50 protein-coding genes and 1 riboswitch (2 of these 51 running past the window's edge) are annotated in these 57,671 nt (G+C 42.1%); of the genes, 10 read left to right on the plus strand and 40 right to left on the minus strand.

Annotation, left to right across the window (positions count from 1 at the left end; translation table 11 throughout):
- Positions 1 to 599, minus strand: the 5' portion of a protein-coding gene (locus tag ACTD55_RS04375) for a TolC family protein (protein ID WP_438863091.1). 262 nt of this gene lie to the left of the window's left edge; only the first 599 of its 861 coding nucleotides appear in the window; the start codon lies at positions 597 to 599; its stop codon lies off the left edge, out of view.
- Positions 600 to 702: 103 nt separating this feature from the next.
- On the minus strand, positions 703 to 3,729 hold the full coding sequence (locus ACTD55_RS04380; RefSeq protein WP_438863092.1) for a Tn3 family transposase: 3,027 nt from the start codon (positions 3,727 to 3,729) through the stop codon (positions 703 to 705).
- A gap of 240 nt (positions 3,730 to 3,969) precedes the next feature.
- Between ACTD55_RS04380 and ACTD55_RS04385 the strand changes: the two genes are divergently transcribed.
- Positions 3,970 to 4,620, plus strand: a complete 651-nt coding sequence (locus ACTD55_RS04385; protein ID WP_438863093.1) for a recombinase family protein — start codon at positions 3,970 to 3,972, stop codon at positions 4,618 to 4,620.
- A gap of 72 nt (positions 4,621 to 4,692) precedes the next feature.
- On the opposite strand, the gene ACTD55_RS04390 is transcribed toward ACTD55_RS04385, so the two are convergent.
- The gene (locus tag ACTD55_RS04390; RefSeq protein ID WP_438863094.1) at positions 4,693 to 6,930 is read right to left on the minus strand and encodes a heavy metal translocating P-type ATPase; all 2,238 of its coding nucleotides are present in this window, start codon (positions 6,928 to 6,930) and stop codon (positions 4,693 to 4,695) included.
- A gap of 100 nt (positions 6,931 to 7,030) precedes the next feature.
- On the opposite strand from ACTD55_RS04390, the gene cadR reads away from it, so the two are divergent.
- Positions 7,031 to 7,456, plus strand: coding sequence for a Cd(II)/Pb(II)-responsive transcriptional regulator (gene cadR / locus ACTD55_RS04395; protein WP_438863095.1), 426 nt, complete (start codon positions 7,031 to 7,033; stop codon positions 7,454 to 7,456).
- A gap of 342 nt (positions 7,457 to 7,798) precedes the next feature.
- Here cadR and ACTD55_RS04400 read toward each other — a convergent pair whose 3' ends face one another.
- From ACTD55_RS04400 to ACTD55_RS04415, 4 genes are all read right to left on the minus strand, one after another.
- Positions 7,799 to 10,984, minus strand: coding sequence for an efflux RND transporter permease subunit (locus ACTD55_RS04400; RefSeq protein ID WP_438863096.1), 3,186 nt, complete (start codon positions 10,982 to 10,984; stop codon positions 7,799 to 7,801).
- A 10-nt stretch (positions 10,985 to 10,994) separates the two neighbouring features.
- Entirely contained in the window at positions 10,995 to 12,161 is a 1,167-nt protein-coding gene (locus ACTD55_RS04405; RefSeq protein WP_438863097.1) for an efflux RND transporter periplasmic adaptor subunit, read from the minus strand.
- 70 nt (positions 12,162 to 12,231) lie between these two features.
- Positions 12,232 to 13,479: a TolC family protein gene (locus ACTD55_RS04410; RefSeq protein WP_438863098.1), complete on the minus strand. Its 1,248-nt coding sequence runs from the start codon at positions 13,477 to 13,479 to the stop codon at positions 12,232 to 12,234.
- A gap of 85 nt (positions 13,480 to 13,564) precedes the next feature.
- Positions 13,565 to 13,933 carry a hypothetical protein gene (locus ACTD55_RS04415; protein ID WP_438863099.1) on the minus strand — a complete coding sequence of 123 codons (369 nt, stop codon included), beginning with the start codon at positions 13,931 to 13,933 and terminating at the stop codon, positions 13,565 to 13,567.
- A 253-nt stretch (positions 13,934 to 14,186) separates the two neighbouring features.
- Here ACTD55_RS04415 and ACTD55_RS04420 point away from each other — a divergent pair, with 253 nt between their 5' ends.
- Positions 14,187 to 16,172, plus strand: coding sequence for a cytochrome c/FTR1 family iron permease (locus ACTD55_RS04420; protein ID WP_438863100.1), 1,986 nt, complete (start codon positions 14,187 to 14,189; stop codon positions 16,170 to 16,172).
- A gap of 159 nt (positions 16,173 to 16,331) precedes the next feature.
- On the opposite strand, the gene ACTD55_RS04425 is transcribed toward ACTD55_RS04420, so the two are convergent.
- The 13 genes from ACTD55_RS04425 to sdhC all read right to left on the minus strand — a co-directional run bounded on the left by ACTD55_RS04425 (position 16,332) and on the right by sdhC (position 31,211).
- Complete coding sequence (locus ACTD55_RS04425) at positions 16,332 to 16,475, minus strand: MerR family DNA-binding protein (RefSeq protein WP_438863224.1); 144 nt, start codon at positions 16,473 to 16,475, stop codon at positions 16,332 to 16,334.
- 391 nt (positions 16,476 to 16,866) lie between these two features.
- Positions 16,867 to 17,373 carry a hypothetical protein gene (locus ACTD55_RS04430; protein WP_438863101.1) on the minus strand — a complete coding sequence of 169 codons (507 nt, stop codon included), beginning with the start codon at positions 17,371 to 17,373 and terminating at the stop codon, positions 16,867 to 16,869.
- A gap of 82 nt (positions 17,374 to 17,455) precedes the next feature.
- Positions 17,456 to 17,767 carry a hypothetical protein gene (locus tag ACTD55_RS04435; protein ID WP_438863102.1) on the minus strand — a complete coding sequence of 104 codons (312 nt, stop codon included), beginning with the start codon at positions 17,765 to 17,767 and terminating at the stop codon, positions 17,456 to 17,458.
- 253 nt (positions 17,768 to 18,020) lie between these two features.
- Entirely contained in the window at positions 18,021 to 19,250 is a 1,230-nt protein-coding gene (locus tag ACTD55_RS04440) for a GGDEF domain-containing protein (RefSeq protein WP_438863103.1), read from the minus strand.
- Positions 19,251 to 19,434: 184 nt separating this feature from the next.
- A complete protein-coding gene (gene glnS / locus ACTD55_RS04445; RefSeq protein ID WP_438863104.1) occupies positions 19,435 to 21,099 on the minus strand; it encodes a glutamine--tRNA ligase in 1,665 nt (554 codons plus the stop codon).
- A 156-nt stretch (positions 21,100 to 21,255) separates the two neighbouring features.
- Positions 21,256 to 22,128: a succinate--CoA ligase subunit alpha gene (gene sucD, locus ACTD55_RS04450; protein ID WP_438863105.1), complete on the minus strand. Its 873-nt coding sequence runs from the start codon at positions 22,126 to 22,128 to the stop codon at positions 21,256 to 21,258.
- The gene (gene sucC / locus ACTD55_RS04455; protein ID WP_438863106.1) at positions 22,128 to 23,294 is read right to left on the minus strand and encodes an ADP-forming succinate--CoA ligase subunit beta; all 1,167 of its coding nucleotides are present in this window, start codon (positions 23,292 to 23,294) and stop codon (positions 22,128 to 22,130) included. The genes sucD and sucC overlap by 1 nt, the downstream gene beginning before the upstream one ends.
- 216 nt (positions 23,295 to 23,510) lie before the next feature.
- On the minus strand, positions 23,511 to 25,064 hold the full coding sequence (gene odhB, locus ACTD55_RS04460) for a 2-oxoglutarate dehydrogenase complex dihydrolipoyllysine-residue succinyltransferase (RefSeq protein WP_438863107.1): 1,554 nt from the start codon (positions 25,062 to 25,064) through the stop codon (positions 23,511 to 23,513).
- A complete protein-coding gene (locus tag ACTD55_RS04465; RefSeq protein ID WP_438863108.1) occupies positions 25,064 to 27,892 on the minus strand; it encodes a 2-oxoglutarate dehydrogenase E1 component in 2,829 nt (942 codons plus the stop codon). The genes odhB and ACTD55_RS04465 overlap by 1 nt, the downstream gene beginning before the upstream one ends.
- A gap of 104 nt (positions 27,893 to 27,996) precedes the next feature.
- A complete protein-coding gene (locus ACTD55_RS04470) occupies positions 27,997 to 28,707 on the minus strand; it encodes a succinate dehydrogenase iron-sulfur subunit (RefSeq protein ID WP_438863109.1) in 711 nt (236 codons plus the stop codon).
- Positions 28,708 to 28,722: 15 nt separating this feature from the next.
- The gene (gene sdhA / locus ACTD55_RS04475; RefSeq protein ID WP_438863110.1) at positions 28,723 to 30,495 is read right to left on the minus strand and encodes a succinate dehydrogenase flavoprotein subunit; all 1,773 of its coding nucleotides are present in this window, start codon (positions 30,493 to 30,495) and stop codon (positions 28,723 to 28,725) included.
- Positions 30,496 to 30,843 carry a succinate dehydrogenase, hydrophobic membrane anchor protein gene (sdhD, locus tag ACTD55_RS04480; protein ID WP_438863111.1) on the minus strand — a complete coding sequence of 116 codons (348 nt, stop codon included), beginning with the start codon at positions 30,841 to 30,843 and terminating at the stop codon, positions 30,496 to 30,498.
- Positions 30,837 to 31,211 carry a succinate dehydrogenase, cytochrome b556 subunit gene (gene sdhC, locus ACTD55_RS04485; protein ID WP_438863112.1) on the minus strand — a complete coding sequence of 125 codons (375 nt, stop codon included), beginning with the start codon at positions 31,209 to 31,211 and terminating at the stop codon, positions 30,837 to 30,839. The genes sdhD and sdhC overlap by 7 nt, the downstream gene beginning before the upstream one ends.
- 355 nt (positions 31,212 to 31,566) lie before the next feature.
- Between sdhC and ACTD55_RS04490 the strand changes: the two genes are divergently transcribed.
- Positions 31,567 to 32,847 (plus strand): citrate synthase, encoded by a 1,281-nt coding sequence (locus ACTD55_RS04490; RefSeq protein WP_438863113.1) that lies wholly within the window; start codon positions 31,567 to 31,569, stop codon positions 32,845 to 32,847.
- A gap of 158 nt (positions 32,848 to 33,005) precedes the next feature.
- Here ACTD55_RS04490 and ACTD55_RS04495 read toward each other — a convergent pair whose 3' ends face one another.
- A complete protein-coding gene (locus ACTD55_RS04495; protein ID WP_438863114.1) occupies positions 33,006 to 34,001 on the minus strand; it encodes an NADP-dependent oxidoreductase in 996 nt (331 codons plus the stop codon).
- Between the two features lie 89 nt (positions 34,002 to 34,090).
- On the opposite strand from ACTD55_RS04495, the gene ACTD55_RS04500 reads away from it, so the two are divergent.
- Entirely contained in the window at positions 34,091 to 34,630 is a 540-nt protein-coding gene (locus tag ACTD55_RS04500; RefSeq protein ID WP_438863115.1) for a mechanosensitive ion channel family protein, read from the plus strand.
- A gap of 4 nt (positions 34,631 to 34,634) precedes the next feature.
- Here ACTD55_RS04500 and ACTD55_RS04505 read toward each other — a convergent pair whose 3' ends face one another.
- The 6 genes from ACTD55_RS04505 to ACTD55_RS04530 all read right to left on the minus strand — a co-directional run bounded on the left by ACTD55_RS04505 (position 34,635) and on the right by ACTD55_RS04530 (position 39,030).
- Entirely contained in the window at positions 34,635 to 34,982 is a 348-nt protein-coding gene (locus tag ACTD55_RS04505) for a VOC family protein (protein ID WP_438863116.1), read from the minus strand.
- Between the two features lie 94 nt (positions 34,983 to 35,076).
- The gene (locus ACTD55_RS04510) at positions 35,077 to 35,775 is read right to left on the minus strand and encodes a hypothetical protein (RefSeq protein WP_438863117.1); all 699 of its coding nucleotides are present in this window, start codon (positions 35,773 to 35,775) and stop codon (positions 35,077 to 35,079) included.
- Between the two features lie 117 nt (positions 35,776 to 35,892).
- Positions 35,893 to 36,546 (minus strand): 3,4-dihydroxy-2-butanone-4-phosphate synthase, encoded by a 654-nt coding sequence (ribB, locus tag ACTD55_RS04515; RefSeq protein ID WP_438863118.1) that lies wholly within the window; start codon positions 36,544 to 36,546, stop codon positions 35,893 to 35,895.
- 118 nt (positions 36,547 to 36,664) lie between these two features.
- Positions 36,665 to 36,825, minus strand: a riboswitch (FMN riboswitch).
- Between the two features lie 79 nt (positions 36,826 to 36,904).
- Positions 36,905 to 37,789 carry a mechanosensitive ion channel family protein gene (locus tag ACTD55_RS04520; RefSeq protein ID WP_438863119.1) on the minus strand — a complete coding sequence of 295 codons (885 nt, stop codon included), beginning with the start codon at positions 37,787 to 37,789 and terminating at the stop codon, positions 36,905 to 36,907.
- Positions 37,790 to 37,795: 6 nt separating this feature from the next.
- Positions 37,796 to 38,761 carry a magnesium transporter CorA family protein gene (locus ACTD55_RS04525; protein WP_438863120.1) on the minus strand — a complete coding sequence of 322 codons (966 nt, stop codon included), beginning with the start codon at positions 38,759 to 38,761 and terminating at the stop codon, positions 37,796 to 37,798.
- A gap of 23 nt (positions 38,762 to 38,784) precedes the next feature.
- Positions 38,785 to 39,030 (minus strand): hypothetical protein, encoded by a 246-nt coding sequence (locus tag ACTD55_RS04530; protein WP_438863121.1) that lies wholly within the window; start codon positions 39,028 to 39,030, stop codon positions 38,785 to 38,787.
- 159 nt (positions 39,031 to 39,189) lie between these two features.
- Here ACTD55_RS04530 and fabA point away from each other — a divergent pair, with 159 nt between their 5' ends.
- On the plus strand, positions 39,190 to 39,708 hold the full coding sequence (fabA, locus tag ACTD55_RS04535; RefSeq protein ID WP_438863122.1) for a 3-hydroxyacyl-[acyl-carrier-protein] dehydratase FabA: 519 nt from the start codon (positions 39,190 to 39,192) through the stop codon (positions 39,706 to 39,708).
- 107 nt (positions 39,709 to 39,815) lie between these two features.
- Here fabA and ACTD55_RS04540 read toward each other — a convergent pair whose 3' ends face one another.
- The 7 genes from ACTD55_RS04540 to ACTD55_RS04570 all read right to left on the minus strand — a co-directional run bounded on the left by ACTD55_RS04540 (position 39,816) and on the right by ACTD55_RS04570 (position 46,077).
- Entirely contained in the window at positions 39,816 to 40,517 is a 702-nt protein-coding gene (locus ACTD55_RS04540) for a hypothetical protein (protein WP_438863123.1), read from the minus strand.
- Positions 40,514 to 41,305, minus strand: coding sequence for a hypothetical protein (locus ACTD55_RS04545; protein ID WP_438863124.1), 792 nt, complete (start codon positions 41,303 to 41,305; stop codon positions 40,514 to 40,516). Before ACTD55_RS04545 ends, ACTD55_RS04540 begins: the two co-directional genes overlap by 4 nt.
- A complete protein-coding gene (locus ACTD55_RS04550) occupies positions 41,295 to 41,651 on the minus strand; it encodes a cupredoxin domain-containing protein (protein WP_438863125.1) in 357 nt (118 codons plus the stop codon). Before ACTD55_RS04550 ends, ACTD55_RS04545 begins: the two co-directional genes overlap by 11 nt.
- Positions 41,644 to 42,975, minus strand: a complete 1,332-nt coding sequence (locus ACTD55_RS04555) for an ATP-binding protein (protein ID WP_438863126.1) — start codon at positions 42,973 to 42,975, stop codon at positions 41,644 to 41,646. Before ACTD55_RS04555 ends, ACTD55_RS04550 begins: the two co-directional genes overlap by 8 nt.
- On the minus strand, positions 42,972 to 43,631 hold the full coding sequence (locus ACTD55_RS04560) for a response regulator (RefSeq protein WP_438863127.1): 660 nt from the start codon (positions 43,629 to 43,631) through the stop codon (positions 42,972 to 42,974). The genes ACTD55_RS04555 and ACTD55_RS04560 overlap by 4 nt, the downstream gene beginning before the upstream one ends.
- A gap of 179 nt (positions 43,632 to 43,810) precedes the next feature.
- On the minus strand, positions 43,811 to 45,286 hold the full coding sequence (locus ACTD55_RS04565) for a hypothetical protein (RefSeq protein ID WP_438863128.1): 1,476 nt from the start codon (positions 45,284 to 45,286) through the stop codon (positions 43,811 to 43,813).
- Complete coding sequence (locus ACTD55_RS04570; protein WP_438863129.1) at positions 45,271 to 46,077, minus strand: patatin-like phospholipase family protein; 807 nt, start codon at positions 46,075 to 46,077, stop codon at positions 45,271 to 45,273. The genes ACTD55_RS04565 and ACTD55_RS04570 overlap by 16 nt, the downstream gene beginning before the upstream one ends.
- A 216-nt stretch (positions 46,078 to 46,293) precedes the next feature.
- On the opposite strand from ACTD55_RS04570, the gene rimO reads away from it, so the two are divergent.
- A complete protein-coding gene (gene rimO, locus ACTD55_RS04575) occupies positions 46,294 to 47,709 on the plus strand; it encodes a 30S ribosomal protein S12 methylthiotransferase RimO (protein ID WP_438863130.1) in 1,416 nt (471 codons plus the stop codon).
- A 47-nt stretch (positions 47,710 to 47,756) separates the two neighbouring features.
- Here rimO and ACTD55_RS04580 read toward each other — a convergent pair whose 3' ends face one another.
- The 5 genes from ACTD55_RS04580 to ACTD55_RS04600 form a co-directional block, all read right to left on the minus strand.
- Positions 47,757 to 48,194, minus strand: a complete 438-nt coding sequence (locus ACTD55_RS04580) for a hypothetical protein (RefSeq protein ID WP_438863131.1) — start codon at positions 48,192 to 48,194, stop codon at positions 47,757 to 47,759.
- Between the two features lie 44 nt (positions 48,195 to 48,238).
- The gene (locus tag ACTD55_RS04585) at positions 48,239 to 48,649 is read right to left on the minus strand and encodes a CBS domain-containing protein (RefSeq protein WP_438863132.1); all 411 of its coding nucleotides are present in this window, start codon (positions 48,647 to 48,649) and stop codon (positions 48,239 to 48,241) included.
- A 15-nt stretch (positions 48,650 to 48,664) separates the two neighbouring features.
- The gene (locus tag ACTD55_RS04590) at positions 48,665 to 49,996 is read right to left on the minus strand and encodes an amidohydrolase (RefSeq protein WP_438863133.1); all 1,332 of its coding nucleotides are present in this window, start codon (positions 49,994 to 49,996) and stop codon (positions 48,665 to 48,667) included.
- A gap of 93 nt (positions 49,997 to 50,089) precedes the next feature.
- Positions 50,090 to 51,520, minus strand: a complete 1,431-nt coding sequence (gene rmuC / locus ACTD55_RS04595) for a DNA recombination protein RmuC (RefSeq protein ID WP_438863134.1) — start codon at positions 51,518 to 51,520, stop codon at positions 50,090 to 50,092.
- 103 nt (positions 51,521 to 51,623) lie between these two features.
- Positions 51,624 to 53,144 carry a fumarate hydratase gene (locus ACTD55_RS04600; RefSeq protein ID WP_438863135.1) on the minus strand — a complete coding sequence of 507 codons (1,521 nt, stop codon included), beginning with the start codon at positions 53,142 to 53,144 and terminating at the stop codon, positions 51,624 to 51,626.
- Between the two features lie 173 nt (positions 53,145 to 53,317).
- Between ACTD55_RS04600 and pabB the strand changes: the two genes are divergently transcribed.
- The 3 genes from pabB to ACTD55_RS04615 all read left to right on the plus strand — a co-directional run bounded on the left by pabB (position 53,318) and on the right by ACTD55_RS04615 (position 56,865).
- Positions 53,318 to 54,685: an aminodeoxychorismate synthase component I gene (pabB, locus tag ACTD55_RS04605; protein ID WP_438863136.1), complete on the plus strand. Its 1,368-nt coding sequence runs from the start codon at positions 53,318 to 53,320 to the stop codon at positions 54,683 to 54,685.
- Between the two features lie 5 nt (positions 54,686 to 54,690).
- On the plus strand, positions 54,691 to 55,260 hold the full coding sequence (locus ACTD55_RS04610; protein ID WP_438863137.1) for a CoA pyrophosphatase: 570 nt from the start codon (positions 54,691 to 54,693) through the stop codon (positions 55,258 to 55,260).
- A gap of 231 nt (positions 55,261 to 55,491) precedes the next feature.
- On the plus strand, positions 55,492 to 56,865 hold the full coding sequence (locus tag ACTD55_RS04615; protein ID WP_438863138.1) for an L-serine ammonia-lyase: 1,374 nt from the start codon (positions 55,492 to 55,494) through the stop codon (positions 56,863 to 56,865).
- Positions 56,866 to 56,992: 127 nt separating this feature from the next.
- On the opposite strand, the gene cysB is transcribed toward ACTD55_RS04615, so the two are convergent.
- Positions 56,993 to 57,671 carry the 3' portion of an HTH-type transcriptional regulator CysB gene (cysB, locus tag ACTD55_RS04620; RefSeq protein WP_438863139.1) on the minus strand. It continues 296 nt past the right edge of the window, so only the last 679 of its 975 coding nucleotides appear in the window; its start codon lies off the right edge, out of view — the gene reads right to left on this strand; its stop codon occupies positions 56,993 to 56,995.

Consider the following 57,671-nt stretch of genomic DNA (forward strand, 5'->3'; position numbering starts at 1 on the left):
TGACGATTATGAAAAGCGCGGAATAATTGTGTATGTAAATCAAGTAAGAGCACTTCCCGTTGAATTAAAACCTGCGTTTTAGCTGCTTGTGCAGTTGCAACTGCACCGGAGTTTCGTTTGTCTGCAAACAGCGGCATGCTGAATCCAGCGAGTAATGCTGTATCATTACTTTCCTGAATTCGACGAACTCCTACTGACCAACTTATATCAGCACTGGCCTGAGTTTGCGCAAGACGGATTTCAGCGTCTTTGAGGCGGGACTGTGCAGCAAATATTTCTATTCGCGGATTTTCTTTCACTTTTTCATATAACGTTTCAAATGTGACGTTATTGCCAAACTGAAATAGATCCCCCGCAACTTGATTAAAATCTGGAGTAGTCAATCCCCACAGCGCTGACAATGCCGTTTTTAGGTAAGAAAAACGTTGCTGCTCTGCCAGTAAAGTCAATTTCGCTTGTGCTGTAACGGCCTGCGCCCGCTTTACTTCTGCTTCGGGAGTGGCACCCGCACTGGCTCTTTTTTGCACTATTCTTAAGCCTTCGCTAGCTAATTCAGCGGCTTCCTTGGCCAGAATAACCTGCTTTTGTACCGCCAGCACAGCGATATATGGGGTTGTGCGCCCATTTCATCGAAAAGTCCAAAGCTAGCCTGTAGACCTTGATACGAAAGGCCTACAGAGCATCGGTATATAAATTGGAATATTAGGCAACTACCATTAGTAGCTCTTCGTCCGCTAATGGGTCAAGGTTTTCCAACAGTCTGTCTACACTGATGTTATTTTTCTTAATTCCAAACGTATAATTACCTGCCAGTTGTATATGCCGCCATGCCACCGGTGATAAATTGGCGATCATATTTATAGCCTCTTGATTGTTTTCAAGCTCAAATTTCTCAATCAGACCTGATAGCAATGCTGAATTATAATAGATGATGCAATTTGCTATGATCCTTGCACAATCATTCCATTGCTCTATTTGATAGTCCTGACCACCTCTAAACTGGTTGCCATTAATGGAAGCAATTGCTCTTCTCAGTTGATGGTATGCTTCACCACGGTTGAGTGCTTGTTGGACGAACTGGCGTAAGGTTTTGCTATCAACATAATCAAGCATATATTGGCATTTTATCAACCGGTCGTATTCGTGAAGGGCTGCCAGTGTCCGGCTGTTTTTTTTATTGTTGGATAGTTTTTTAATGATGGTGCTCTGTGTTGCTGTTTTTCGGCTCAGAGAACAAATTATCCATTGAATATTTACCCACTCCCTTTTTATCAGTCCGGTGTTGATCGGTTTCTTTAGCTGCAAAGTCAGTTTGTCTCCGAATTCGACTTCAAACATGTCATTGAAAGCATTCTTAAATTTTGCATAACGTGGAGCAAACTGATATCCAAACAAATCCAATATCGCGAAATTTACGTTGTTAACACCATGCGTATCGGTGGTCAGTGTCTTAGGCTGGATATCGCTGGTATTGTTATACAGCAAATCAAACGCATGATGCGCTTCATATTCATTTGGCGAAATGACTTTTGTGTTTAGCGGAACATGGTTTGATACCAGCGTCAGCGCTGATACACCTTTACCTTTACGGAAATATTTGGCCGAATATCTGGCCCGGAAAGTATTAATACGGCAGGAAAACTTTTGACCATCAATACTGGCAAATGGTGCTGCTTCATTTATGGTGTAGTGTTTGAATATAGGAAGTACGGCTAAGGCATCTGATATCACGTCGTTGGCATCACTGGTTGTTTCAGGACGAATGTATCCGTCATTGACCGCCCTCAAAACACCAATGGTGCGATCTGAAATTGAAGACATATGATGTAATCCGTAATTTGACCCGTTACCAAAAACACATGCAAGCAGATCATCTTCCCCTGCTTTGACGCTATGTTTTTTGGAGGCGACATTCTTGAATGCGTTGAGATAACCCGTTTTTTTATTGACGTAATCCATGATCTCTATGATCCCCATATGTCGGATTTGAGTGTATACCGGATTATCAAGATCATCTTTCCAACGCTTGTTTGCCAGTGTCCAGGTGAGTTGATTAATACGGGGCTGCCGTTTTACTAAATCATTAGCATCATCATTAATACTGTTACCCAGATGTTTCATAGACAAACGCAGTTTTTTCATTAGCCCTGATAACGTTTGATCAATTGGAGTATTGAGTTTGGGTAACCCCGATTTTTGTATAATTATTTCGCTGTCTTTCCATTCGCTCTGTGGGATCAAATCATCTTCAAGCCTTTTATTATCTGCACTTTCCGTAACATAGATGCTGTTGCTATTTATCAGTTTAGACACCCTTTGATACAAATAATACTCAAACCGTTTTGTATTTACTTGATCATTTTCGAGTAAATATTTTTTGTCCTGGCTGCTGAATAGTCGCTGATCAACCGTAGTCAGTTTTTTGTCTTTATTGAGCTCAGATTTTGATGTTGTCAGCTGTGATGCCAGTACCTGCAAGGCAGGATCACAATCTATATCAATAGCCATAAACAGAGATCTCATAGAATTGGCTATTTTCCGGTATTGCGCATCGATAAACTGCCACTCATAGAGCGTTTTATCAAAGCTGTTTTGATGAAGATGTTTACTGATCAGCCGTAATTCGTCTTTTGAAATAACGGCAAAGGCATCCTGGCGAATATCACCAAACGCCGTTTTGTCACTGATATCGTCATCCACAAAAAGTTTCAGGATATTGCCGGCACATGTTAGTTTGTCCCTTACCACTTCAAGCTCTTCTGCAATGCGCTGTTTCGCGGCAACTTTGGCAGCCTCTCCCTGTTTACGGGTAACGTATTGAAAGGCGGTAACCAGTTTATCATTGGTTTCCCGGTAACGAAAAAACAGATAACAGGCCATGTACAACATGCCTTGCCACTTCGGGTAACGACGAACTTTGTAAACGGACTGATGGTGAATAATCGAAGCGTAATAGTTCAGGTTGCCCTGCGATAAGCCTAGCTTCCCGATGAGGTGCTTCACATCCTGATAAACCTCTTTTATGGTATTGTGCGTATCTACCTCTTTGGCAAGCTGGGACGGACTAAAGTCTTTGGCTGAGCCTTTGTAGGGAGATAGGCTATTTAAAAGATCTTTGGTATGTAGAATTTTTTGCAATTTTTCCTGAGTTGTATCCGGCATATGGCAGGAAAGAATACCTTCTGTACGTTGCCGTTCACTGGCCAGCACGTTAGTAATAATGCTTTGCAGCGTTGAGTAGCCTGCCAGACCTGTTCGCTTTTGTCCAAAAAATGCCAGACATTCATCGAAAATGTATTTGGGGTAGGTACAAATTGTGGCAACATCCTGTAACCTAACTATCAGCTCTTGCTGATGCTGTTTTGAAAATCGCTCAAACCCCAATATCGAGTACATTTTTAATATCAATGTTGCTCTGGTGTTTTTCTTTATCACCGGGTATTTGGGCTTTTTGTCAGGGAAGTACGTAGAATAAATATATTCAACATCCTGCTTTACATCCCTTAGTTTGAATTTAGGTACCACGGGTTTTGCTCTGAAATATCCTATCAACAGGATCAGATATACCCTGGTTTCGATTTTCTCTAACCTCGCCAGGGTGCGTTTAATTTCAGGATCTAATGACAAGTACTCTTCTCGCTCTGCCTGGTTAAATACAGGACAAGAATAAAGTTCATCAATTTCCTGGCCGGTAAGTATCTGAATTCGGCTTGTTTTTACTTCTTTCATTTCATGTCAATCATTTTAATAAAAATCAACATATTATAGTGTCATGTCGATGTAATCGACATATATACAGCAATGAACTGGTCCAGCTGATGATACAAGACAGTAATCAGAATACGGTTCATTTTGAGTGTACCTTAACAAGACTAACGGAAGCTTCGTATTATAATAGTCCATTAATTGGTGAATACTATGTATAATGAACTAAAATAAAAAGACTATGTAAAATGGACTATTATAACAATGAGTACTTTTCGAACTTATGCTTATTTAAGAGCTTCGACCAAAGAGCAAGATGCGGGACGCGCAAAAGATGCATTAATACGATTTGCTAGTGAGCATGATCTAGTCATATCAGCGTTCTTTGCAGAAAATGAATCTGGGGCCAAACTTCAAAGACCTGAATTATTTAGGTTGCTTGAAATAGCCCAGAAAGGCGACGCAGTACTTGTGGAGCAAATAGATCGAATATCTAGATTAAAAGATAATGATTGGTACTCACTCAAGTCAATCATAAAAGCTAAGGGTTTAAGGGTTGTTTCATTAGATTTACCGACGAGTCACCAGTTTACTGTCGCAAATGACGAGTTTACAGGAAGGATGTTATCGGCCATTAATGACTTGATGCTCGATATGCTAGCGGCTATTGCAAGAAAGGACTATGAAGATCGAAGAAGACGCCAAAAAGAAGGTATCGTCAAAGCTAAATTGGAAGGTCGCTACCCTGGCCGGCCAAGTGACATAGAGTTACAGCAAAAGATTGAAGGTATGTTGTTGGATAAAAAATCCTATGACTATATTCAACATATTTTGGGCTGTTCCCGATCTACAATTTCCAAAGTTTCAAAAAGACTAAAACAAGATATTCTGGAACCAAATATGATGAATAAATGATGATAATTATACGAAAATTAGCAATCAAAAATGTGAATACTCTATGACATTCGCCCCCAAACGAGATATATTTTATTTTTTTAATAACCTCAAACCATTAGCCACCACTAATAAACTCGCGCCAACATCTGCAAAAACGGCCATCCACATGGTTGCTGAGCCTTGCAATGTTAATGCGAAAAAAATCACTTTAACTACCAGGGCAAAGGCTATGTTTTGCATGAGTATTTGATGGGTATTTTTTGATAACGAGATAAAGCTCGCAATTTTAGTTAAATCATCGTCCATTAGCGCCACATCGGCAGTTTCAATAGCGGTGTCTGTTCCCATAGCGCCCATGGCAAAACCAATATCAGCTTGTGCTAGTGCTGGTGCGTCATTAATGCCGTCACCGACCATAGCGACTGTACCTTGTGACATTAACTGTTTTATTTCATTTAACTTATCCGTGGGCAGTTGTTCGCCTTTGGCCTGATCAATACCTGCCTGCTCGGCAATAGCTTGCGCGGTAAATTGATTATCACCTGTTAGCATGATGGTTTTTATATTCATGCTATGCAGTTGTTTAATGGCATTTTTACTGTTTTCTTTAATGGTATCGGCAACCGCAAATAACGCCAGTACTTGGTGGTTATCGGTTAACATAACCACTGTTTTACCTTGCTGCTCTAAGTTATTTATCTGTGTTTGTAATACTTCGTTTTGAATAGTTAATAAATTAAATAGGCGATGGTTGCCTAAATAATAGTGTTCACCCTTGATATTACCTTGTACGCCTGTTCCAAGTAGTGCTTCAAAGTTTTCTACCGGGTGTAATGTAATGCTGTCTTTTTCTGCTTGTTGAGAAATAGCATGTGATACGGGATGATCAGAGCGATCTGCTAAACTTGCCGCTAGCTGCCGACAATGCTCGCTTTGCGTTGCATCTATAGCAATATAGTTCGTTTGTGTGGGCTTGCCGTGTGTAATTGTGCCGGTTTTATCTAATGCGAGCCAAGAAATATTTCGACCTTGTTCTAAATATACACCCCCTTTAATAAGAATACCTTTACGTGCTGCCGCAGCTAAGCCACTAACAACAGTTACTGGGGTTGAAATAACTAAGGCACAAGGACAAGCAATTACCAATATTACTAAAGCTTTGTAAATCCAATCGAACCAGTTTTCCTGAAAAAATAATGGCATAATAAGCGCAACGCCTAGGGCAATAAAAAAGACGATTGGCGTATAAATTTGTGCAAATTTATCAACAAAACGTTGCGTTGGCGCTTTTGTGCCTTGTGCTTGTTCAACAGCATGAATAATGCGCGATACAGTGGTATTGTTTGCCGTGGCAGTGACTTTAAATTCAAATGATCCTGACTGATTAATGGTGCCAGCAAATACTTTATCTCCTACCGTTTTTTCAATGGGTAAGCTTTCCCCTGTAATTGGCGCTTGATCTAAAGTTGAACGTCCTGAAACTATTTCACCATCTAAAGCAACCCTTTCCCCAGGACTCACCCTAACAAAACTGTTCAGAGACACTGATTTTGCAGGTACTTTACCCCATTCGCCATTACCGTGCTGTACATTGACTGTTTCGGGTGTAAGTTGTAATAATCCGGCGATGGCATTGCGAGCGCGATCGAGTGATTTAGCTTCTAAAATCTCTGATACCGTAAACAACACCATCACCATAGCAGCTTCAGGCCATTGCCCAATCAGTAGTGCACCCGTTACCGCAACGCTCATTAAGGCATTAATGTTTAAGTTGCCGCCGCGAATAGCTAGCCAACCTTTTTTATAGGTGTCTAGGCCGCTTATTGCCACGGCTAAAATAGCAAAGGCTGCTGCTAACCAGTTTGCGCCGCCAAACCAATCAACAGCTTCTGAACTTAGTGCAAGTAAGCCTGCAATAATTAATGGCCACCAAGAAATTTTAGCTGTGGCTATATTTTCATTGTCATCTTGTTCAGTGATTATTTGGGCATCAAAACCAAGTTCATTTATCGCTTTGATAATATTTGGCAAAGCATCTTTTGTATGTACAACGGTTAACGTACGTTGCATTAAGTTAAATTGTAAATCGATTACTTGATTGTTTTGTTTAAATTTATTGCGAATAAGACCTTCTTCGGTCGGGCAATCCATTTCTTGAATACGAAGTTGTGTGGTTTGAATATTTTCATCAACGGCTACAGCAGGATCTATAGGTTGCTCTACTGATTTGTTATCGGTAAGTGACACACTTGAGCAAGAACCACAGCAGGAAGCCTCATTATTGGGCTGCGTTTGTTTTTTCATTATTTTATTTAGTGCATTATTCATGGTGAAGTCACCTTTTTATTCATCAGTTAACCTTATTGCACTATTAAACACCTTGTAGTAACTTTAAGGTCAAGTGAAAGGATAGAATAAGTGAATCATAATGAAAATAGGCGAATTAGCGAAAGTAACAAAATGCACAACGGAAACTATCCGATATTACGAAAAGTCAGGACTCTTACCTATGCCTGAACGTAATGAAAGTAATTATCGCCTTTATAATCAAACGCATGAATACCGTCTAAACTTCATTCGTAATTGTAGAAGTTTAGCAATGAGCCATGAAGAAATTCGTCGTTTATTAACCTTAATGGATAAACCACCCGCTGATTGCAGTGATGTAAATTATTTATTAGACGAGCATATCAACCATGTTGATACGCGGTTGCAGGAATTAATCGAGCTTAAAGAGCAGTTAAATTATTTACAACAACAGTGTCAAAATGAAGATGTAATTGATCATTGTGGAATTTTACAAGGGTTAAAAACAATGGAATATAGCGAAAGACAACAATCCCATTTAAAATAATTGTCAGTTAAGCATTCTATTTAACCTCAACTCTGGATAAGAGATTAGCTAACACATTGAATAGACTTAAATTTATAATTTTTATTGTTCTAGCTTGTTGTGTTTTCTTAATACAAGGCAAATTAGTGCGTCAATAGCGAGCTATTGCAATCTAATTTAACGCAGTAGCAAGGAAAAGCAGCAGCTAGAAAGCAAGTTGTTATCCATAGTTGAGGTTATTTAGTACGCTAATTATTGGAAGATAATTGGAGGGCAAAAAGGATATTAATATTTCTATTAACATCCTTTATTTTACATTTTTTGTTATCCCGAGTTGAGATTATTTAGCCTGATTTTTAGTGATTATCGTTGCATTTCTTCAATCTTACCTTTCGAGAACCAAGCATAAAGCACTGGTAATACAAATAAGGTTAAGAAAGTCGCCGTAACCAAACCACCAACAATTACTGTGGCTAATGGACGTTGAATTTCAGAACCAACACCATTTGACAAAATCATCGGTATTAAACCAAGAGCAGCGATGATAGCAGTCATTAATACCGGTCGCAGCCTTGAAATTGCCCCTTCATATACCGCTTGGGCGATATTTTTAGCGCCATCTTCAATACGTAAATTAATGGCCTCTACCATCACCACACCGTTAAGTACCGCGACACCAAATAGGGTGATAAAACCAATAGAGCTAGGTACAGACAAGTATTGACCTGAAATATATAAAGCAACAATACCGCCGATCATTGCCAATGGTAAGTTCACTAAAATTAACATGGCTTGACCAACACTACCAAAAGCAAAATAAAGCAGCAGTGCGATCATCGCAATAGAAAGCGGAACCACTATAGACAAACGTTGTTGTGCGCGTTGTTGATTTTCAAATTGGCCACCAATATCTACTGAGTAGCCCGCAGGCAAATCCACTTTATCTTTTATCGCTTGGCGAATATCTTTTACCACTGAGCCCATGTCTCTATCTTGCACGTTGGCTTGAATAACCACGCGGCGTTGAACATCGTCACGGCGAACTTGTGGTGGGCCAGATTCAATACCGATATTTGCTACATCACCTAAACGTACCCACGCACCATTAGGCGCTTGCAAACGTAAATCGGCAATGGCTTGACTGTCTTCACGAAAACGTTTGGCTAAGCGTAAATAAATGTCGTAACGCTCGTTACCGTTAATCACTTGTCCTACCCCTTTACCACCAATACCGTCACGCACTAATGTCATTACGTCACCTATCGATAAGCCATAGCGTGACAGTTGTTGACGGTTAGGTTTTATCACTAGTTGTGATTCACCCGCTATTTGTTCCATGGCAACATCGCGCGCTCCGTTAACGGTTTGAATTGCATTAACAATCGCTTGCCCTTGTTGAGCTAAAACATCAAGATCTGGTCCAAATAACTTGATCGCGAGTTGTGCTTTTACCCCCGATAATAATTCATCAACACGGGCTGCAATAGGTTGTGAGAAATTCAGTAATAAACCAGGGAATTGCTCTAATTTTTCAGCCATCAATTCTTGTAATTCTTGCCTCGTTTTAGCACTTACCCATTGCTCATGTGGGTTTAAGCCAATATAAATTTCAATGTTACTGACTGGCTCAGGATCACCACCAAGTTCAGCACGACCTATACGGCTGGACGTATAAGCGACTTCAGGGAATTCCATTAATATTTTCTCAAGTTTCGGCGCTACGCTAAGCGCAGTGTCTAAGCTTGTTGAAGGAGCCATAGTGGCACGTAAGTTAATGGTGCCTTCTTCAAGTTCAGGCACAAACTCTGTGCCTAGCTGAGGAAGTAAAAATAAAGCACCAACTAATAATGCCCCCGCGCCTGTTAATACTAACGTTTTGGCATTCATCGCTTTGTTAAGTGCGATTCGATAGGCTTTTTCTAATAGCGTCACTAGCGGGCTAGTTCTTTCTTTTATGCCACGCTGAAAAAAGTAACTTGCTAATGCAGGTACTACAATCAAAGATACTGCAAGCGATGCCGCCATAGCGATCATAATACTAATTGCCATCGGCTGAAATAATTTACCTTCCACACCTTCTAAACTAAATAAAGGTGCAAATACCACCATGATTATGGTGACGGCAAAAAATACCGGTTTAGCCACTTCTTTTGCGGCTTCTTGTATACGTAAACCAACATTGCTGTCGTGCTCAGCATCAAAATTGTGCCCTTTTTCATGACGTTTATCTGGATGAGACAGGTGCTTGAAGATGTTCTCCATCATCACCACGGCTCCATCAACCATCATACCGATAGCAACCGCTAAGCCACCTAATGACATTAAATTAGCGGATAATCCATTGTAAGACATAACAGTAAGCGCCATACCAACAGAAAGCGGAATTGAAACAAGCACTAAAATAACAGCGCGTATATTCAGTAAAAATAACACTAAAACAATAACGATAAAGACAAAGGCCTCTACTAACGCTTTTTCAACTGTATTAACTGCTTTTTCAACTAAATCAGCTTGGTCATAAATAGCCTCAAAACGAACTCCTTTAGGTAACGCTTGTTGAATTAACGGAATACGATCTTTAATGCCATCAATGGTCTCTTTAGTATTAGCGCCCATGCGTTTTAACACGATACCCGAGACAACTTCACCTAAAAACTCACTACCATTTGCTTTACCTTGTTTATCAAAAGTGCGCTTAGTCATGGTAACAGCGCCTTGGCGAATTTCACTGCCAAACTCAATGGTGGCTACATCAGATACGTGTACAACTGTGCCATCAATCGTTTTAACAGGTATTTGAGCCAATTCTTGTAGGCCCTTTTTGCCCGAACTTAACCAGCCAACACCGCGAATAATAAGCTGCTCTTGGCCCCTGTCCATGTACCAACCACCGGCATTGCTATTATTTTGTTCCAATGCGTTAACAATATCGTCTTCGGTTAAATTATAAGAAAGTATACGAGCAGGATTAATATTTACTTGGTATTGTTTTACTTCACCACCAAAGGCAAGTACGTCAGTAACACCGTCAACAGGCATTAATAATAGCTTTACTACCCAATCGTTTAAACTGCGAAGTGCCATAACATCATAGCCAGAGTCTTTATCTGCAAGCAGCAAATATTGATAAACTTGCCCTAAACCTGAAGTATTTGGCCCTATTTCTGGAGTGCCCACACCATTTGGGATCATGCCTTTGGCTGATTGCAAGCGTTCAAACACTAATTGCCGTGCAAAATAAATATCGGTGCCTTCTTTAAAAACGACCGTAATACCCGACAAACCTGTTTTAGAAATAGACCGCACTTCTTCCACATCGGGTAGGGCGTACATTACGGCTTCAATAGGAAAAGTAATAAGCTGCTCTACTTCTTCTGCTGCTAGCCCAGGTGCTTCTGTGTTGATAGCAACTTGTACATTAGTTACATCAGGAAAAGCATCCAAATTTAACTTCGGAATAAAAAATATGGCACTTGCTATCAACGCAATCAAGGCGAGAATCACCAGTAAACGATTGGTTACTGACCAATCAATAAGTTTATTTAACATGAATGTTCTCCTAATGGCCGTGGGCGTCAAAACCGCCTTTGGCGATTTCAGCGCTAACATAAAATGCGCCTGCGGTTACAACGTTAGTACCAGCTTCAATACCTTTAATTTCGTGCCACTTTTCAATGCTACTATCATTAGCCGATGTGAATGTTCGTCCTAATTCAATTTCTTGCCCTTTAAAGCTGCCATTTTGTTCAATAAAAACTTGCCAATCGCCATCACTACTTCGCATAAGTGCACTTTCTGGTACGGCGAGTACTTGCTCTGTCGTGGTAAAATTAAAATAAACATCAACAAATAGTCCTGAATGTAATTGATCGTCAATATTGTCAACCGTCAAACGCACTGTACGAGTACGCGTTTGTGGGTCTATGGTGTGTGCTTTTTGGGTAATATGCCCTAGGTAAGATTTGTTGCCTACTTCTATGACCGCTTTACTCCCTTCTGGTAAAGCCACTTGCATACTCGGTGCTAAGCGAGCTTCAACCCATAAGCTACTTTCATCAGCGAGTTCAATTAAGGTGTCGCCTGATAAAACGCGCTGGCCTTGACGAAAATTATCTGATAATACTGCGCCAGACGTCATGGCATTTAGCACATATTCACCTAACTTTGACTTTTGCGTGGTTAGCGCTGCAATTGACTGTTCAGATAAACCAAATGCTAATAAACGACCAACATCGGCTTGGTAGTCGGTTTGTGCGGCAATATAACGTTTATCACCAACGGCTTTACGTCCTAGTTTTTGCACACGTTGCCATTCAGCATTGGCTATCTGATAACGGGCTTGAGCATCAGCAACTGATTCACTAAATAAAGTCACTAGGGCTTGACCTTTTTTTACATGATCACCCAATGCTACATGACGTTTTACTATCACAGAGTCAACACGAGGTGAGACTAAATAACTTTTATAATCATTCGCTTGTATTTCGCCAGGGGCATACACACTGTATGTCATTATTTGTGGCTGTAATGCTTCCACTTGAATATTGGCAAGTGTTAACTGCGCTTTTGAAAGTGCTATTGTGCCTTCTGATTTTTCCTCTTGTGTTTTAGAGGGGGTTGCACCCAATTCGTTTGCTAAAGTTGGTAAGGCAAATAGCTGGGTATTGATTAATAAAGCACTTAATAGCGCCAATTTCGTTTTATGGGTAAATGTAGTTTTTTTCATCTTTAGTTCCAAAATTTTTTAAGCAGCGACAAAAGTGAAAACTTCGCTGGAGATAGTTATTCGCTTGTGTTTATTTCAAGCTTTTTAACGCAACATCTATTTGACCAATAGCTAATAGCCAATCTATTTGACTAAGTTTGAACTGACTTTGTAGTTCAATTCCGGCAAGCAAGCCTTCGGCGCGTTGTTGTAAGGCAAGTAAATATTCTCTGGTATTCATATCACCACTTCGCCATTGTTTTTGCAGTAAATCAGCAATGCGTTTATCGCGACCTTGCATTAATTTTTGCCAGCGTTGATAGTGGTTTTTATAAGCGAGTACCGACTCGGTAGTTGCTTGTATGGCAAATTTTTGTTTACGCAATACTGACTGTAATTGTGATTCAACGGCAACAGCTTGTTGATTAGCGGCACGCGCTTCACTGCTATAATCGTTGCGCATGTTTAAGGGCATAGAAAAACTTAAACCTAATGTATTATCATTATTTGTTTTACCTGCGTTTACGCCAAAGGTAGGATCAGCTTTAGTGGCAAGTAATGCTTGATAAGCATCACTTTTACTGATTTGCCATTGTAATTTAGCTATTTGTACTAAAGGATGTTGATTAAGCCATTGCCTAGTGGTTTGCTCATCAATTTTATAACGATCAATCGCAATACCTTGAGTGGGCAAAATTTGTATGCTACTTGTCCAATCAGGCATTAATTCAATAACCTTCGCTTTGGCGTTAGCTAATTGTACTTGTGCTTGGGCGCTAGTATTTAAGGTTTGAGATAAGCTTAAAGAAGTGAGTTCTGCATCAACTTGACTAACATCACCCGCTTGTTGACGCTTAGCAACTAAGTTAAGCAAAGTATCTAATTGTTGCTCTTTCTCGCGAGCAATTTTGGCTTGCATTTGCGACTTTTGGTAATTCACTAACGCTTTTAATGCCTCGGCTGTTTTCTCCTGTATCAGGTAAGAAAACGTTTGCTTTGCTTGCACTAATTGAAAATCAGCCTTTTTGCTACGCTGATCTCTTTTATCCCATAAATCAATGGTTTGATTTATACCAATAGTAAAGTTATTAAATTGACCTTCACGAGAAACATCGGTAGCTAGTTCAGGATTATAAAGTGCCTTTTTCTGTCCTTCGGTTAATGAAAACACTGCATTCAAATTTTCTTTTGCAGCAATAACCTCAGGATTTTTATTTATTTGTTGCGTTAACCATGAAGGTGACGCAGCGGTTGCCGTAGGTGCAGGTGAAGCATACACGGCAATAGGTAGACTCACGCATAATAATGCTAAAGCCTGTTTTACAGGATAAAATTTCATTGTTAAAACTCATTTATAAAATTATCAGAAACACAAATTCAATAGAGTTTTGTGTTGTAGTTGATTATTTGCTAATTAAAATGAATTAAACGATGGGAGGACGTAAATCAGGGGATAAATGTGTAGAAATGTATTTATGTTTGAAAAAGAAGTTTTGTTCTTTACCGTACAGAGCATAAAAAACGAGTGAATTATTGGTTAAATCAGCACAGCTAACGCCATGACAGTAGCAACAATGGTCATTACTTTCTTGGTTTGTTTGTTCGTTAGTTTGCGTATTACTGACATAGTTAACAGAAGTAAGGTTGTGTTCAGTTGTTATTTTATTATAAAAATAGTCTGTTTCGGTAAACTCTGTATTTGGCTGATGAAATTTTGCCGCATCGGCAATAGCATCCACTGATTGCAAAGCAATTAGCGCTATTAACAGAAACATTAAAACTCGTTGAAGCATTTAGCATTCCCAAACAGTTTTTATAATTAGGATGAAGATGAGCAGAACAACTAAACAGGTGGTTAAGTTGTGACTTTCTTTCATTGAGCACGCAAAGTAGCAAAGGTAAATTTTTTTGTAAAGATAAATGTGAACTTCCTTTTTACTTTTTAATTATTATTGCCTTTTTTTAATTATTTGATTGACCTTATACCTACTACAGGGTTTATAATTGAGAATAGTTATCATTTAACCTTTTTAGGAATACATTGCGATGAGCCGTTTTTCATCTGTCTTATTTGTTAGTCTTTTTGTTTTATGCACTTGGTCAAGCTTGTCACAAGCTAGTCAGCTTGATGCACAAAATACAAATAACTCTAATCAACCATCAACTAGTCAACTTTTAACGACTCAAAGTAACGAACAAGCTCAACTTAGGCAACTAAGTCAATTAGCTGAATATGTTGGCGTTGATTATGCGGCGGCGGTTAATCAGGGAAAAATAATCAATAACGATGAATACCAAGAAATGCAGGGATTTTCCGAATTAATTGTTAATAAAACATCTATGCTTAAGGTGGCAAATCAGCCTCTACTTTTAACGCAAGCACAGCATTTAAAACAAGCGGTAAAAGAAAAAGCACCATTAACCGATATTAGACAATTGGCCTCAACATTACGAAGAACTTTAGTCAGGTTAATGCCAACAATTGTATTTCCTCAACGGTTATTATCAGAAGATGATACTCAAGCACTATTTCAAACTAATTGCGCCGACTGTCATGGTGCTACAGGCCAAGGAAATGGAATTTTAGCAAAACAACTTAACCCTGAACCCACAAACTTTACCGATAAAAATCGTGCTTTAAACCGTTCTTTATTAGGATTGTTTGACGCTATTTCAAATGGCTTAGAGAACACTGCAATGCCAGCATTTACTCAACTGAAAGAGCAGCAACGTTGGTCTTTAGCCTTTTATGTTGGCAGCTTAGCTTTTAAAAACAATAAAAAGACTAAAAGTGATATTAACGTTAACACCTACCCTAGTATGGCTGACTGGGTGCATTATAGCCCAAGTCAAATAACGAAAGAATCAACACAGTTAACGCTGCAACAAATTGAACTATTAAGAGCACAACCTTTAAGATTATTTAGTCAACAGCCAAAACCAATAACTGTTGCTCAAAACCAATTGCATAACGCTATAAATGCCTACAAAAAAAATAATTACGCAGAAGCAAGTACCTTGGCAGTGAGTGCCTATTTAGACGGATTTGAGTTAGTTGAAAAGAGCTTAGATGCACGTGATAGCAAATTAAGAAAAAGCATTGAAATAAATTTAATCGGTTTACGCCAATTTATTGGACGTTCAGGTAACGACGCACAACTTTTTGAACTTACAGACAAGGTGTTTACTCAACTTAGTCAAGCTGAGCAACTTTTAACGCAAGGATCGTTATCAAATACAGCATTGTTTAGTGCTAGCTTAGTTATTTTACTACGCGAAGGGCTTGAAGCTTTATTGGTAGTTATTGCTTTAATGACCGTGTTGGTACGCACCAAACGTAAAAACGCATTAAAATATATTCATATTGGTTGGATAACCGCATTAGTTGCGGGTATTGCAACATGGGCGCTAGCGCAAACATTAATTAGCATTAGTGGTGCGAGCCGAGAGGTTATGGAAGGCGTTGCATCATTTATTGCCGCTATTATGTTGTTATATGTGGGCATATGGATGCACAGTAAAACCAACGCCCAACAATGGAATAATTATATTCAAAAACATGTTAATAGCCATATACAAGCAGGCACACTTTGGGGACTAACGTCATTATCATTTATTGCCGTTTACAAAGAAATATTTGAAACGGTACTGTTTTACCAATCATTACTAACACAAGCATCGTCGGTTCAATATTCAGTTGTTGTAAGTGGCTTTATTATCGGCTGTATTATATTGGCAATTGTTGCATGGGCTTTATTGAAATACTCAGTGAAGTTGCCTATCGCTAAATTTTTCTCAGCAACGACTTATTTATTATTGGCCTTAGCTTTTATTTTAATGGGCAAAGCGATATCTGCTTTACAAGAAGCGGCGATGTTAGCAATTTCTCCTTTACCCATTCATATAGAGGTCAGCTGGATTGGAATTGGTTCAACATGGCAAGGGCTGTTAGCACAAATCGCCGTTATTGCTTTTTTTGTTGTTTATTTTTATAGCAGTAAATTAAAGCTCAAAAGTAATGTTCAAAATTAATCAATTATAACTCAAGCCATGGTTCAACTAGCTATGTTTAACTGAGCTTGAATTAGGATAATAAGCCGCTATGTTTTGCAAAATACCACATTCATTCACGGCTTTATCTTCTGAACAACTTTTACTGAGTGTTTTTAACTCTTTACGTAAATCTTTTAATTAATAAATACGATGTTTAACTTGCGCTATATGTGTATTCATCACCAGATTAATTGAATTACAGCTATTGTCTGTGTTTTTTCTTAAGCTAACTAGTTTTCTGATTTCGGCTAAAGACAAATTTAATGAACGACATCGTTTTATGAATAAATACTACTGAATGGTTTGTTATATAAGAAAAAATCACCTTCACTCAACAGCAAATAACAATTGCTCTTTTCGTAATAATGAATAGTTTGAATGGAACTGCCTGACAGCTTTACCAGTTCACCTATTTTCATTATGCGCGCCTTTGCGCCACAAGAAAATCTTGTACCAGTATTGATTTATTTGTGTGTGACTTTTTCTAGTGAATAGTCACAATTGCTCAAAACCCACCTATTAGCAATTTCGAGGGGATGGGCGCAAAACCCCTAAACCGCTACTTACAAAAAAAATTAAGAGCAGGTAAACACTACGTCTAGTGGTTGGTTCCTCTAAGTGGACAACCCTTATTTACGTACAGCATCGCTGTAGGTTATGTGTATCAAGGGCTTTAGACGAACATTGGACTTTTCGCTGAAATGGGCACAAAACCCCTATATCGGCGGGTAACTTCACCTAAAAGAGCCAGTGATTCGACCTGACGATTGGCGTCGATAACAGACCGACTGTACGATATTAGGTCTTGCCGGGCAGAGCGCTTGCCGCCCATTTCGATGACCGAAGATAATGCCACTGTCAATTCCGAACCACCAATCCCAGTAAAATTTCCAGTTCCCCCAATATTGGAGGCATCAAAGCCCAACTCAAATGCTGGTCGCAACTGTGCCGTTTGAGCTTGCCCTTTTAGAGCCGCATAGCGGAAGGGAAAGACTTTTAAACTTGGATTTTGTGATAGTGAACGTTGTATGGCATTCGCTAACGTCAGCGTTTTATCCGCTGGTGCCGCATTAAGCCATGATGGAAAAAGAAAAAAGAATAAACTAAACAGAATATAACGATTTCTAATAATACGTTTATTCCACGCGCCAAAGCATGACGCTGTGTACATTGGTAACATGTGATAGATCCTACTTATTTAAGATAATACATACCGAGCATTGCAATGATGGCAATACATGGGACAAACTTAATCAGTAAAATCAGGCTATTGGAGGGCGGTACAGTGATGACGAAGGGGCTGAAGAAATAGGAGCAAGATAATTGAAATGTAACAGACTATTGTGAGTAAATTTCGGCTGTTCGATATTGGCAGCTAGATAAAAATGCCCATGGCAGCCATGCAGATGACAATGAAGGAAATCATAAGTTGATACATCTTGAACAATCGGATCAGTAGCATCCTGAGTGTTTGCTTTTACCGAGGATACGCCATCGGAGTAATTCATAGTAAAATGGACAGTGGCAGAATCATCTACAGGATGTACGTCCATCATTGCCGTCATAGATTGCATTACAACCAATACTAACAATATATAAGACAATATATTTCGACTTACACTCAAATCCCGCAACCCAACGAAAGACAATCAACGACACTTATCATAACATTTTTATTAGTACATTCAATACATCCCCCAGCCTTTCCCTCAATGATTGGTTTATAAAATACAATCAGGAAGTGCTGGAATAGCACATCATCCACTCTTGCAGATAGCTTATCCGCTTGATCAGGTCACAATATAATATAGATAGTAAACGATGATTTTACTGCTTAGCCAATTGCACACAATTACGTCCAGCCGCTTTGGCTTTATATAAAGCTTGGTCGGCGGCTTTCATGACATCTTCAAACTCAGTTAACTGGTTATCCCGTTCGGCGATACCAAAACTGGCGGTAACAAAAACTTCCTGACGCTTGGTACTCGCTGCCCCATTACGACCTTTGGCATTGTTCTGCTCACGCCCGGTTCCACGTAATAAAAACGGTCTGGCACCAATCGCTTCACGCACTTCTTCGACAAACACTTTGGCTTGTTGTGCAGTTTTATGTTGAAACACAATGGTAAATTCTTCACCACCATAACGGAACGCTTTACCTCCACCGCTCACTTCATCGACGCAGGTTGCCACCATCTTCAACACCTGATCGCCCACTTCATGGCCGTATTTATCATTGAAGCGTTTGAACTTGTCCACATCGCCCATCACCACCGTATATTTTTTACCCAGCGTGGCGGTATGTTGCATTAACGCCCGACGACCTTTAATGCCGGTTAATTCATCTTTAAAGGCCATATTGTAACTATCATGCAGAATTAATACGCAAAAGGCGGCTGCTAATAGACTTAACATTAATTGCGGTAATAATTGGCCAAAATATAACATCATGCCGGTGACACTTAAAGTCACCAACATCAGTGCCGCATGACGATTAGTGGGTTTTAAGGTAAAGCGTACCAAGCCGATAAATTGCACAATTAACATTAACAGCACTTCCGCACCATTAAATTTAAGCGCTTTTACCGTAGTCGACTGTTGAAAAAGTTGAGTCAACCAAGGCATAGAAAGGCTTTGCAAATACATGCTGGTTAAGATAACCGCACTACAACTGGCAACCATTACCGACACACTGGCAGCCAATCCATAAACACTAAAACCGCGATCCCGTTCCCATAATAATCCCACCATACTGCTAATCAGCACTAGCGGTAAAAAATGTTGAACCTGTTCAACCGTTAAATAGGCGGTGGGAATACTGCCCACATATAGGCTGGCAAATAACAAGCAAGAGGCGATAAATAAGCGACTATGACCAAATTGCATCGCCATAATGGCAGCAATAATCAGTAATGAATGGGGTAGCCACTGCAATTTTTGCAAATATTGGCCAACCATAATAGGTAAGTTATCAATACAAACGATGAGCAGGACAATAAAAATCAACTGACCGAATAAGGATTTCAGTGCAAATTTAGCGGTATCAACAAAATCCAAGTGAGCCCCTTATTTAGAACTTTATATTGCTAGAGGTAAAGGCAGTGTCGTTATGGTGCCAGATTGTAGCGGCAATTCATCAATGTGTTTGAAAAAATTTCATACTCTTCAGGTGTTTGTCATACCATAAACCAATAAATAGCGACTATATGATTGGCTCTCATATAGTCGCCATAAGGATTTACTATTGTCCTGAATTAGACCAGGTATCTCGCAGACCGACGGTACGATTAAAAATCAACTTGTCGTCTGAACAATGTTTGTCTTTGCAAAAATACCCGGTTCGTTCAAATTGTACTGCTTTATCTTGTTCAAGCTTCAACAATGCCGGTTCAACAATACCCTGCATGATCTGCAATGAGTCGGGATTAATCGCTGCTACAAAATCCTCTTCGGCTGACGGATTAGGTACGGTAAATAAACGATCATAAAGACGAATTTCAGCCGGAATCCCCTGCTCGGCACTGACCCAATGAATGACGCCCTTGGCTTTACGGCCATCAGCAGGATCTTTCCCCAAAGTGTCGGCATCATAAGTACAATAGATAGTGGTTATTTCGCCATTTTCATCTTTATCAACCCGATTGGCTTTAATGAAATAAGCGTTACGTAAACGTACTTCTTTATCCAGTACCAGTCGTTTGAATTTCTTATTTGCTTCTTCTCGGAAATCTTCCCGTTCGATATACAATTCACGAGTAAATGGCACCTCTCGAGTTCCCTGACTTTCATCGTTGGGATGATTAGGTGCAATCAATGTTTCTCGCTTATCTTGTGGATAATTTTCAATGATCACCTTAACCGGATCCAACACCGCCATCGCTCGTGGTGCGTTTTCGTTGAGATCATCTCGAATACAGGCTTCTAGCATGCCCATCTCAACCATATTATCCATTTTGGTGACGCCAATACGTTTACAAAATTCACGAATAGATGCTGGCGTATACCCTCTGCGTCTTAATCCAGCAATGGTTGGCATACGGGGGTCATCCCAACCTTCAACATGTTCTTCGGTAACCAGCTGGATCAATTTACGCTTACTTAATACGGTATATTCCAGATTGAGACGAGAAAACTCGTACTGGCGTGGCACTGTATCAATCCTGATATTTTCCAGTACCCAGTCATAAAGACGACGGTTATCCTGAAATTCCAGTGTGCACAATGAATGGGTAATCCCTTCCAGTGCATCGGAAATACAGTGAGTAAAGTCGTACATAGGGTAAATACACCACTGATCACCGGTTTGATGGTGATGAGCAAATTTTACCCGATACAAAACCGGATCACGCATACACATAAAGGGCGATGCCATGTCAATCTTCGCCCGCAGACTGCAATGACCTTCAGCATATTCACCGTTTTTCATTTTTTCAAAGTGAACCAGGTTTTCTGCAACTGAAGTATCCCGATAAGGGCTATTTTTACCAGGCTGTTTTAGGGTACCACGCAACTCGCGCACGGTTTCCTGATTGGAAAAGTCCACATAAGCTAAGCCCTTCTCAATCAATTCAACGGCAAACTGATGCAGTTGAGGAAAGTAATTGGACGAATAACAAATCTCACCATCCCAATGGAATCCTAACCATTCCACGTCATGTTTAATCGAGTTAACGTAATCGATATCTTCTTTTTCAGGGTTAGTATCGTCAAAACGTAAATTACATTGCCCTTGATAATCCTGTGCCAAGCCAAAGTTCAGGCAAATAGACTTCGCATGGCCAATATGCAAATAACCATTAGGCTCAGGTGGAAAACGAGTATGAATAGCTTGATGTACCCCGTTAGCTAAATCCTTATCAATGATTTGACGAATAAAATTGGTCGGACGATTCTCAGTCTCGGCCATACAGGCAACCCCTTATGAAAAATAAATAAAAATAATCGCGCTTATCATACCAGCAATCGCTGTCTTTCAGCATTAAAAAACCCGCAATTAAGCGGGCTTTTTCAATTTACTACACGGTGACTCTGCAATCAGAGCCACTGTGAGTCACAGGTTGTTTTACCAACCGGTGACTTCGCGCAATGCTTTACCGATCTCAGCTAATGAACGTACGGTTTTAACACCCGCCGCTTCAAGAGCTTTAAATTTATCGTCAGCAGTACCTTTACCACCCGCGATAATCGCGCCAGCATGACCCATACGCTTACCTTCAGGTGCAGTTACCCCAGCAATGTATGAAACCACAGGCTTGGTGACGTTTTCTTTTATGAATGCTGCCGCTTCTTCTTCTGCGGTTCCACCAATTTCACCGATCATTACGATGGCTTCAGTTTTAGGATCGTCCTGGAACATGCGCAGAATATCAATAAAGTTAGAACCCGGAATAGGATCACCACCAATACCAACACAAGTAGACTGGCCAAAACCTTCATCAGTCGTCTGTTTTACCGCTTCATAAGTCAATGTACCAGAACGGGAAACGATACCGACTTTTCCTGGCTTATGAATATGACCAGGCATGATACCAATCTTACATTCTCCTGGAGTAATCACTCCTGGGCAGTTAGGACCAATCATGCGAATCCCTTTGCTATCCACATACTCTTTAACATACAGCATGTCGATAGTCGGGATACCTTCGGTAATACAAACAATCAATTCGATACCGGCATCAGCGGCTTCTACGATTGAATCTTTACAGAAAGGTGCAGGTACATAAATAACAGTCGCTGTCGCACCCGTTGCTTCAACCGCTTCACGAACGGTATTAAAAACAGGCAAGCCCAAGTGAGTCGTTCCGCCTTTACCAGGCGTAACACCACCAACCATTTGCGTTCCGTAAGCGATAGCTTGTTCGGAATGGAAAGTCCCCTGACCACCAGTGAAACCCTGACAGATAACTTTGGTATCTTTATTAATTAATACTGACATTATTTGCCCTCCGCTGCTTTAACAACTTGTTGAGCCGCGTCAGTCAAACTGCTTGCAGCAATGATATCAAGGCCAGATTTAGCCAATACGTCACGGCCTAATTCAGCGTTAGTACCTTCAAGACGTACCACAACAGGCACGTTTACACCGACTTCTTTAACGGCACCGATAATACCTTCGGCAATCATGTCACAACGTACGATACCACCGAAAATATTAACCAATACCGCTTTCACATTGTCATCAGACAAAATGATTTTGAATGCTTCGGCAACACGTTCTTTGGTTGCACCACCACCAACATCAAGGAAGTTAGCCGGTTTGCCACCGTGCAGGTTTACAATATCCATGGTTCCCATGGCCAAACCAGCACCGTTAACCATACAACCTACGTTGCCATCAAGAGCAACATAGTTCAGCTCCCACTTGGCTGCATCGGCTTCACGTTGGTCTTCTTGTGAAGGATCGTGCATTTCCTGTAACTTAGGCTGGCGGTACATAGCGTTACTATCGATAGCTAATTTCGCATCCAGACAGTGCAAGTTACCGTCAGTCTTGATAACCAATGGATTCACTTCAATTAAGGCAACATCCAAGTCTTCAAACATTTTCGCCAGACCCATAAAGATCGTGGTGAATTGACGAATTTGAACGCCTTTAAGGCCTAATTTGAAAGCGATTTCGCGCGCTTGATACGGCTGAGCACCGACTAAAGGATCGACTTCAGCTTTAAGGATTTTTTCTGGTGTTTCTTCTGCTACTTTCTCAATTTCAACACCACCTTCAGTAGACGCCATAAATACGATACGACGGCTACCACGATCTACTACTGCACCTAAATACAGTTCTTGATCGATATCAGTACAAGACTCTACCAAAATTTTGGTAACTGGTTGTCCAGCTTCATCTGTCTGATAAGTCACCAAATTTTTACCCAACCACTGTTGAGCAAAAGATCTGATTTCTTCTTTATTCTTGACCAGCTTTACACCACCCGCCTTGCCGCGGCCACCTGCGTGTACCTGACATTTTACGACCCATTCGTCACCGCCAATACGTTCTGCGGCATCGATTGCTGCTTGAGGACTGTCAGCAGCATAACCTTGAGATACGGGTAAACCATATTCAGCAAAAAGCTGCTTACCCTGATATTCATGCAAATTCATGGTGTATTATCCGTTTTCCGATGAACCAATTTAAACACCCTCAATGGGGTTTTACCTTGATTCCATTACGACAAAAAAGCTGCCAAGGCAGCTTGAATCAAACCGCCGGGAATTATAGTCATTACCCGGCGTAAGTGGTAGCCAAAACACATTATTTATTGGCTCAATTATTCAGAATAATCCTAAAAGATGATTATCTTCGACTAAATTGTTTCGTTACACATCCAACAACAAGCGAGTTGGATCTTCTAGCATTTCTTTTACGGTGACCAAGAAGCCCACCGACTCTTTACCATCAATAATTCGATGATCATAAGATAATGCTAAATACATCATTGGTAAAATTTCAACTTTACCGTTAACCGCCATTGGACGATCCTGAATTTTATGCATTCCCAGAATAGCGCTTTGTGGTGGATTGATAATCGGAGTAGACATCAATGAACCAAATACGCCGCCATTGGTAATGGTAAAGTTACCACCCTGTAAATCATCCATAGATAATTTACCGTCACGGCCTTTCAGTGCCAGCGCTTTGATACCTTTTTCAACACCGGCAACCGATAACTGATCACAGTCACGTAATACCGGTGTTACCAGACCACGAGGTGTAGATACCGCAATCGAAATGTCGAAGTAGTTATGATAACAAATATCATCACCGTCAATAGAGGCATTCACTTCAGGGAAACGTTTTAATGCTTCAGTCACCGCTTTAACATAGAAAGACATAAAGCCAAGACGAATATCATGACGTTTTTCAAACGCTTCCTGATATTGCTTACGCAAATCCATAATGGGCTTCATGTTCACTTCATTAAAAGTGGTTAACATGGCGGTAGAGTTTTTCGCTTCTAATAAACGGTTGGCAATCGTTTTACGTAAACGGGTCATTGGAACACGTTTTTCGGTACGATCAGCCAAACCGGCAACTGGTTCCGCGCTAGCGCTATCCGAGGACTTGGCAGCAGGCTTGCTGTCGGATGACTTAAGATGTTTTTCCACATCTTCTTTAGTCACACGGCCACCTTTTCCACTGCCTTTTATAGCAGCAGCATCAATCCCTTTTTCCGCTAATAAACGACGTACAGACGGGCTTAACGCATCATTGTCATTTTCATCAGAACCTTTATCGGGATCCGAAGCACCTTTATCATCTTTAGCGTCGGATTTAGTCGCCCCCGCCCCACTGGTAAATTTACCAATAACCTGTTCGGCATTAACCGTGTCACCTTCTTGGGCAAGAATTTCTGATAATGAGCCATCTGCAGGTGCGACAACTTCAAGCACCACTTTATCGGTCTCGATATCAACCAGATTTTGATCTCTGGATACGGCTTCACCTGGCTGCACATGCCACGTTGCAATTGTTGCGTCTGCCACAGATTCGGGCAGCACCGGTACCTTAATTTCCACTGACTCACCTTTGCTACTATTAGTACTTTTACTGGATGGCTCATCTTTTTCAGATGAACTGTCTGAACTATCAGAACTGTCTGAACTATCTTTACTAGATGATGATGATTTACTTTCACCTGCTTCAAAATGAGCAACAATCTGCTCAGCAAGTACCGTATTACCTTCACCTTCCAATATTTCCGTAATCGTACCATTAGCCGGTGCGACAACTTCTAATACGACTTTATCGGTTTCAATATCAACCAGATTTTGATCTCTGGACACCTGCTCACCGGGTTTAACATGCCAAGTGGCGATTGACGCATCGGCAACAGATTCCGGCAAAACGGGCACTTTAATTTCAATCGTCATTATTTGGTCCCTTGATTAATGGTTAATGCATTTTCTACCAATGTTTTTTGTTGCTGATTATGCACTGATATATAACCAACCGCAGGTGATGCTGAGGCTTCACGGCCAGCATACGTTAATTTGGCACCTTCAGGAATTGACGCCCAGAAATTATGTTGCATGCAATACCATGCACCTTGGTTTTGAGGTTCTTCCTGACACCATACCCAATCTTTAACATGCTGATAATCGGCCAGAGCCTTTTCAATATCAACATGAGGGAAAGGATACAGTTGTTCAATACGGATAATTGCCACATCAGTCTGTTCGTCTTTACGACGTTGTTCTAATAAATCGTAATAAACCTTACCAGAACACATAACCACTCGTTTAACCTGCTTCGCATCGATTTCATCAATCTCGCCAATCACGTTATGGAATACACCTTCCGCTAGTTCTTCCAGACTGGATACTGCTAAGGAATGGCGTAAAAGTGATTTTGGCGACATAACAATTAGCGGGCGACGCATGGGACGAACGACCTGACGACGGATCATGTTATACACCTGAGCTGGTGTTGAAGGCACGCATACTTGCATGTTGTGGTCGGCACAAAGCTGTAAAAAGCGTTCTAAACGCGCTGAACTATGCTCTGGTCCCTGTCCTTCGTAGCCATGCGGTAATAATAGGGTCAAACCACACAACCGCCCCCATTTCTGCTCACCTGAGCTTAAGAATTGGTCAATAACAACTTGAGCACCATTGGCGAAGTCACCAAATTGAGCTTCCCAAATCGTTAAAGCCCCCGGCTCGGCTGTGGCATAACCATACTCAAACGCCAACACGGCTTCTTCGGACAATACCGAGTCATAAATTTCAATCGGGCCTTGCTTATCACTCATATGTTGCAGAGGCATATAAGTCGAAGCATCTGTTTGATTATGAATAACTGCATGTCGATGGAAGAAGGTACCACGGCCAGAATCTTGACCCGTAAAACGGATCCGCGATCCCTGTTCAACAATTGAGGCATAAGCCAATATTTCTGCACAGCCCCAATCAAGTGGTTTTTCACCACTAATCATTGAAATGCGGTCTTGATATAATTTTGCAACACGCGCCTGTAATTTCACATTTTCAGGATAACTACAAACCTTATTGCCCAGTTCCTTAATTTGCTCAACACTCAATGATGCATCATAAGGTACGGTCCACTCTTGACCAATATAAGGAGACCAGTCGACCGAATGCTCAGTCATTGGACGCCATTCTTCTACGACACAGGCACCATGATCAAGTGCTGAACGATAATCGGCAATCAGCTTGTCAATTTCATGTTGGCTAATAGTATTTTCAGCCAGCAGCTGCTGGGCATACAGTTCGCGCGGGACTGGATGTTTTTTGATCTTTTTATACATCAACGGTTGAGTTGCATCGGGTGTATCGGCTTCGTTATGGCCGTGACGACGATAACAAACCAAGTCAATCATCACATCTCGTTTAAACTTGTTACGGTAATCCAACGCCAACTGTGTAACAAAAATAACCGCTTCAGGATCATCCGCATTAACATGGAAAATAGGCGCCTGCACCATTTTGGCTATATCGGTACAGTATTGAGTTGAACGGGTATCTTCTTTATTGGAGGTGGTAAATCCAACCTGATTATTAATAACAATACGTACCGTTCCACCCACAGAGAAACCACGGGTTTGGGACATATTAAAGGTTTCTTGCACCACACCTTGACCGGCAATGGCTGAGTCACCATGGATAGTAATAGGTAATACGGTTGAACCATCATTGCACTGACGACGATCCAGACGTGCTCTTACCGAGCCAATAACCACTGGGTTGACGATTTCAAGATGCGATGGGTTAAAGGCCAACGCCAAATGTAAATCACCGCCAGGCGTAGCAAAGTCAGAAGAATAACCAGCGTGATATTTAACATCACCTGAACTAAGCGATTCATCATGTTTACCGGAAAACTCATCAAATAATACTGACGGGTTTTTTCCTAATACGTTGACTAATACGTTCAAGCGTCCACGGTGAGCCATGCCAATAACCACTTCTTTAGCGCCATTGACTCCCGCGTGACTAATTAGGCTTTTCAACATTGGAATTAACGCATCTCCACCTTCCAGAGAAAAACGTTTTGCCCCCGGGAACTTGGAACCGAGGTACTTTTCCATACCATCTGCGGCAATTAATCCTTTAAGAATTGAAATTTTGCTATCACGACTGAATTCTGGCTTAGCCTGTACCGATTCAATACGCTGCTGTAACCAACGCTTTTGCTCAGTGTTGGTGATATGCATATATTCAGCCCCAATCGAACTGCAGTAGGTTCGATTTAATGACTTGAACAACTCACCTAATGGCATAGTTTCTTTACCTACGGCATAAGAACCTACGCTAAAAACAGAGTCGAAATCTTGCTCGGTTAATTCATGATGAGAAAGCTCCAGATCTCTTACCCGTTCTTGTTTCCACAAATCAAGAGGATCAAGATTGGCTTGTTCATGACCGCGGAAGCGATAAGCATTAATAAGTTGTAAAACTTTAACTTGCTTGGCATCGGAGGCATTTGCGGTTGCCGGAGCGGAAGTGCGTCCCAAAGGACCAAGTTGAGCCATTTTCTTAAACAACTCGCGCACATCACTATGATTGGTTTCTATCTCTACACCCTCTAAACGAGGAAGTTGATCGAAGATGTCGCGCCATTGCGGCTCCACATCTTGTGGATTTTCAAGATAGGCTTCGTAAATTTCTTCTATGTAAGCTGCGTTACCACCAGCCATGTAGGATGATTCCCACCATGCTTTCATCGCGCTTTTTTGCATTGCTGTCCCTTAATCAGATCAAGACAAACCGGCCTTCCGGTTTGTCTAACTAAGAACATTAAATAGTTTCAGTAGACGTTTGCCTACATCCTTCATACAGCTATCTATACCGACCGTTGTAACAACATCGATTTAATTTTCCCGATGGCTTTAGTCGGATTTAGATTTTTCGGACAAACACTCACACAATTCATAATACCGTGGCATCTGAATACACTAAACGCATCATCCAGTTCATTTAAACGTTGTTCTGTTGCAGTATCACGGCTATCCGCCAGGAACCGGTAAGCATGTAATAAACCTGCAGGTCCGATAAACTTATCCGGATTCCACCAGAATGACGGACAAGATGTCGAGCAACATGCACATAAAATACATTCGTACAAACCGTCTAACTTTTCACGCTCTTCTGGTGACTGAAGATACTCACGAGCCGGAGGCTGAGTATTATCATTAATCAAATAAGGCTTAATTTTTTCATACTGCTGATAGAACTGGCTCATATCAACCACTAAATCACGTACGACAGGTAACCCGGGTAAAGGTCGTATGACAATTTTACCTTTGCCCAATGCTGACAATGGGGTAATACAGGCCAAGCCGTTTTTACCATTTAAATTCATGCCGTCAGAACCGCACACCCCTTCCCGGCATGAACGTCTGAATGATAGTGTTGGATCCTGCTCTTTAAGCAAAATCAACGCATCCAGAACCATCATGTCCTGACCTTCGTTGACTTGCAGAGTATAGTCCTGCATGCGAGGAGCATTATCTACATCAGGATTATAACGATAAATTGAAAATGTCAATTTCATCTGATTTAGCTCCTATTAATAAGTACGGGCTTTCGGAGGGAAAGCATCGCGACTGACAGGTGACATATTCACATTACGCTTAAGCATCGACTCAGTTTGAGGCGCATAGATACTGTGACATAACCAATCATCATCATTTCGATCCGGGAAGTCGATACGACTATGAGCACCACGACTTTCGGTACGGAAATTCGCCGCAACCGCCGTTGCATATGCGGTTTCCATCAAGTTGTCTAATTCCAGACATTCAATACGTTGTGTATTGAAATCACTACTCTTGTCGTCAAGACGTGCTGATTTCAAACGTTCACGAATTTCTTTCAGTTCAGCCAAACCGGTTGCCATCGCTTCACCTTCCCGGAATACAGAGAAGTTAAGCTGCATACACTGTTGCATATCCTTACGAATTTGCTCTGGGCTTTCACCTTTACCGGCTTCAGAACTTTCCCAACGATTAAAGCGGGATAGAGACTGTTCAAGATCGGATGCTGACGCGTCAGCTTGTGGGCCAATTTCATTTAACGCATCGGCCAAGTGCAACCCGGTTGCGCGACCAAATACGACTAAGTCAAGTAATGAATTACCACCTAAACGGTTGGCACCATGCACAGATACACAAGCAATTTCACCACAGGCAAATAAGCCGTTAATTGGCGTTTCTTTACCATTGGCATCAATGCTCAAGGCTTGACCATTTACGTTAGTTGGAATTCCGCCCATCATATAGTGACAAGTTGGAATAACTGGAATCGGTTCTTTAACCGGATCAACGTGAGCAAAGGTACGAGATAATTCACACACACCCGGTAAGCGAGATTCAAGCACTTCTTTACCTAAGTGATCTAGCTTCAATTTCAGATGAGGTCCCCAAGGACCGTCACATGCTCGCCCTTCACGAATTTCAGTAATCATTGAACGGGCAACGACATCGCGACTGGCTAAATCTTTCGCATTCGGAGCATAACGCTCCATAAAGCGCTCGCCATCTTTATTCAGCAGATAACCGCCCTCACCACGACAACCTTCAGTAACTAGCACGCCCGCTCCGGCAATACCGGTTGGATGGAACTGCCACATTTCCATATCTTGCACCGGTACACCAGCGCGTAAGGCCATCCCCACACCATCACCAGTATTGATGTGTGCGTTGGTTGTTGAGGCATAAATACGACCAGCTCCGCCGGTAGCAAGCACCACGGCTTTGGATTTAAAGTAAACAACTTGTCCGGTTTCCATATCGATTGCTGTACAACCGACCACGTCACCTTGCTGATTTTTAACTAAATCCAGGGCATACCATTCGCTAAATACCTTAGTTTTATTTTTAACGTTTTGCTGATACAACAAATGCAGCATCGCGTGACCAGTACGATCCGCTGCTGCGGCGGTACGAGCAGCTTGCTCTCCACCAAATTCTTTAGATTGACCACCGAAAGGACGCTGATAAACACGACCATTTTCAAAACGTGAAAAAGGCAGTCCCATATTTTCTAATTCAATAATGGCTTCAGGACCGGTTTTACACATATATTCAATCGCGTCCTGGTCACCAATAAAATCGGAGCCTTTGACGGTGTCATACATATGCCATTCCCAGTTATCGTCATGGGCGTTACCTAAAGCGACTGTAATACCACCTTGCGCAGACACAGTATGAGAACGAGTCGGAAATACTTTGGATAATAAGGCACAGGATTTACCTGATTCGGAAATTTGTAACGCTGCGCGCATACCCGCGCCACCGGCGCCGATAACGACGGCATCAAACTCATGTACAGGAATACTCACTTAAACACCCCACAATACAAATAAACCCACTACGCTATAACCAAACGCCAGCAAGTTTAATAAAAACTGAATAGTAGCCCTTAGACCCGGATTTTTAACATAATCGGTTAATACCTGCCAAAGACCAATGCGAACATGGATCATAATCGATACCAATGTTGCAAATGTGAATACTTTCATCCACAAAGAGGCAAACAAGCCTTGCCATATTTCGAAGGTAATTGTTGGTGTAGTAAGGAAGAAGCACAACATATATATTGTGAAGGCAAAAATAACCAATGCGGTTGTACGCAATGAAACAAAATCTTGTACACCATTACGTTTGAGAGCGGCCTGATTTGTTACCATAGTATTACCCCAACAACGACAGTTAACACGACCCATAAAACAATAATGGCTTTAGCGCTATTATTACCCGAGTCAAGTTCTTCCCAATGTCCTAAATCCATCACCATATGACGTAACCCACCCAAAACATGGTAAGTCAGTGCAGAAATGGTTCCTACAGTAATTATTTTTCCAAACCAGCTGGTCATGCATTGCTGTACGCAAAGAAAACCATCTGCTGAAGAAACTGATACCGCCCAAGCACCAATTACGAAAATTAGTGCAAAAAATAATGCCACACCAGTAGCACGATGGAGGATAGAGGATACAGCAGCTGGCGGAAAACTAATCGTATTAATTTGTAAATTTACTGGTCTTTGCTTTTTCACGATTTGTTGCCTGTTTAGTCCTATTCGAACTGGTTATTTTCATTATCATCAAAAATAAGTAAATCTTATTTTCAACACCTGAAGGTTGTTCAGTCAAATGATTGATTAAAGCTATAAATAGTCAACTATACTGGAAACTATTCCGCTTCAGCTCAATCAGCGAAAGTATATCCAGCCATGTGACTAAATACAATTTTTGTTCCAAATTAGATAGTTACAAATTGGCCTTTAAACAACAAATGCACAAATAATAATCGAAAATTCATTAAAATTGACTTCGCACTGCTTTATCAGTACAAATAGCGGCTATTTTTAATAGCTTAGACCACAGAAAAATTCTGAAGGAGAGCAACAAATGGCAGATAATAAAGCCACCTTGACGGTTGGTGGCAAGGAACTAGACCTCCCTGTACTAACCGGAACCGCTGGGCACCCAGTAATAGATATTCGTAGTTTGGGCGCGAACGGTTACTTTACTTTTGATCCTGGTTTTATGGCCACCGGCTCTTGTGAGTCAGAAATAACTTATATCGATGGTGCTGAAGGCATTCTATTACATCGGGGTTACTCGATCGAAGAATTGGCTCGTGAAGCCGATTACCTTGAAGTGTGCTACATGTTGTTACATGGTGAAGCGCCAAATTCAGAGCAATATGCCGAGTTTAAACAAACCATCACTCACCACACATTAATCCATGATCAAATCAATAATTTCTTCCGTGGATTCCGTCGTGATGCCCACCCAATGGCAATGTTATGTGGCACTGTCGGGGCAATGGCCTCTTTCTATCACGATGACCTGAATATTACTGATGCGGACCAACGTTTACGTAGCGCGTATCGTCTGGTTGCCAAAATGCCAACTTTGGTTGCCATGTGTTACAAATACAACATTGGACAACCCTTTGTTTATCCAAGCAATAAACTGTCCTATGCAGAAAACTTCTTAAACATGATGTTCTCTGTACCGGCTGAACCGTACAAAATCAGTCCAGCAGTGGCCAGAGCGGTAGATAGAATTTTCACTTTACACGCTGACCATGAGCAAAATGCATCAACCTCGACGGTTCGTTTAGCAGGTTCTTCAGGTGCGAATCCTTATGCTTGTATTGCCGCAGGTGTAGCTTCTTTGTGGGGACCGGCTCACGGCGGTGCGAACGAAGCCTGTCTGAACATGTTACAAGAAATTGGCAGCGTTGATCGTATTCCAGAGTTTATCAACAAAGCCAAGGATAAAAATGATCCGTTCCGTCTGATGGGCTTTGGTCATCGGGTTTATAAAAACTTCGATCCACGTGCCACTGTCATGCGCGAAAGCTGCCACGAAGTATTGGCAGAACTAAATATTGATGATCCTTTGCTAGAAGTCGCAATGGAGCTTGAGCGTATTGCGCTAAGTGACCCCTACTTTGCTGAAAAGAAACTATTCCCGAACGTAGACTTCTACTCAGGAATTATCCTAAAAGCAATTGGCATTCCGACCAATATGTTTACCTGTATCTTTGCATTAGCAAGAACTGTTGGATGGGTTTCTCACTGGCATGAAATGCTAAGTCAACCGGGACAAAAAATTGGCCGTCCTCGTCAGTTGTATACGGGCCACGCCAAGCGTCCGTTTAATAAAATCGATAAATAAACATTAGACGATTCATAATTAGCAAAAGCCAGTCAATTGACTGGCTTTTTTATGTCTAACTGACTGCTTTGACGTTTAAATTAATCCCCCAATAGATCATCTACATATAAAATGAAATCAATTAATCTATTGGCCACAATGGGAAAATAATTGGATACCTAGACTTTTAATACCAGCTTGCCGAAGTTTTCACCTTTAAACAGCATCATGAGTGTCTGGGGAAAGTTGTCCAACCCTTCAACGACATGTTCTTTGGCTTTTAGTTTACCTTGTGCAATCCACCCCGCCATTTCACGGGCTGCATCTCCATAATGTTTGGCGTTATCAAACACCACTATCCCTTCCATGCGGGCGCGATTAACCAGCAATGACAAGTAGTTTGCCGGTCCTTTAACCGCTGTGGTGTTGTTATATTGACTGATAGCACCACAAATAACGATACGAGCATGTAAATTAATCCGAGTTAACACCGCATCGAGTATGTCACCGCCAACGTTATCAAAAAAGACATCCACACCTTGCGGGCAATGTTGCTTTAACCCGGTCATCACATCACTATTTTTATAATCAATCGCCCCGTCAAACCCGAGTTCATTTATTAAATAATCGCACTTTTCTTGTCCACCGGCGATCCCCACAACTCGACATCCTTTAATTTTAGCAATCTGCCCCACTACCGTTCCCACGGCACCTGCGGCGGCAGAAACCACAACAGTTTCACCCGATTTGGGTAATCCGGTGTTTAATAAACCAAAATATGCGGTCATGCCCGGCATACCTAAAACCCCCAAATAACGTGGCAATGGTGCTAATGCGGGATCCACTTTATGCAAACCGTTAGCTGCGATAACGGCATATTGCTGTACACCTAACATGCCATGCACATAATCACCGGGGCTAAAATCACTGCTGTTGGATTCAATGACTTTGCCAACACCACCGGCTCGCATGACTTCCCCTAACTTTACTGGTTCGATATATGACTTACCTTCATTCATCCAACCACGCATCGCCGGATCCAGCGACAAATACTCCACCTGCACCAAGACTTGATTGTTGGCTAACTCAGCCATGTCGGATTCTTTGAGTTGCCAATCCGTTTCTTTGGGTTCACCAATGGGTCTGGCAGACAAGATAAATTGTTTATTTTTCATTTTGTTATTCCTTTCTTGCAGGGTTTTAAACACAATAAAGTAAAATGCATACCATTAGCATCGAACTTCTTCACTAAAAGGTTATGATTATGAACTGGGACTATCTGCTGATTTTGGCAATTCTAGTCGGTTTTGCGCTTACTAGACGTTGGTTGAATATGCTATTTGCCAAACTTGTCACCACCAAGCAAGCGACTATTCAGCGTAAACTGATGGTCCGCCAACTGGTGCTTATTGCCCATTCCATACTGTTTATTATTTTAGGTACCCTGGTATTGGGTATTGATTACGGCCAATTTACCGTCTTTTTATCATCAACCTTCGCTGTACTAGGCATCGCCTTATTCGCCCAATGGTCAATTCTTAGTAACTTAACCGCGGGAGTACTAATCTTCTTTAACTTCCCTTATCGGGTGGGGGACTATATCAAAATTGCCAACAAAGATTATGATCTCGCTGGCATTATTGAAGAAATTAGCAGTTTCCATGTCCTAGTACGACATATTAACGGCGATCTTATTACCTACCCTAACAGCCTTATTCTGCAGACGCCGGTGATCAAGTTAAGCGGACCTCCAACCAATATGGAAATATGCCCATTACCCACACTGGACAACCACTCAAAATAAAACCCTATTCAGACCATACGGCAAATTCATTGCCATTAGGATCATTAAACTGAAAGCGACGTCCTCCTGGAAAACTGAATATGGGTTTGATAATAGTACCGCCCGCCTGCTCCACTTGTTGCAGGCTCTGTTCAATATTGTCGCTATACAATACGACCAACACACTGCCATTTTGAGTTTGGCAAGATAAATCCGTTTGATAAAATCCGGCACCGATCCCTGCATTGTTTACCGCGGTATAATCAGGCCCATAGTCGGTAAACTCCCATCCAAACACCTGATTAAAAAAGGTTTTGGTGTTTCCGATATTTGCTGACGGCATTTCAATATAGTCAATTTGGTGATGAGACATAGCTAATCCTTTTACGATTAAATGTAATCCACAACAACTCGATAAAAGCGGTCGAGCCTACTTTATATTATACCAATCCAGTTTGATTAGGAGCCTACCTTTTGTCAGCTCCGACTTTATCTAATTGCTGTCGAATATAAGGTTGAAAATCGCTTTGCTCAGTACATTTGATATTTCCCCCCATGATCCCCGTGAGGATTGCCGTTGTCTTACGCACAACACCATCACAGTTCACTCGCTTCTGAATGCTTTTTAACAATTTTTCATCTTGAGTTAATTCGGCTGTTGCAGCAGGCAAAATAACCGGTGAGTTCTTATGTTCACGGTATTGTGCTGCGGCCTCCGCGGCCATTTGCTGGATCTGCGTTTGATTTTTTTGAAGCAAATGTCGGTAGGCCTTTTCAACCTGAGTGGAACGGGATGGCACTGCCGTATTTTCCTTAGGCATGTCGTCAGCCTTTTCAACGACAGTATTAACACGTTTTAATGTCTGGCTGAGGTTATTAACCTCAGCGTCATGCGGTGAATTCGGTTCACTCACTATTTTCACAGGTGGAGGAAGATCTTCAACGCTTGGAGATGATTCCGTAGGTAACACTTCTTTGGGTTTGACTGGCGCTGGAGGAAAATACAATCTGGCCTTAATAATGTGAACTGACTCTGTTTTACTCCCCTGTACCGATTGCACAGACCCGTTTAGCAGGACCAATAAAAGGACATGTATCACAACAGAAACAGCGATTAACCAGATTATCGAATTGGTCGATTCGCTTAATTGCGATACTTGTCTCACTCGTTCCATCTAATAACGTTATCGATTCCACAAAAAACAATAGAGTCGGTATCGGCTTATTAGTTCCCTATGGTGCATTGCAGACCAGATAAGTGCACTAATCTGCAATGCAAGCGATTAACCTGCCTGTTGCAATAAGCGACGACGATAATCGGCAATATCCTCAATGGTTAACACCGGCATTTGATGTTGCAATGCAAAATCGATGATATTGGGCAAGCGAGCCATACTGCCATCCACATTAGTCAACTCACACAAAACCCCCGAAGGCAGAAGTCCAGCCAGCTTCATTAAATCAACCGTTCCTTCTGTATGTCCTCGTCGACTTAATACCCCGCCAGGCTCTGCTCGTAACGGAAAAATATGTCCCGGTCGGCTCAATTGTTCTGGCAAGGATTCCGGATCCGATGCGACTCGAATTGTTGTAACCCTGTCTTTGGCGGAAACGCCGGTTGTCACCCCATGACGAGCTTCGATTGAAGCGGTAAACGCAGTCTTATAATGACTGGAATTATCCTTGACCATCGGTGGCAGCTTTAGCCGCTTAATATCGATATCTTCCATACACAAACAAACAATTCCGCTACATTCACGGATCATCAGTGCCATTTGCTCAACGGTTAAATGCTGACTGGAAAAAATCAGATCACCTTCGTTTTCTCGATCTTCATCATCGACCAATAACACGCCTTGGCCTTCTTTTAGTGCATCCAATGCATTTTCGACACGTTGTAATGGCGCGCCAAAATAATGTTGTAACGTCTGACTCATGGTAATTTCCTCATTTATAAATAACCAGAATCAGGGCATGTAAAAGCACAGGATCGTATCCATAGATACTTCCTGAACGACAAGCAGTGCGCCTCTTCGATTGAAGAAGCGGGGTTTGTCTTATGCTCTCCCATCCGGACTATAACCGTCGGCTCTGGATTCACACCAGATCTGCTTGACCCTTTATCAGTTATCTAACAAAGGCGCTCGCGGGCTGAATAGTCAAATACAGACTACATTACCGCCGGTGGGGAATTTCGCCCCGCCCTGAGAATAAAACACAATGTTACAGCCACAAAATAGCTGTACAGGAAGTTTACCTGATTGCCTCTAACATCGGCAAATTCGAGTGATGAAGTTAAGATTTTTGATCAGATTGAGAAACTATCGGTTGTGATAAATGACTCGATTTAAAATGCAGGTCTCGCTGCGGAAAGGGTATTTCAATTTTATATTTTCTTAGTGCGTCATCAATTGCCCATAAATAGTCTGAATAAAGCGACGTGGGCCGTTTTACCTGTTCCGGGTGTACCCACACCCCTAACGTAAAGTGCAAGGCACTGTCACCAAATCCGGTCATCCACACTAATGGTTCATGCCCCGCAGTAGTTAAGGTATGTTTGACTTCACTGGCAGCCTCTAACACCGCTTTACGCACCAGTTGCTTGTCGCTTCCATACGCGACACTAAAGGGGATCCTAAAACGACGAATATTCTCTTCCAATGTCCAGTTAGTCAACATACCGTTAGCCAACTCAGAGTTAGGCAATAAAATATCCACATTATCATTAGTGCGAATTAAGGTGGCACGCATATGGATTTCAATCACTTCACCTACCAGTCCCGAATTGAGCTCGATGAAATCGCCGACTTTGATACTTTTTTCCAGCAGAATAACCAAACCCGAAACAAAATTATTGACGACCCCCTGTAACCCCAGACCAATCCCTATCCCTAACGCACTGGCTACCAGAGCCAGTTTTCCCACATCAATCCCTAAGCTGGATATGGCAATCAATATCCCAAGTACCAGAATGACATAATGCAAAATACGGTTTGCCACGTACAATTGAGCCTGAGCCGTCACTGCCCGTCCACGGCCAATGCGAAGTAATGCACGGCGCACCATGGCGGAGACCAAGAAAGTCGCGACTACAATCACTAAAGCCGTGATCAGTTGACTGAGCGCCAAATGATATTCTCCGACACTCAACAGTTCCTGATCCCACCATCCTTTATTCATTTTGCTTTACATCCAACGACGACGTTTGAAAAAAGTTAATAACCCCACTGCCACTACAGACATGACACCGAGTAAGATAAAATAGCCGTACTTCCACTTAAGTTCAGGCATGATTTCGAAGTTCATCCCATAAAGGCCGGCCAAGAAACTCAGAGGAACAAATATAGCCGTAATCACGGTAAGCACTCGCATGGTGACGTTCAGCTGATGAGAACTAATGGATAAATAGCCATCAAGTAAATCACCACAAATTTCGTAGTGCATCTGAACTAGCGTGTACAATCGATCAAATCGATCTTTGACATCAATAATTTCATGAATATGTGCATCACTGACCAACGAATTTTGGCTTCCCTGTTCAGTATGCAAACTGTCACTGATCCCGCAATGATAACTAAACACCCGGCGCAACTTGACCAGACGTGAACGATAAGCCACCAGCTCTGCCATCATCTGATCGTTACCATGATCCAAAAAGGCATCTTCCAAATCACTGAGTTTGTTTTCAAATTGCAAGATTTGTTCTAGGTAGATCCCCGCAGACGTATGCATAATTTTTAGCGCAACATGCAAAGGACTATCGATCAGCAGTGAATTATCCGTTCCCCAGACTTTTTCGACCCCTTTTGAATGTCCATGGCGAACGGTAATTAACTTATCAGACGACACAAAAAAGGCTAACTGCAGATGTTCAATATCCAAATCGTTATCGATTGCTAATACACCGCGATACAGAATAAAAATATGTGAGTCGAAGAATTCAATTTTAGGTGGATGCCGATCACGTAACGCATCTGCTATTGCCAGTGGATGGCAGTCATGATTACTTAAAAACTGCCGCACGCTTTCCTTATCGGTCAACTCCACATCTATCCAGATTTTGGCCCCGGGGGTATGCTGGACTTTGTCGATCAGCTCTTCGCCACCAATAGTGATGTGTCCATTTTGTTCAATTAACTGGGTTCTGATCATAAAGACTTCCTCTGACTATCGGCCTAACGATTATGGTCTTTCAACCATTCATTCAATAGCTTAATTTGCCCACATTTATAGGCAGCATAGGTTATGCGTAACGCATTGGTCAGCAATTCGCTATCAGTCCAACCGGATTTATCCGCTAAATCCTGATAACACTGCTGAGCCTCGGGGGTCACATAGCCTCGTAACTCCCTTTTACCTTTTAGTTTTTGTCGATCTCTATATCTGCGTTGCTTTTCAGCATTCGCATTTGGTTTTTTCACCGGTACTACCTCCCACCGTGAAAATAATTTAGTTATTAGTGATCTATCATATCTTTTCTACGCATTGATAAAAATATTTTAAATTAATCACTGTTCAGAGTTGTTTAGCGTACAACTGTTCGCTAAATTACCGACTCAAATTTTCTGGTGAAGTTATTTATGACATTAAAGCAAAACAGTTTTAGCAAAGAAGACCTTTTACGTTGTAGTCAAGGCGAACTATTTGGTCCTGGCAACAGCCAACTCCCGGCTCCAAATATGCTTATGATGGATCGTATTGTTGAGATCAGTGAAACCGGAGGGGAGTATGACAAAGGATATATTCTGGCTGAATTGGATATCCAGCCAGATTTATGGTTTTTTGATTGCCACTTTCCCGGTGATCCGGTGATGCCAGGCTGCTTGGGTCTGGATGCCATGTGGCAACTGGTAGGATTCTTTCTTGGATGGTGTGAAGGTCCGGGCAAAGGACGGGCATTGGGTGTAGGTGAAGTTAAATTTACCGGCCAAATCTTGCCCACCGCCAAAAAAGTCACCTATAAAATTGATATGAAACGGGTGATCAAACGCAAATTATTTATGGGACTGGGTGACGGAACCGTCGCCGTTGATGGCCGCGTGATTTATCAGGCCAAAGATCTGAAAGTCGGTTTATTTCAGGACACGAGCAGTTTCTAGCCTTACAACATGAGCTATAAAAACAACAATGCCGCTCAATTGAGCGGCATTGTTGTTTATACAATCAAACGGTTCAGCGAAGTAATGACGACTTTAAAACCAATAAATTAAAATTCCCATTCCAGTGAAAAGCGTAACGTATGATCTTTACTATCGCCATTCAGACCGGCAATAAAACCCAGTTCCCACTTAAGTTGCTTACTCCCTTCATAGCGATGCACGCCCATAAAAGCGGGGCCTAAGCCGATAAAGTCTTCTCCGGTATACAACTCAATAGCGGGTTGTAATTCAGGGATCCAACGGTAACGATATTTTAACCTGAACTCCGGCTCTACTTCAGATGAAATTCCATTACCCCAGTGATAATTCATCAACATATTTAAGGTCAGGCTGGTATGAATGAACTCTTTTTCAAACAACAATCCAACTGTTGCTTCCCAGTTATCTTGCTGATGTTCTTTTTCTACTTCAAATAACATGCCCCAATCGGCCCAATACTGGCCCTGTTCGGTTAACATCCAGCGAGTCTCAAGTTGATAACCTTGTAAACCAAAGTCATCAGACTGATCTCGATCAAATACCAAATAACCTTCCAAACTGACCACATCGGAAATTGCATGACCATAAGCAATACGTTGCGACAAAACGTTGGCCTCATCATTTTGTCTGGAAGTAAAGCGCCACTCCAGCTCACGTTCATTGGCTAAAACATAAGGGTGATACACTTTATCTACCACGGCGGCAAAAGCCGATTTTGCGTTAATTGCCCCAAGTAATAAAACGAGCCACCATCGTGACGACATATTCATTTTTTGCCCTCCATTAAACCCGCTTTATTCCGATAAACCTGCATGAGGCACCAGCTAAAAATGGGAAGAAACAACCCTGCAGTATAAAGTGATACTTGATAAAAACTTGGAGCTGCTTCATAGCCAACCAAAGAACGAAGAAAATATCCGGTCACTGAACCATCGGTAATCAGGTGACTACTATCCCACAGAGGAGCCGTTTGAGTTAACCAATCAATTTGTACCAATAAGTGACTCGCTTGACTTAACTGCCCTACTGCAAAAATTAACAACATCAATAATTGCACCGAAACACTGACTCGAGACATCAAGCCATTGGCCGCAAAAAATAGCAGTACCGCCACACTTAAATTAATTCCCAAACCTAAAATACTACCTAGGACTAGTGCTTGAGCTGCATCAACTTGTGACCAATAGCCCAGAAAAAACACCAGAAAATTAGCTCCACTAACCCAAATTACAAAACACATCAGTAATGTCGAAATCATCATCAACCAGGTGTTATTGCGCTTATCTACAGAGCGCCAATAGCCATAGCACAGCACCAACAAGTAAATTGAGCAATGCAAACTAAACAACAACACTTCCATGCCAGCACCATCAAACCATTCACTAATCTGGCCGATATACTTAACCAAAATAAATGCCCCGATAACCCCTAACGGCACTGCCAGTATGAGCCACTGATGGCGTAGTTTTAACGATTCATTACCTGCGATGAGTAAGCTCATTACAATAAAAACCGGTAACACATCCCGTAAAAAAAGGATAACGGTGTTAATTAGCATCGTTATCTCCCTTTTTTTGAACGACAACAACGCCACGAGCGGTATTGGGATTAAATTCTCCCATAAATGGGTATTCACCAGGTTTAAGTGGACCGATGTAAATCGCTACCTTACGACCAGCAAAAATCACTTTTTCGCGGTTCAATGAAAAACTGTCGAATTCTTCCGGTGTCGCGTCGTGATTATAAATAATCAGTTTGACTTTTTGGTCAGCTGGAACGGTAATTTTAGACGGGTAAAACAAGTGTTCACGGATATGAATTTCAAATTCAGTAATTGCCTTGGCGCTAAAAGACAATCCACTGAATAACGCCCAAATGATGCTTAACCGATAAAGCCTAGTCATGCTCATTAACCGCCAATGATTGAAAAATGACTCGGAATTGTAATCCACCCAAGGTTGCTGAGCGACTTAACTCAAGCTCAGCCTGATGTAACTGCGCAATATGTTGAACTATTGCCAAACCTAAACCACAGCCAATAATTTGAGAATCATGTCGATCACCACCAATACGATAAAAACGTTCAAATACCCGCTGATATTCCTGCTCATCAATACCGGGGCCAGAATCTTCCACGTCAATACAGGGGCGGCCATTGTGTTGCTTTATCGTAATTTTAATCTGTCCTTGTGCCGGGCTATATTTGCTCGCATTACTGATTAAATTTTGCAATAAAATACTGACCGAAAACTCATCTCCCATGATCACAACTGGATCACCATGCAGTTCAATTTCCTGCTGCCTGTCGACAATTTCAGGATACAGGATAGCGATCATTTTTTGCGCTAATTTTTTAAGATTAATTAGGCTAAAACTGGCGCTGAATTGATCGGGACTGGTACGGTTGAGTAATAATATTTGATCCACCACATGACTCATACGCTCAACACCCTGTTCCAGATACGTTAAATTCTGCTGCGCTATGCCCTTGTTATTAAGCTCAAGAAGTAAATTATGAGTATTAATTTTTAATACACTTAGCGGTGTTCTCAATTCATGCGCGGCATCCGATGCAAATCGCTTTTCTCTTAAAAAAGCCCCCTCTAGCCGGGCAAACAGGTGATTCATTGTATCGGTAACCGGACGTAATTCATCCGGTGTATTTTCCAGTATTATCGGGGTTAAATCATTAGCCTTTTTTTCCCTTAATGCTTTAGAAAGATGTAATAACGAGCCCAATCCGCGTTTGACTATCATGGAAATAATCAACGCTAATAGCGGAATACTAAAGATAAGCGGAGTCACCGCTGCAATAACCAAATTTTCGGCCAACTCAAAACGATGATTGACCGGCTGTGCCACTAACACCCAACGATCGACTTTGGCGTGATGAAACGCATAGGTACGCCAACGTTGTCCTAAAAAATTTTCTTCCCGAAAGCCTTGTATAAACGCGCTAAAAGGTTTGTCGGGTGCGTTATTACTGCGCATTAATAATTGTTGATCTTGCCAGACCTGAAATGCTAAATCCCCTTCTTCATCTACGTCAGTCACCTTAACAAGGCTATTAATCGAGACCAGAGTTTGGGCTAGGGATTTTAGTTCACTATCAAATAACGTTGTCGCACGCTGCATACTGGTATTGTAACCTTTAATCGCTGCAGCAAAGGTAATCAAGGTGATAGAAGCGAGTAAAAACAACACCAGATAACGATGAATTGAATTCATGTTTTATTCACAGAATAACCCACTCCACGGATAGTTTTAATAAACTGGGGCGGTAACTTTTTACGCAAGTTATGAATATGCACTTCTATGACATTACTCGCTACCTCTTCTCCCCACTCATAAAGTTTAGATTCAAGTTGTTCACGAGACTGAATTCTACCTGCATTTTCCATCAATGCTTTTAACACCATATATTCACGTCTGGAAGCGTCTACCGGTTTTCCGGCTAACATCACACTATGCGCAGCGGTATCAAGACAAACCTCATTAATTTCAATTAATGAGCTATTGGCCGTGCCAAGACGTCTTTCAAATACCCGCAACCGAGCAAATAATTCTGATGGTTCAAAGGGCTTAACCAAATAATCATCTGCACCATAATCCAATCCCTGAATTTTATCTTGGGTGGAGTCGCGGGCGGTTAAGACCAATACAGGGGTACCACTTTTTTGTTTGCGAATGGCTTTAAGCACCTCAATGCCATCCAAATCTGGCAAGCCAAGATCCAATATCACCATGTCACACTCACCCATTCCGGCTGCATGAATGGCATTTTTACCACTATCGACCCAATCAACCGCAAAACCTTCACTGCGCAGAGACTTTTGTAGTCCCTCGGCTAACTGTCGATCATCTTCTACCAATAAAATTCGCATTATTTTATTCTTTTATTTAGTTTAAGTTACGATTTATACACATTAAGGTGGATTATATCAGCACGATATTGATCTAACCTGACAACTTGCTCAGGCGCCGATTTAGAGGTGATTACTCGACAATCACCTTGATTGATTGCATTTCAGACTTTACTCCTTACCAACCTCAGGATACCAACTTAATAGCTTTGTCCCAACGACAAATATACCCGATAAGCTTTTTGTCGATAGGTGTCTTCTGCTTGGCCGTATCCCAAATATATCGCTCCTAGTGGACTATCCCAACCGGCAAATATACTTCCCGCCCAAATCCATTCAGCAATATCGTTACCTTCAGGTTGCAGCCAGCTTTCCTTTACTCGTCCCCGTTCGATAGAGCCGCCGAGATAAAATAGGGAGTCAAAAAAACTGAAACGATTTTCGTTCATTTGGTACATATAAATAAAGCTACCAAAACGTGCATCGGGGCCGTATAAATAATTACGCGGATAACCGGATAGATTGAGCAACCCGCCCAGTGCATATTGCTCCAGACCGATATCCCCCTCTTGAGACTGGTATTTATTCATGCTCCAGCGTGTTTTAAACACGTGATTGTGCCAGTGTTTAGCCGCAATAAATTCGTAGGAGCTATTTATACTATCGGAACTTGCCTCAAGGAAACGGTCATCCAGCCACTGTCGCTGAACTTTAAAGCGGATCCCCCGTGTCGAAAAGTTGGCGTTATTCAGACTATCCCATACAAAGCGCCATTCCACTCCTTTACGTCTATAGTCCAATCGACTGTAGCCCAAACTGTTCGCCAATATACTAGGTAGCCGATAACTACCATTTTTATCAATCCAACCTGTCGTTAAGACACCTTGATCTGAAATATTCCACCCCAAGGATCCATTAATAACCGTCTCGGATTTAAAAAACTCCCCTAACGACAATCCATTTGGATCTTCAACAACAAGCGATTCACTATGATTGTTGATTTTGCCGGAGACAAAAGTACTGGGACTGACCAGGGGCCAATATAACTCGGTACTAAACACTTTATCCGTGCCTAACGCAATTTCGGTTTGCCATTCAGCCCCCAGAGAAGATAATCCTGTGCGTGTATAGGACGCAGCAAATTGCATATTCCGGTTACTGTGAAAATCATCTTCCAACATCAGACGAAAATTAAGATAACCCGGTCCCCAACTTTTTTCTTCTGCCGTTACTTTAAGTTCAGTTCCTCCATCTGCTTTCTGGTACAGGTGACTGGAAACTCTTTCAAAAATATCTAATCCATAAACCTGCCGTATGCCTTCTTTTAATTGGCTGGTGTCATACTGTGAGTGGTTATTAAACCCCAACCGTTGCAACAATACCTCATCATCAAGTGAACTCATGTTTTCCAGTGCCAGACTATCAATATTAAGCTCTGGTACTAATTTGCTGCGCTGCCTTTTCATCCATGCTGCATAAACATCGGGACTCACAGAAAAACGCTGTAGCTGTTCAACGTGTCTAGACGCTTCTTCATTGCCAGCGTTATCTGCATCCTCCAAACGCTCAAAGTCCATAGTACTTATATCCGTCACATTGGGGTTGAGATACAAATCGTCAGCACCTAAGTGCTTTTTTTCTTCACTAACCATTTGCTTAACTAGAAAACTGGACAATTGTTCGGTGCCGAATTAAGTTGATCCTGCGTCTTAAGAGGCGCCTCTATATCTACCGCAATAACACGTTCAGCTCCCAATTGTTTGGCAATGCTAATGGGCAAATTATTGGCTACACCTCCGTCCACAAGCAGTAATCCATTTAGTTGCATGGGTCTGACAACGCCAGGAATTGACATGGAAGCTTGAACAGCAGATACCAGACTGCCGGAATCCAGAACCACTGCATCACGGTTAATTAAATTGGTTGCCACCGCCCTAAAAGGGATAGGTAACTGATCAAAATGCGCTAAATCCGGCTGTACACCAAATGCCTGTACCACTAATTCGGCCATAGCCTGTCCAAGCAGCACACCCTTAGGCATTTTAATACCATCAAGATCAACTCCCAGATCTAGCCTAATCGGAAACTCATCCCGCTGGTGTTTACGACGCATGGGCATTTCATCGCGATAAACTCTATCACGATATCCCGATCCCCAATTCAACTCCGTTAGTATCTTGTGAATTTCATCAGGACTACTGCCTGATGCATATAAGCCACCAATAAACGCACCGATGCTAGTACCAACAATGATGTCGATAGGAATGTTTTGCGACTCAAGCTGCCTGATAACCCCCAAATGAGCTCCTCCGCGGGCACCGCCACCACCCAACACCAAAGCCGTGCAAGGTCGATTGATGGCATTTATGCAAGGTGGCGACGCAGGAGTCTCAACTTCTTTTGCCAACAGCGAAGAAAACGCAACAAAATATAATAATATCAGTATGAAACGAATTGAATTGAACATGAACCAGCCTATAACATTGTACAGCTCTAGTTATGGATTGTTTTTCAAATAAAATCAAATAGATAAAAGAAAGAAGTTAGGCTTTTTTGTTCCAGAATTACTGCAAATACCAGGTTAGTTCTCACCCGCTCCAAATACGAACAGATCTGTGTTTTTATCTAATTTCAGCTATAATCCGCGCAAATTTATAGCTGTACCTTATATTTGAGCTCGCTAATGACCGTAGAAACATTCAATCCCAAACAAACCACCACACTGGAAACCCCTGTAAAAGTGCTTGAAACAGAGAAAACAGGGGGAGCATCTAATGGCTCGCGGATTGGTTTTGTTAGTCTGGGCTGCCCTAAAAACTTGGTCGATTCAGAGCGTATTCTTACCCAGTTACGTACTGAAGGTTATGACGTAGTACCAAGTTACGATGATGCTGATCTGGTTATTGTAAACACCTGTGGCTTTATCGATTCTGCGGTGCAGGAATCTCTGGATACTATTGGTGAAGCGCTAAAAGAAAATGGCAAAGTTATCGTCACCGGTTGTTTAGGTATTAAAGAAGATGAAATTCGTGAAGTGCATCCCAATGTACTGGCGATCACCGGTCCACATGCTTACGAGGAAGTGGTTAATCAGGTGCATGATCACCTGCCCCAGCCGGTACATAACCCCTATTTAAATTTGGTGCCGGATATTGGCGTTAAATTAACTCCACGCCATTACGCCTATTTAAAAATATCCGAAGGTTGTAACCACCGTTGTACCTTTTGCATCATTCCTTCAATGCGCGGCGATTTAGTTAGCCGTCCGATTGGTGACATTCTGGATGAAGCTGTGCGTCTGAAAAACGCCGGAGTAAAAGAGCTTTTAGTCATCTCGCAAGATACCAGCGCCTACGGGGTAGATGTAAAACATCAAACCGGTTTCTGGAATGGTATGCCGGTTAAAACCGATATGCTTGGCTTGTGCACCAAGCTGGCAGAGATGGGAATCTGGGTACGATTACATTATGTCTATCCTTATCCATCAGTAGACAAAGTCATTCCGTTAATGGCCGAAGGGAAAATATTGCCTTATCTGGATATTCCGTTCCAACATGCCAGTCCGCGTATTCTCAAGTTAATGAAGCGCCCTGCAGCGGCAGAACGCACTATGGACAGAATTAAAAAATGGAAAGAGGTTTGCCCTGAGTTGGTCATTCGCTCCACATTTATTGTTGGCTTCCCGGGCGAAACCGAAGAAGACTTTCAGATGTTGTTAGACTTTCTGGATGAAGCCCAGCTTGATCGGGTTGGCTGTTTTATGTATTCCGATGTGGAAGGCGCCAAAGCCAACGATTTACCCGACCCTGTGCCCGAAGACATCAAACAGCAGCGATTTGAACGTTTCATGTTGAAACAACAACAGATTAGCGCAGATAAACTCCAAGCCCGTATTGGTCTCGAATATCAGATTATTATCGATGAGGTTAATAGCGAAGGCGCGGTTGGCCGTTGTTATACCGATGCCCCTGAAATTGATGGCAAAGTGTATTTAACCGATGAATTTAATGTCCAGCCAGGCGATTTGGTTTGGGCTGAAATCATGCATGCCGATGAATATGACTTATGGGCTCGCATTGTAGAAGATGAAGATAACTAACCCGATATGGGGATGTTAACAGGGCTCGTAAAGAGCCCTTTTTAAGTTTATTTTAACCAACCCTGTCGGTTTCCACGATGTGATAACCACATTAAATAAAGCCCTACGACCAGCACCAGGATAGGAACAGTTAAACTACCGGCACCGAATACACGGTAAGAATCCACCAAAATGAAGGCATGATAATTCTGGATCAGTACCGCAACAAGAGATATCAAAAACAGCCAAAAAGCCCAACCTTGTTTAAGCAATAACAATACACAGCCGAGCGTGCCGGTTATCACCGCAATGCCAAATGAATAAGTCGCCCACAACGGATAATTAAGATAAAGCGCGGCTTCCGGTTCAGGCATGGTTGCGGCCAAACTTTCCGGTGTTGTCATTAAATGCGCCACAAAAGACATTAGACCTAGTAGATTCCATACCAGACCAATAGTAACAACCCAAGTAAACCATGCGGGAATTTCAGATAGTTGTTTGTTCATATCCACCTCTTGATTATTATTTTGTCGTTAAGATATATAACAGTTTATGATTTCATTGCCTCTATTTTTTTAAAAATATCCCGCCAACTAACAATACCCACCCATTCACCGGCATCATTGACCACTGGCAAACAGGATATATTGTTAGTGTTGAACAACTTTACCGCATGTAAAACGGTCTGGTTCTGATTAATCACCACCAGTTTGCGGCTCATTATCTGATGCACGCGCTTGTTTAACGATGCGTTGTCGTGATCCGTCGCCATGACACTTCCCACTCTCGGACTCAACGCCTTTAACAAATCCCGATCCGAAACAACCCCTTGTAATTTGCGCCCATCAACCACCAGCAAGTGGTGGAATTTAGCCTTGTTAAAAATTTCATAAACCTGCTGTAAACGATCATCCATACCAACCGTTACGACCGGGGTACTCATTATTTGACTAATTTTCATTCGGACACTCTTTTATTATTTATGCAAAATATGCAGCACAGCGGCCGTTAACGCTTCTGTTCCTGTTTCAATTACTTTGTCGGCTTGAGGCGCCCACAGCGCACTATGTAATGACGGCAGCACAGTGCCGTTATGTTGCGCATCATCCCATTTTGCTTGTGGCACACCGCCCACCCAAAAAATTAAGCTTTGAATCGATTTATCTGCCCGATAATAGCGGCCAAAATCTTCTCCGCCCATTACCGGAGGAGTCTGTTGAACCCGTTCACTGCCAAATCGCCGGGTAAATACCTCAGCAATTTGTAGGGTAAATTCAGGACTATTAAAGGTCGATGGTGTGTATTCGTCTTTAATTTCAACCTCTGGCATTAACTCCTCTGGCAAACCTGCAGCCATCGCCTCCCCTTTAGCGATACGGGCAATACCATCGAGTAACTTTTGCCGCGTGGCATCAGAATAACTGCGCACCGTTAACAGCAACGTCGCATGATCAGCAATAATGTTATGTTTGGTTCCCGCTTGAAAACTGCCCACTGTAACCACTGCCGGATCCTGAGGATTTTGTTCACGACTTACCAGCGTTTGTAAGCTGATAACAATACGACTACCCAGCACAATTGGATCTTTGGTGGTATGGGGATATGCACCATGACCGCCGACCCCTTTAATATGAATATCTACACTATCTACGTTGGCCAACGCATAACCCGGTGTATACCCAATAACGCCTGCCGGTAATCCGGCAGAATCATGCAACGCCAATGCATAATCCGGTTTGGGAAAACGACTAAACAAGCCGTCATCCAACATATTTTTTGCGCCTTTTCCACGCTCTTCTGCCGGTTGCAGGATCATCACTAATGTCCCTGACCATTGTTGTTGACTATTAGATAATTGCCGAGCAGCCCCCATCCATGCACTCATATGGGTATCGTGACCGCAAGCATGCATGACGGCTGATTGAATACCTTCATCTGTGGTCGCCACTTGTTTTGAGGCAAACGCTAATCCAGTTTTTTCCTCAACTGGCAAACCATCCATATCGGCTCTAATCAATACCACAGGGCCATCGCCATTTTTAAGTACTGCGACCACACCGGTACCACCAACGTGTTCGGTTACGCTAAAACCTAGCTCACGAGCTTGTTTAGCCAACTTGGACGCGGTGTTAACTTCTTGACCGGATAATTCGGGATATTGGTGGAGATCGCGATAAAGAGCCATCAATGTTGGCATATCTTCATTAATGGCTAATCGAAGTGAGTCGGATGGTTTAGCGTTGCAATTTATTGCAGATAAGGAAGCCCATATAGCGGCAGTGATTAACCCATATTTGAATGTAGACATAATGATCCATTTATATTATTCAAAGGCTGATGGTCAATTTACCCTATCTAAATGCAAATTATCAATCTATACCCGGCTCAGACTACACATGGGTTAATCTTCATCAGTGGTGCTATCCGTCAATTGCTGACTGAGCTTTTTACTACTTTGTACCCCCAGCGCTTTAAATTCTTCTGCACGACGAATTAAATTACCTTTACCGCTACTAAGCTTATTGATTGCCCCGTCATATTTTTTCTGAACAGTTTGCAGACTATTACCCAATCCTTCTAAATCGGCAGTAAAACTGACGAACTTATCGTATAAAGCCGCTGCTTTTTTAGCGATTAACTGGGCATTCTGATTTTGTTGTTCGTAACGCCATATATTATTAATAGTGCGCAACGCCACCAACAAGTTGGTAGGACTCACCAGCATAATGTTGTTATCCAGAGCCAAACTCATTAAATCCGGGGCTTGATCCATGGCTAATAAAAAAGCCGGCTCAATCGGGATAAATAACAATATGTAATCCAACGTCTTGATACCATCCAGTTTCTGGTAATCCTTTTTACCCAGCTCTTTAATATGATTACGTAACGACAAAATATGTTCGTTGAGGTGAGTCTGGCGTATCTTGTCGTCCTGTTCGTTAAAGTAACGTTCATAAGCTGCTAATGACACTTTGGAATCGATGATAATATCTTTGTTATCTGGCAAATGGACGATGACATCAGGCTTATAGGCTTTACCATCTTCATTTTTAAACTGGCCTTGAGTATCGTATTCATGACCTGAACGTAATCCTGATTCATTCAAAATTTGTTCAAGAACCCGCTCTCCCCAGTTACCTTGCTGCTTATTGTCACCTTTAAGTGCTTTAGTTAACGCCGCTGCTTCAGCGGTAATCTGTACATTCAGTTCTTTCAAACCTAAGATTTCAGTTTTAAGGGAAGCACGTTCCTGCCCTTCCCGGACATATTGATCCGTCACCTGTTTTTTAAAGCCTTCAATCTGCTCCTTGAGCGGAGTCAGTAATGAATCCAGTCCCTGTTTGCTGTCGGCACTGAATTTTTCATTTTTCTGTTCAAAGATTTTATTGGCCAGGTTTTCAAACTGCTCTTTAAGTCGGATTTCGGCCTGTTGTAATAACGTCAGCTTTTCCTCAAAAGCCCGTTGTTCCTGCTCAAAAGCGGCTTGCTGAGCACTCAACCGGGTTTGCAGATCAGCGGCTTTTTGCTGCTCACTGTGCCATTTATCCTGCCACTGTTGCTTTTCTTGTTGTACAACAATTAACTGTTCAGCTTGTTGGCGTAACTGTCCAAGTTGTCCTTGCACATCCAGCTGTTGTTGACGTGCGGTATCTAACAGCTGTTCTTTTTGCTGTATTTGCTGTTGGGCATTATTTAAATCCTGAACCAACCGATCCTGTTGCTCCTGCCACTGCTGAAAATCCTTGCGTCGAGAACTGTTCGTTAATAACCAAATCACTGCACCGCCAATGAATGCAGCCCCAACTAATAATCCCAACATTAATGTCGTCATTTCCACCTGCATTATTATTGTATCCCGTTGTCTGGCCATTCTCGCAGATAGAGTCAGGCAGATAAAAAAGGCGTCAATTGACGCCTTTATGGTTTAATTCGCGTTATGCGTTTTCCATTTCCTGAATTTTAACTTTCCAAATAGCCGGACCGGTGTCGTGTACATTATTACCGCTACTATCCACCGCTACGGTAACCGGCATATCTTCAATTTCAAACTCGTAAATCGCTTCCATGCCTAAATCTTCAAATGCCACCACGCGCGACTTTTTAATCGCTTTAGACACCAGATAAGCGGCGCCGCCAACGGCCATTAAATACACAGCCTTATGCTTTGCAATACTCTTAACCGTCGCAGGACCACGTTCGGCTTTGCCTATCATGCCAATCAAACCGGTTTGTTCCAGCATCATATCGGTAAATTTATCCATTCGGGTAGCCGTAGTTGGACCGGCTGGCCCCACCGCTTCATCCCCTACCGCATCCACAGGTCCGACGTAATAGATAAAACGGTTAGTTAAATCTACGCCTTCGGGCATGCCTTCACCATTTTCCAGCATGGTCTGAATACGCTTATGTGCGGCATCGCGGCCGGTCAGCATTTTGCCGGATAATAAAACCGTTTCACCTGCCTTCCACTGCTGGATCTCTTCACGGGTTACCGTATCTAAATTCACCCGGCGTGTTTGTTCACCTACTTCCCATGTCACTTGTGGCCAATCATCTAAATTCGGCTTTTTCAGCTCTGCCGGGCCACTTCCATCTAAATAAAAATGTGCATGACGGGTGGCTGCACAGTTAGGGATCATTGCTACCGGCTTGGATGCAGCATGGGTAGGCAGTGATTTGATTTTAATGTCCACCACAGTGGTCAATCCGCCTAAACCCTGAGCACCAATACCCAAGTTATTGACCGCTTCGAATAATTCCAGACGCAGTTTTTCTTCGGTGGTTTGGGCGCCACGCTCTTGCAATTCGTGAATATCCACCGGATCCATTAAACTTTCTTTAGCTAAGACCGCTGCTTTTTCAGCCGTACCACCAATACCGATACCTAACATACCCGGTGGGCACCAACCCGCTCCCATTGTTGGCAAGGTTTTAACCACCCAATCCACAATCGAATCGCTTGGATTCAACATCACCATTTTAGACTTATTTTCACTGCCGCCGCCCTTGGCCGCGATCATGACTTCTATTTTGTTGCCTGCCACCATATCTAAATGCACCACAGCCGGGGTGTTATCTTTAGTATTAGTACGACTACCGGCCGGATCAGCGACAATCGAAGCACGTAAAGGGTTATCACTATTCAAATATGCTCGACGGGTACCTTCATCGACCATTTGCTGCACTGTCATATCGGTTTTATCCCAGCTTACATCCATACCAATTTTGACAAAGCAGGTCACAATACCGGTGTCCTGACATAGAGGTCGATGGCCTTCGGCTGACATTCTGGAATTAATCAATATCTGAGCCATCGCATCTTTAGCCGCCTGACTCTGCTCTTTGTTGTAAGCCTTTTCAACCGCTTTTACATAATCTAAGGGGTGATAATAAGAAATAAATTGCAGTGCATCTTCGATGCTATCGATAAAATCTTGTTGACGAATAACGGTCATGATTGCCTCGTTAATAGGGTAAAAAACAGCCAGATATGCATTCGCAGATCAATTTAGGGCATATTGAACTTGGTAGCGATATGATACCCTGCCAAGGCGCTTCTCTCCAACATGAACTGTAATGAAATTGTGATCAAATCACGCCCTTTTTTGCTTAAGGTCAGAACTATAACGTGAAAGTAGAACAACTTAAAATTGCTGCAGATACAGACATTTGTCAGATTTTCCATCATTTTTCCAAGCAACCATGGGCTATGTTACTTGACTCAGGCGGTAGCCAACATCAACACGCCCGCTACGATATTATCGTTGCGGATCCTCTAGCCACGTTACTAACAAGCGGGCAACAGACTACCATTTGGCGTTGTGACACGGCCAAGCCAACAACGAGTTTTGATGATCCGGTTAGATTAATTGAACAACAGCAACAAAGCTGGTTTAGCCCTTTATCAACGACGAGCGAACTGCCTTTTTGCGGCGGGGCTTTAGGCTATTGGGGATATGATTTGGGTAAACGCTTCGAAACATTGCCCAATAACGCCCAGCAAGACTGCCAATCTCCAGATATGGCAATAGGGGTCTACAGTTGGGCGATTATAAAAGATCATCATAAACACCAGTATTTTCTGGTTTACCACCCGCAATACCCTGCTCCCAGTCTCCAACAAATCGAACAATGGACGACTCAGCCTTCCGTTACGTCGGTGCCTTTTTCACTGGATTCCCAATGGCATGCCAATATGAGTGAACAGCAGTACCAACAAAAGTTCGCTCAAGTACAGGCATATTTAACAGCCGGAGATTGTTATCAGGTTAATTTGGCTCAACGTTTTAGCGCCGACTACTCAGGCGATGAATGGCAAGCCTATCTTAAGTTACGCGCTAGCAATCAGGCCCCCTTTTCGGCGTTTATCCGTTTACCCAACTGTTGTATTTTAAGTATTTCTCCGGAACGTTTTTTGGAGGTCAAGCAACAAAAAGTACAAACTCGCCCGATTAAAGGTACACGGCCCAGACACAGCGACCGCATTCAAGATCAACTCATGGCCGATGTCTTGCAAACTTCCGAAAAAGATCGGGCTGAAAACTTAATGATTGTGGATTTATTGCGTAATGATTTAAGCAAAGCCTGTTTACCGGGCACCGTCAATGTACCGGAATTGTTTATCGTTGAAAGCTTTCCAGCAGTACACCACCTAGTTTCCACCGTTGAGGGGGAACTTGATGACCAACACAGTGCATTAGACTTACTGCGCGGCGCTTTCCCAGGCGGCTCCATTACTGGTGCGCCTAAAATCCGTGCGATGCAGATAATTGATGAACTGGAACCCCACAGGCGTAATATTTACTGCGGCAGTATTGGCTATATTAATATTAATGGCGATATGGACACCAGTATTTGTATCCGCACCTTATTATGTGAAAATCAGCGGATTTATTGTTGGGCCGGTGGGGGCCTGGTAATTGATTCAGATGTGGCCATGGAATATCAGGAAACCCTCGATAAACTGGCGAAAATTCTACCTGTATTAGCGGATTGACCACGTTGAATAAGCAAACTTTTCTCAATCGTTTTTACCATCAAGTGGCCCATCGTTACGAGCCAGAATATCCACTGCAACATGCTAGTCGACCTGCGGCAGTGCTAATTCCCATTGTGGCTCGCCAAGAATTATCTTTGATCCTAACCCGCCGGGCTTTGCATCTTAAGCACCATCCGGGGCAAGTCAGCTTTCCGGGCGGCCGCTATGAAACAACGGATGCAAATTTACAACACACTGCATTACGGGAAACCTACGAAGAAATCGGTTTAGCCAGCGAGCAAATTGAAATTATTGGTCAATTACCTAGCTTTAAAACCATTAGTCGCTATCAGGTAACCCCTTTTATCGGCTTTGTCCAACCGCCGGTTGATCTACAACCCGATCCAGATGAAGTGGCACAAATCTTTGAAGTCCCGTTAGCTTATTTAATGGATAGAAAAAATCATCAAACACATTGGATCACACGTCAGCAAAAGCGTCACCCAATTAATATGATCGTTTGGCAAGATCAGCAAATATGGGGCGTCACTGCCGCATTTATTTTAAACCTAAGTAACATCATTAATCCTTAGCATATTGTTCTGTTGTATCTTCATCGCTATTAAGGGATTCATACTCCTAGCTTTCTCTATGTTATGAAGGAACTGTGGTTACAACTTTACAGCACTAAAAAAATCTAATGCAAATCATTACTTTTGTCAGCTTGTGGGCTGAGGGACAATTGCGCATAGTGTAGTGCTAAAAGAATATCTTGCTAAATAACATCCTTAGTACCTTATAAATAATTAATAAAAGAGAATTTAATGATCAGTGTTTTTGATATGTTCAGCATCGGTATAGGCCCGTCCAGTTCTCATACGGTAGGCCCAATGCGCGCAGCATTAGCCTTTATTGATGCATTAAAACAGCAGCAACTATTTGACCAGACTACCGGTATTGTGACTGAGTTATATGGCTCATTGGGTCAGACAGGCAAAGGCCATGGCACCGGTAAAGCCGTCATTTTAGGATTATGCGGATTTGCGCCAGAAACTATTGATGTAGACATTATTGATTCGCAACTCGCTGATATTGACAAAAACCAACAACTCAATCTCAATGGCGAAAAACTAATTACTTTCCCGCGCAAAGACGCAATTGTATTTCATCGTCGTAAAACCCTGAAAATGCATTCCAATGGTCTAACTCTTTTTGCCTACGACAAAAACGGTGAGATTTTTAAACAAACTTACTATTCCATTGGTGGCGGCTTTATCATTCGTGAAGAAGATTTTGCCCAGCAAAAATTTATCGCTCTGGAAGAAGAAAAAAAGCCGGTTCCCTACCCCTTTGAAACCGCCAATGAGCTAATTGCCCACTGCAAAAGTAATGGTTTCAGGATCAGTTCCCTGATGCTCAAGAATGAAACCGCCTTTATGCCGCAAAATGAGATCAAATCCAAATTGTGGGAAATATGGCAAGTGATGCGTGGCTGCGTACAAAAAGGGATTGAAACCGAGGGGATCTTACCGGGGGGATTAAAAGTGTCCCGTCGTGCACCAGGGTTATATCGACGCCTGCAAAATGAAAAAAATGCAGATCCTATGGTGGTGATGGATTGGGTTAACTTGTTTGCCTTAGCGGTCAATGAAGAGAATGCCGCTGGCAGTCGTGTCGTTACCGCACCAACCAATGGCGCTGCCGGTATATTACCGGCAGTACTCAGCTATTTTGACAAATTTGTCCAGCCGGTTGACGAAGACACCGCTGCTCGTTACTTATTAACTGCTGCCGCCATTGGTATTTTGTATAAGAAGAATGCTTCTATTTCCGGTGCTGAAGTTGGCTGCCAAGGCGAAGTGGGAGTCGCTTGCTCCATGGCCGCAGGCGCGTTAACTGAGATATTAGGCGGCAGTGTTGACGCCGTTGAAAATGCCGCTGAAATCGGTATGGAACATAATCTCGGTTTAACCTGTGATCCGGTTGGTGGATTAGTGCAGGTTCCCTGTATTGAACGCAATGCTATGGGGTCAATTAAGGCGATTAATGCTTCACGTCTAGCCTTGCGTGGCACTGGAGAGCATAAAGTATCATTGGATAAAGTGATTAAAACTATGTGGGATACGGGCAATGATATGAAAGCCAAATACAAAGAAACCGCACGAGGCGGTTTAGCGGTCAATATTATCGAATGTTAAACAGGTCTTAGGACGAATAGCGGGTTTCGAGCCACGAGCTGAAAATGCGTAGCTCGTAGCTCGTAGCTCGTAGCTCGTAGCTCGTAGCTCGTAGCTCGTAGCTCGTAGCTCGTAGCTCGTAGCTCAATTATTTAACCGGTAAAGTCAGGCCTTTAAACATTTTTTCGATTTCATCGTTGTTTTTCAGCATCATCGCCCGTTCAACCACATCTTTGGTTAAATGTGGAGCAAAACGCTCGATAAAATCATACATATAACTGCGTAAAAACGAACCTTTACGGAAACCGATTTTGGTCGTGCTATATTCAAATAAATGGCTGGCATCAATTTTAACCAAATCATTATCCAGTTTCTCATCTACCGCCATTGAAGCAATCACGCCAATACCTACACCTAAACGTACATAGGTTTTAATCACATCGGCGTCAGTCGCCGTAAAGACGATTTTCGGCTCTAAGCCTGCCCGTCCAAACGCTTCATCCAACTCGGAGCGCCCGGTAAAGCCAAACACATAGGTCACCAACGAATACTGGGCAATATCTTCGATAGTTATCGAGGTCTTGCGCGCCAAGGCGTGATCCCGATTAACAATAATACTGCGATTCCAATGATAACAAGGCAACATCACCAAATCGTTATATAAATGCAGCGCTTCGGTGGCAATGGCAAAATCAGCTTCGCCTTTGGCGGCTAAATCACTAATTTGTGATGGTGTTCCCTGATGCATATGCAGTGAGACTTTAGGATATTTAGTCATAAATCCTTTAATCACCGAAGGCAACGCATAACGAGCTTGGGTATGGGTG

This window comes from Neptunicella sp., from assembly GCF_048268085.1.
Taxonomy (GTDB): Bacteria; Pseudomonadota; Gammaproteobacteria; order Enterobacterales; family Alteromonadaceae; genus Neptunicella.

Excerpts from the sequence above, each read along its gene's own strand:
- ACTD55_RS04410 (WP_438863098.1), bottom strand. The coding sequence starts at position 13,479 with ATGAAATTTTATCCTGTAAAACAGGCTTTAGCATTATTATGCGTGAGT.
- ACTD55_RS04555 (WP_438863126.1), bottom strand. The coding sequence starts at position 42,975 with ATGAATTCAATTCATCGTTATCTGGTGTTGTTTTTACTCGCTTCTATC.
- sucD (WP_438863105.1), bottom strand. The coding sequence starts at position 22,128 with ATGTCAGTATTAATTAATAAAGATACCAAAGTTATCTGTCAGGGTTTC.
- ACTD55_RS04590 (WP_438863133.1), bottom strand. The coding sequence starts at position 49,996 with ATGTCTACATTCAAATATGGGTTAATCACTGCCGCTATATGGGCTTCC.
- ACTD55_RS04600 (WP_438863135.1), bottom strand. The coding sequence starts at position 53,144 with ATGACCGTTATTCGTCAACAAGATTTTATCGATAGCATCGAAGATGCA.
- ACTD55_RS04615 (WP_438863138.1), top strand. The coding sequence starts at position 55,492 with ATGATCAGTGTTTTTGATATGTTCAGCATCGGTATAGGCCCGTCCAGT.
- glnS (WP_438863104.1), bottom strand. The coding sequence starts at position 21,099 with ATGGCCGAGACTGAGAATCGTCCGACCAATTTTATTCGTCAAATCATT.
- rimO (WP_438863130.1), top strand. The coding sequence starts at position 46,294 with ATGACCGTAGAAACATTCAATCCCAAACAAACCACCACACTGGAAACC.
- ACTD55_RS04465 (WP_438863108.1), bottom strand. The coding sequence starts at position 27,892 with ATGCAAAAAAGCGCGATGAAAGCATGGTGGGAATCATCCTACATGGCT.
- ACTD55_RS04505 (WP_438863116.1), bottom strand. The coding sequence starts at position 34,982 with ATGTCTCATCACCAAATTGACTATATTGAAATGCCGTCAGCAAATATC.
- ACTD55_RS04420 (WP_438863100.1), top strand. The coding sequence starts at position 14,187 with ATGAGCCGTTTTTCATCTGTCTTATTTGTTAGTCTTTTTGTTTTATGC.
- ACTD55_RS04545 (WP_438863124.1), bottom strand. The coding sequence starts at position 41,305 with ATGCTAATTAACACCGTTATCCTTTTTTTACGGGATGTGTTACCGGTT.
- ACTD55_RS04470 (WP_438863109.1), bottom strand. The coding sequence starts at position 28,707 with ATGAAATTGACATTTTCAATTTATCGTTATAATCCTGATGTAGATAAT.
- ACTD55_RS04525 (WP_438863120.1), bottom strand. The coding sequence starts at position 38,761 with ATGATCAGAACCCAGTTAATTGAACAAAATGGACACATCACTATTGGT.
- ACTD55_RS04400 (WP_438863096.1), bottom strand. The coding sequence starts at position 10,984 with ATGTTAAATAAACTTATTGATTGGTCAGTAACCAATCGTTTACTGGTG.
- sdhD (WP_438863111.1), bottom strand. The coding sequence starts at position 30,843 with ATGGTAACAAATCAGGCCGCTCTCAAACGTAATGGTGTACAAGATTTT.
- ACTD55_RS04435 (WP_438863102.1), bottom strand. The coding sequence starts at position 17,767 with ATGCAATCTATGACGGCAATGATGGACGTACATCCTGTAGATGATTCT.
- ACTD55_RS04520 (WP_438863119.1), bottom strand. The coding sequence starts at position 37,789 with ATGAATAAAGGATGGTGGGATCAGGAACTGTTGAGTGTCGGAGAATAT.
- odhB (WP_438863107.1), bottom strand. The coding sequence starts at position 25,064 with ATGACGATTGAAATTAAAGTGCCCGTTTTGCCGGAATCTGTTGCCGAT.
- ACTD55_RS04390 (WP_438863094.1), bottom strand. The coding sequence starts at position 6,930 with ATGAATAATGCACTAAATAAAATAATGAAAAAACAAACGCAGCCCAAT.
- ACTD55_RS04380 (WP_438863092.1), bottom strand. The coding sequence starts at position 3,729 with ATGAAAGAAGTAAAAACAAGCCGAATTCAGATACTTACCGGCCAGGAA.
- ACTD55_RS04560 (WP_438863127.1), bottom strand. The coding sequence starts at position 43,631 with ATGCGAATTTTATTGGTAGAAGATGATCGACAGTTAGCCGAGGGACTA.
- cadR (WP_438863095.1), top strand. The coding sequence starts at position 7,031 with ATGAAAATAGGCGAATTAGCGAAAGTAACAAAATGCACAACGGAAACT.
- ACTD55_RS04550 (WP_438863125.1), bottom strand. The coding sequence starts at position 41,651 with ATGACTAGGCTTTATCGGTTAAGCATCATTTGGGCGTTATTCAGTGGA.
- ACTD55_RS04540 (WP_438863123.1), bottom strand. The coding sequence starts at position 40,517 with ATGAATATGTCGTCACGATGGTGGCTCGTTTTATTACTTGGGGCAATT.
- ACTD55_RS04385 (WP_438863093.1), top strand. The coding sequence starts at position 3,970 with ATGAGTACTTTTCGAACTTATGCTTATTTAAGAGCTTCGACCAAAGAG.
- ACTD55_RS04570 (WP_438863129.1), bottom strand. The coding sequence starts at position 46,077 with ATGTTCAATTCAATTCGTTTCATACTGATATTATTATATTTTGTTGCG.
- ACTD55_RS04585 (WP_438863132.1), bottom strand. The coding sequence starts at position 48,649 with ATGAAAATTAGTCAAATAATGAGTACCCCGGTCGTAACGGTTGGTATG.
- ribB (WP_438863118.1), bottom strand. The coding sequence starts at position 36,546 with ATGAGTCAGACGTTACAACATTATTTTGGCGCGCCATTACAACGTGTC.
- ACTD55_RS04415 (WP_438863099.1), bottom strand. The coding sequence starts at position 13,933 with ATGCTTCAACGAGTTTTAATGTTTCTGTTAATAGCGCTAATTGCTTTG.
- sucC (WP_438863106.1), bottom strand. The coding sequence starts at position 23,294 with ATGAATTTGCATGAATATCAGGGTAAGCAGCTTTTTGCTGAATATGGT.
- fabA (WP_438863122.1), top strand. The coding sequence starts at position 39,190 with ATGACATTAAAGCAAAACAGTTTTAGCAAAGAAGACCTTTTACGTTGT.
- ACTD55_RS04490 (WP_438863113.1), top strand. The coding sequence starts at position 31,567 with ATGGCAGATAATAAAGCCACCTTGACGGTTGGTGGCAAGGAACTAGAC.
- ACTD55_RS04500 (WP_438863115.1), top strand. The coding sequence starts at position 34,091 with ATGAACTGGGACTATCTGCTGATTTTGGCAATTCTAGTCGGTTTTGCG.
- ACTD55_RS04495 (WP_438863114.1), bottom strand. The coding sequence starts at position 34,001 with ATGAAAAATAAACAATTTATCTTGTCTGCCAGACCCATTGGTGAACCC.
- ACTD55_RS04430 (WP_438863101.1), bottom strand. The coding sequence starts at position 17,373 with ATGTTACCAATGTACACAGCGTCATGCTTTGGCGCGTGGAATAAACGT.
- rmuC (WP_438863134.1), bottom strand. The coding sequence starts at position 51,520 with ATGACGACATTAATGTTGGGATTATTAGTTGGGGCTGCATTCATTGGC.
- ACTD55_RS04405 (WP_438863097.1), bottom strand. The coding sequence starts at position 12,161 with ATGAAAAAAACTACATTTACCCATAAAACGAAATTGGCGCTATTAAGT.
- ACTD55_RS04580 (WP_438863131.1), bottom strand. The coding sequence starts at position 48,194 with ATGAACAAACAACTATCTGAAATTCCCGCATGGTTTACTTGGGTTGTT.